Genomic DNA, 57,671 nt, shown 5'->3' with positions numbered 1-57,671 from the left:
GGTCTGGTGGTGAGCGATGACTACGCCCCCGGCGTGGTGCGCATTCAGGAAGGAGCCTGGTATGGCCCGCAAGAGGGTGGCAAGGTGGGTACGCTCTGTACCTACGGCGATCCCAACGTGCTGACCGCCGACATCGGCTCCTCCAGCCTGGCGCAGGCCACCACGGCCCATACCGCGCTGGTGGAGATCGAGAAGTTCCGAGGACAGGCACCCGCCATCACTGCCTTCGGCGCGCCGGAATCGGCCAAGGGCATCGACCCCATGTTCCCGGCACTCTGACCCCGAGGGGACGAAAGCGCCCCCTTGAGTTTCCTTTATTTTTAAAGTCGTTAGAATCGGGAGCCATCAAGGCTCCCGATTGCCATCCACGGAGGAAAAATGCAGGAATTTATGGCTACCAGCGAACGCCGGGCCGAACTCTACTGGTGGTTCTCCACCCTGTTCGCCGCCGAACTCAGTGATGAGCAGATCGCCGAATATGACACCTATGACGTGCGAAGCTTCCTGAAAAGCCTCTCCACCCTGGATCCGATGCGCGAAGCCGTGGCCGAGCTCAACGATGCCATCGCCCGCCTGCTGGTGCGCCCGGATCGCCAGCTGGAACTGGCCGCCGACTTCGCCGGCCTGTTTCTGGTGGATCCCAAACAGGGCGCCCTGCCCTACGAATCGCTCTACCGCGGCGAGGCCAAGCTGCTGATGCAGGCCCCGATGGCCGAGATGCAGGCCCGCCTCGATCGCCTTGGTATCAATGTCAGCGACAAATACAAAGAGCCTGCGGATCATCTGGCCATCGAGCTGGATCTGATGGGCAATCTCATCATCCGTGGGGCGGAAGCCAAGAGCGCGGCCGAGCGGGAACGCTGGCTCGACGAGCAGGAAGCGCTGCTGCACGGTCATCTGCTGGGCTGGTTTGACAAGTTCGAAAGCGCCTGTCGCGCCGCCGACCGGTTTGGCTTCTACGGCGCCAGTGCCCGTCTGCTGGGGGTCTTCCTCAAGATGGATGCCAACTACCTCTCTCTGGTCAAACCGGCACCGTCCGCCGACTGAGGCCGCGATGAAGACAGCCCTGCTTCTGATTGCATGCTGGCTGCTGGCCCTGATCCCGCTGGATCAGGGCATTACTCCGCTGATCGCGCTGCTGTTCAACCCGGATCGCGAGCTCTACGGCACCGCTCAGCTCACCGGCTTTGCTGGCATCCTGCTCACCCTCTACCTTGCCAATCTCGGCGTCGAGGTGGTGTTGCGCCGCCGCTTCCAGATTGCCGGCATGCTGGCGCTGCTGGCCGCCTGGATCGACTTCATCAACAGCAGCGGCAGCGAGTCGCACTTCCTGCTGCTCTACCTACTCGCCCTCCCGTTCCACCTGCTCGGCTGGCTGGTATTTGTGCGCGGTATTCAGGCATTTGGCCGAGAGAAAGGCTAAAAAATAGCCAACAATATTGCAAATCATGACAGCCAGGTCAGGCACTTCCCAGTCATTACAAGCACATCGGTACAGCTCCCCGTAATATTTGCTTACATTCAGCTCCCGTTCAGTTTTACAAAAGCCGATATAGTGCCGCTCCTTTCGCCACACTACACAGGAGCAATCATATGCCTCCACAGGATGCGCGCATCACAGGCCTCGATCTGTTGCGCGGGCTTGTCATCTTCATGGCCGTCTTCGAGCACTACACCGGTTACCTCAACTACTGGTACATCGATTTCTTCAATCGGGAACATGCCTTGTGGGACAGCTTCTATGTATCACACAAGGCAATGGCGGGACACCTGCTCCCCATGGATCAGCTGACAGCACACGCATCAGCCTGGTTAATCCCCTGGGTCAGCCAGATCTACCTGGCCTTGGCCGCATTCAACCTGAGCCGCCGCGATCAGGCCAGCTTCAAGCCGCAGCTGGGCAGCAAGCTGGCCCTGTTTGCCAGCATCATACTGATGCTCTATGTCGAAGGGTTGGTCATCGCCCCCAACTTCGGCGAGGCCATCTCGTTCTACCCGGTCATGCTCTGGATGTGCCTGCTGGCGCTCTTCTCCATGGTGTATGCCAGGTTCGGCATCCGCGGCATGCTCCTGCTGACCCTTCTAAGCCTGCTACTGGATCAACTCGGCGTACAGGATCTGCTCGGCCATATCGACAGCTGGATGAAGCTGCACGTTCACCCCGACTATGAGCTGGATGCCCGTCTCGACCTCTTCATGGCCAGTGGCTGTTTCGGCTTTCTCTATGGCTGGTGCTGGCATCAGCGCCCACAATGGCGAGATCGCCTCAACCGTCTGGTACTGACGCTGTCGCTGGTGGCGCTGGCCATCTATCTCATGTTCGGCGAGACAAGCACGGTCGAGCTCAACGACATCTACGCCAACGAACACGAACTGGCGCTGGACATGATCGGCCGAGCCGGGATCTGGGGTATGGAGTTTCTGGTGATCGGTACCGTGCTCTGGCTACACCAACACAATATCCGTCTCTGCTGGCGACCACTCAACTGGATCGGCATGTACTCGCTGACCGTCTTCATCTTCCACAAGAGCATCTTCGTGCACCTGTGGGGCCCCTTGCTACTGTGGTGGACCGCCCGTCAGGGCACCATACTGCCCAACAGTTTTGGCCTTATCATGTTGCTCTGCACCGCCAGCATACTGCTTATTTATGCTTTCCAGCGCTCCGGCATCATCTGTCATCTGATGGGAATGCATCAGGATCGGGACTGGGCGCGGCTATATGGCAAATAAGTATTGGCTGTCGCTGCTAATACTGGTGACGCTACCATTGCAAGCAAAGGAGTTGTTACTGGGCAGCAGCTGGCAACTGGATAGTAACCAGGCCAGTAGTAACGCAACCCAGCACAGCCAACTCTGGTGGGGTTATGAACGGGAGACCCAGGTTGGGCTCCTTTTCACTAACGGAAGCAGTGCCGGGCTGGCACTACCTCTCTATGAAAAGAGTTTTATCGCCTTGGGAGTTGGATCCATGCCAGTGGTTGATAGTACCCGTTTCAGTGCTATGTGGCGCCTGGGATGGCAGCTGGATGATGACCATCAATTGACGTTGTCCCAGCTCGTCGACCTCACTGGCCGTTATGGCCAGCTCTGGTACATGGAGCACAGCCTGCCGCTGCCGGCCGGGCTCTCCCTCAACCTCTGGCTGACCCGGGGCAGTCAGGCCCACATGGCTGCTTATGATGCTCATGAAGGTTGGCGAGACTGGGGGCTAACCCTGGAGCACAGCTGGGCTTGGCAAAAGTGGCAACTCGACGCAGAAGCGGGTGCCAAGCAGTGGCTCATCCAGGGTTGCGATTGGCAACCAGTCGTGAACCTGACCCTGAGCTATCGCTTCAGCTGGTAACACTCACACCACAGGCAACTTCCACGTTTACCAGCGCCCACCTATCTTGGGTCCAGCCAAATGAAAACGCACAGACAGTCAAACCCATCGCATCATTAGGCTCTACAATGCAACTGCTTCCTGCAATCAGGGGGATATCCTGTTGCTGCGCACTCCAGGTTTCCTGACCAAATGGCAACATGCCAACCATGTTGCCAAATTCCATTACAACAGAGTCAATCATCGTCAGCCCTCTTTGCCAGCAAGCCGCACAGCTCAAGCACTAACGCTCTGATCGCGCATGATAAACATCCTCTGTTAGCGACATAACGCTCTCTCGGGATGTCAAAAGGACCACGGTAGCAAGGGCTTGCAACTCAGGCTGAACATCTGTGCCCACAAGCCCTTAACAGGGGAAGAAGGGATTATCTATTGGTACGCAACGTCAGGTCGACTGCGTTCATCAAAGGATGATGATGTCATTGGTGCCGCAGGGGAAAATCCCCTGGCGATAGATATGACTATCTGCCAAACGTCAGGGTGGGAACACCACCATCATCCCGCTCATTGAGCATGCGTGTGAGCGGGGAGTCGCCCGAATAACGGGATCCAGGCTCACTGAGGGAAAATTTGGCCCCCGGTTTTTTTGCCTGCCATGCGTTGCCAAGCTCATCGGCAACCCGATCCCGCACGGTCTGTGACGGCTCCTGATGCGTAATCACAAACTCTTTGGGGGGCTTGTCTGCCAGAACAGGCACATCAAACTGCCAGAGGGATGCACAGAGCAATAGAGAGAACATAACTACCTCCATCCATCAAAGTCCTCCTTTTTACCCACTCACCACCTGAGTGTCACCCATTACCCTGTAACCAAATGTTGCTGTCTATCCAAAAGTCTAATTGCCCCCATCAGCCAAAGGTATAAGTTGTTACTTAATTATTAAAAGTATGTATTCAAAGGAGTGAGTGATGAGCGAGAGCAAGGTCTATCCGGTCAAACCCCATATCAGCAACAGCGCCCTGCTCGACAAGGGCGACTACGCCGCCATGTACCAGGCCTCCGTCGAGGATCCCGATACCTTCTGGGGTGAACAGGGCAAAATCCTCGACTGGATAAAGCCCTACACCAAGGTAAAAAACACCTCCTACGATCCGGGCCATGTCTCCATCAAGTGGTTTGAAGATGGCCAGCTCAACGTCTCCGCCAACTGCCTCGATCGCCATCTCGCCGAACGGGGTGACAAGGTCGCCATCATCTGGGAAGGGGACAACCCCGCCGAAGATCGCAAACTCACCTACCGCGAGCTGCACAGCGAAGTGTGCAAGTTTGCCAACGTCTTGAAAGCTCAGGGGGTTCATCGCGGCGACGTGGTCTGCCTCTATATGCCCATGGTGCCCGAAGCCGCCATCGCCATGCTGGCCTGTACCCGCATCGGCGCAGTGCACAGCATCGTCTTTGGCGGCTTCTCGCCGGAAGCACTGGCCGGTCGCATCATCGACTCGGGCTCGCGCATCGTGATCACCGCCGACGAGGGACTGCGCGGTGGCCGTCCGGTGCCACTCAAGAAAAACGTGGATGAAGCGCTCACCAACCCGGATACCCAGGTTAACAAGGTGATCGTGCTCAAGCGCACCGGCGGCAATGTCGCCTGGCACAACCACCGCGACATCTGGTGGCATGAAGCGACCGCCACCGTCAGCAGCGACTGCCCGCCCGAGGCGATGAACGCCGAAGATCCGCTCTTTATCCTCTATACCTCCGGCTCCACCGGCAAACCCAAGGGGGTGCTGCACACCACCGGCGGCTATCTGGTCTATGCCACCCTCACCTTCAAATATGTGTTCGACTACCACGAAGAGGACATCTACTGGTGTACCGCCGATGTGGGCTGGGTCACTGGTCACTCCTATCTGGTCTACGGGCCGCTCGCCAACGGCGCCACCACCATCATGTTCGAAGGGGTGCCCAACTACCCGGCCACCAACCGCATGAGTCAGGTGGTGGACAAGCACCAGGTCACCATCCTCTATACCGCCCCCACTGCCATCCGCGCCCTGATGGCCAAGGGCAACGAAGCGGTCACCGGCACCTCGCGCCAGAGCCTGCGCATCATGGGCTCGGTGGGTGAACCGATCAACCCGGAAGCCTGGGAGTGGTACTACCGCACCATTGGCGATGAGCGCTGCCCCATTGTCGATACCTGGTGGCAGACCGAAACCGGCGGCATCCTGATTACGCCGCTGCCCGGCGTCACCGACCTGAAACCGGGCTCAGCCACCAAACCCTTCTTCGGGGTGCAACCTGCGCTGGTCGACAACATGGGCGAACCGCTGGAGGGGGCCACCGAGGGCAATCTGGTGATCACCGACTCCTGGCCGGGTCAGATGCGCACCGTATTCGGCGATCACGAGCGGTTCGAGCAGACCTACTTCTCCACCTTCCCCGGCCGCTACTTCACTGGCGACGGTGCCCGTCGCGATGCCGATGGCTACTACTGGATCACCGGACGGGTGGATGATGTACTGAACGTCTCCGGCCACCGCATGGGTACCGCCGAAATTGAATCGGCGCTGGTGGCCCATCCCAAGATCGCCGAAGCCGCGGTGGTGGGGGTTCCTCACGAGATCAAGGGTCAGGGCATCTATGCCTATGTCACCCTGATCGCCGGGGAAGAGCCGAGCCGTGAGCTGCACAAAGAGGTGAAGGAGTGGGTGCGCAAGGAGATCGGTGCCATCGCCACGCCAGATGTCATTCACTGGGCGGAGGGGCTGCCGAAGACCCGTTCCGGCAAGATCATGCGGCGAATTCTGCGCAAGATCGCCACCGGCGAGACCGACAGCCTGGGGGATATCTCCACCTTGGCGGATCCGGGCGTAGTAGACAAACTCATCCGCGAGAAGTCGGAAGCAGCCTGATCCCGCTTCGTTTGTTGCTCGACAAAGCCGGCCCTGTGCCGGCTTTGCTGTTTCTACAGCGGTACAAACGGCCTGAGCGGCTGAAACTGGGTGCACAGGGAGGTGACGCTCAATAAATAGCCAGATGTAGAGATTAGACCAGTAAAATGCTGCTAATTTTCACGAAATCAATATAATTGCGAAATCTGTGTGCCAGGGCACACCGATTTGCGCAGAAAATGGCTAGATTTCAGGTAGTCCACAAGATAGCTGACAGATAGCAGCATGATCATCGAGGATGCACTCAATATGTCGCAACATCGCCGAATTCTCCTGCTCAACGGTCCAAACCTGAATCTGCTGGGCAAACGGGAACCGGGTATCTACGGCAGCAAGACGCTCGATGAGATCGTCGCCGATCTGAAGCTCAACGCCAGCGAACTCGGTGTCACTCTGGAACATCTGCAATCCAACGCCGAACATGAGTTGGTCAGCCGCATCCATCAGGCCATGGGTCAGGTGGATTTCATCATCATCAATCCGGCCGCCTTCACCCACACCAGCGTCGCCATCCGCGATGCGCTGCTGGGTGTCGCCATACCCTTTATCGAGGTTCACCTGTCAAACGTTCATGCCAGGGAGCCGTTTCGTCATCACTCCTATCTGTCTGATGTCGCCAAAGGGGTCATTTGTGGTCTGGGGGCCGATGGCTATCAATTCGCTTTAACCGCGGCCGTGCGCCATCTGCACGCGGCTTGATAATCACTGATCAGATAAAGAAGAAAGAGAATGCTAATGGATATCCGCAAAATCAAGAAGCTGATTGAACTGGTTGAAGAGTCCGGCATCGCCGAACTGGAGATCTCCGAAGGTGAAGAGTCCGTTCGCATCAGCCGCAACTTCGCAGGCCAGGTCACTGCCGCACCGCAGATGATCATGCAGCAAGCAGCCGCTCCGGTTGCCGCTCCAGCCGCCGCCCCGGTTTCCGCTGCGCCGGCCGCAGATGCCGCACCGAGCGGTCACCTGATGCGCTCTCCCATGGTTGGCTCCTTCTACCGCTCCTCCAGCCCGGAAGCCAAGCCGTTCGTGGAAGTGGGTCAGCAAGTCAATGTCGGCGATACCCTGTGCATCGTCGAAGCCATGAAAATGATGAACCAAATCGAGTCTGACAAGGCCGGTGTGATCAAAGCGATCCTGGTTGAAAATGGTCAGGCCGTCGAATTTGACGAGCCGCTGTTCATCATCGAATAAGGGAAATCGCCACCCATGTTGGACAAAGTAGTCATCGCCAACCGCGGTGAAATTGCCCTGCGGATCCTGCGCGCCTGCAAAGAGCTCGGGATCAAGACAGTGGCCGTTCACTCCACCGCCGACCGGGAGCTCAAACATGTGCTGCTGGCCGACGAATCCATCTGTATCGGCAAACCAGCCAGTACCGACTCCTACCTCAACGTTCCGGCTATCATCGCCGCCGCCGAGGTGACCGGTGCCGTGGCCATCCACCCGGGTTACGGCTTCCTCTCCGAGAACGCCGATTTTGCCGAAGTGGTCGAAAAATCCGGCTTCATCTTCATCGGCCCGCGCGCCGAGACCATCCGCCTGATGGGTGACAAAGTCTCCGCCATCGAAGCGATGAAGAAGGCAGGCGTACCGTGTGTACCGGGCTCTGACGGTCCGGTGGACAACGACACCAAGCGCAATGCCGCTATTGCCAAGCGCATCGGCTATCCGGTGATCATCAAGGCTGCCGGTGGCGGCGGTGGTCGTGGCATGCGCGTGGTACGCAGCGAGGCCGAGCTAGCCTCCGCCATTGCCCTAACCAAATCCGAAGCAGGCCAGTTCTTCAAGAACGACATGGTCTACATGGAGAAGTACCTGGAAAACCCGCGCCACATCGAAATTCAGGTGTTGGCAGACGGCCAGGGCAACGCCCTCTATCTGGGCGAGCGCGACTGCTCCATGCAGCGTCGCCACCAGAAGGTGGTGGAAGAGGCGCCGGCACCCGGCATCACCGCCGAAATGCGCAAGTTCATCGGCGAGCGCTGTGTGCGCGCCTGTATCGAGATCGGCTACCGCGGTGCGGGTACTTTCGAGTTCCTGTACGAGAACGGCGAGTTCTATTTCATCGAAATGAACACCCGTATCCAGGTTGAGCATCCGGTCACCGAGATGGTCACCGGTATCGATCTGATCAAGGAGCAGCTGCGCATCGCCGCCGGTCAGCCCCTGTCGATCACCCAGCAGGATATCCGCATCCGTGGTCATGCCATCGAGTGCCGGATCAACGCGGAAGATCCGGCCACCTTCATGCCCTCTCCGGGTCTGGTGCAGCGCTTCCACGCGCCGGGTGGTCTGGGCGTGCGTTGGGACTCCCACATCTATGCCGGTTACAAGGTACCGCCCCACTATGATTCGATGATCGGCAAGCTGATCTGCTACGGCGAGAATCGTGACATTGCCATCGCCCGCATGCGCCATGCGCTGGACGAGCTGGTAGTGGAAGGGATCAAGACCAACGTACCGCTGCAAAAAGAGATCATGAAAGACGAAAACTTCCAGCACGGTGGCACCAATATCCACTACCTGCACAAGAAGTTAGGTCTGTAAGGATCGCTGATAGAGACCCGATGACATTGCACGGTGGCAGTACCAACGCCCACTATCTGCACAAGAAGTTGGGTCTGTAAGGATCTCTGATAGAGACCGGACTTCCGGTGGAAGTCTGCTCCGCAAGGAGCCTCTGCTGAAAAAGGGCCATGGCGACATGGCCCTTTTTTGTTATCCTTGCGCCCCTCAAAATTGTCGGAGGCCAAGGTGAACCGTTTTGCTCTCGCCCGCCGGGAAGCAGCTTTCTGCCTGCTGCTGACCCTACTCTATTTTCTTGCCTGGTATGGCACGGCTTATCTGATCCCGGAAGAGATCGAATGCTGGGACATTCCCCTTTGGTTCCTGCTCAGTTGCGTGGCGATGCCACTGCTGTTCATCGCACTATGTGCCCTGATGGTGGATCGACTGTTTGTGGATATCCCCCTCGATACCCCAGCCCCTTCCGGCAAGGAGTCATCCCATGAATCTTGAGCTGATGCTGCCGCTCTTCATCTATCTGGTGCTGGTGCTGGGGGTGGGTTTCTGGGCCAGCCGTCATAGAGCTGAAGGCAACTTCGTGCAGGAGTACTTCATCGGCAACCGCAGCATGGGCGGGCTGGTGCTGGCGATGACGCTAGTGGCCACCTACACCTCGGCCTCCTCCTTTATCGGTGGGCCGGGCGCGGCCTACAAGATCGGTCTGGGCTGGGTGTTGCTGGCGATGATCCAGCTGCCCACCGTCTGGCTCACTCTGGGAGTACTGGGCAAGAAGTTCGCCATCATCGCCCGCCGGGTCAATGCGGTGACCATCAACGACATGCTGTGGGCCCGCTATCAGAGCAAGGCAGTGGTGATCCTCGGCTCCGTTACTATCATCCTCGCCTTTATCGCGACCATGGTGGTGCAGTTTATCGGCGGTGCCCGCCTGCTGGAGACCGCCACCGGGCTCTCCTACCAGCAGGGGTTGATGCTGTTTGCCAGCTGTGTGCTGCTCTACACCATCATCGGCGGCTTCCGCGCCGTGGTGATGACTGATGCCCTGCAGGGGATCATCATGCTGATCGGCACCGGCGCCCTGCTGGCAGGAATTCTGATTGCCGGTGACGGCCTGCCGAACCTCATCCACCAGCTCAGGGAGATCGACCCCAAGCTGGTAAGCCCGCAAGGGGCCGGCGACATGCTGACCCAGCCCTTTATGCTGAGCTTCTGGATCCTGGTCTGTGTCGGGGTGGTGGGGCTGCCCCACTCGGCATTGCGCTGTTTTGGCTATCGCGACAGCAAGGCGCTCCATCGCGGCATTCTGATCGGCACCGTTGTCAGCGCCCTGCTGATGTTCGGCATGCATCTGGCGGGCGCCCTTGGCCGCGCCATCCTGCCCGGCATGGACAGCCCGGACAAGATCATGCCCTCCCTGATGATGGAAGTGCTACCCCCCTGGCTGGCCGGAGTCTTTCTGGCGGCGCCGATGGCGGCCATCATGTCCACCATCGACTCCCAGCTGATCCAGGCTTCCGCCACTCTGGTGAAGGATCTCTACCTCAACTATCTGAGTCCAAAGCAGGAGAAGCTGGAAGTGCGCATCCCCCGCCTCTCCCTGCTCTGTACCCTGATCCTCGGCACTCTGGTGCTGCTGGCGGCGTTGCAACCGCCCGAGATGATCATCTGGCTCAACCTGCTCGCCTTTGGCGGATTGCAAGCGGTGTTCCTCTGGCCACTGGTGCTCGGCCTCTACTGGTCGCGGGCCAACGGCCCGGGCGCACTGGCCAGCATGGTCAGCGGCATCGTAAGCTATGGGGTACTCAGTCAGTGGGGGATCAAGCTGGCTGGTCTGCACGCCATCGTGCCAAGCCTCACGCTGGCGCTAGTGGTCTTTATCACGGTCAGCCTGCTGACGGCACCGCCCTCGCGGGAAGTGCGCGAGCTTTTCGGGCAGAAATAATAAAAATATAAATTAGGGGTTCCAAAACTATCCCCAAATAGGTGTTTTCCGGTTAAACTGTGCGCCAAGTCACAGAACGTAGCCGCTGTATGCCCGTTAAAGCCACTCGACAAGTCGTTACTCAAGCCCTGCAGCGGCTCGGTTATGCCCTGCTGCTGCCCGTCTCCATCCTGCCGATGGCGGCGCTGATCTACCGGCTGGGGCAACCCGACGTGCTCGATTTGGCGGTGCTCTCCCTCACCGGTCAGGCGATCTTCAGCCAGATGCCGCTCATCTATGCGGTGGCGATCGCCTTTGGCCTGAGTCGGCAGGAGCTGGGCGGACAGACACTGGCGGGTGCGGTCAACTTCCTGCTGCTCAGCACCGCCTTCAATACGCTTGCCCCCAACCTGCACGCCGACATGATCTGCGGTCTGCTGGCGGGGCTCACCACTGCCATCATCTATCCCTGGGTTCACCAGCAAACCCTGCCCCGCTGGCTGCAGATCGCCAGGGGGGAGTTTCCCAGCCTGCTGGTGTCGGCCTTGGCCTGCCTGCTGATCGCCATCCCCCTCTCGCTGCTGTGGCCGCCACTGGAGCGCGGGCTGACCCTGCTCACCTCAGAGCTGCTTACCACGCCGTTTGGCGCCTTCTGCTACGGCACCCTCAACCGCTTGCTGATCCCGCTTGGGCTCCATCAGGTGCTGGGCAGCGTCATCGGCCTTGGCGAGAGCAACCTGCAGGCGCTGGCCACCGCCCAACCCCTTCATGAAGGGTATGTGGCCGGTCTCTACCCCATCATCATGTTCGGCCTGCCGGGCGCCTGTTTTGCCATCTGGCTGCACCGCCAGCGGATGCAGCGGCTGCCGCAGGGCGGGCTGCTGCTCACCCTGGCGCTCACCTCGGCACTGGTGGGTATCACAGAGCCTATCGAATTTCTGTTCGCCTTTACCGCCCCCTGGCTGTTTCTCGCCCACGCCCTACTGACCGGACTGTCACTGGCGGTCTGTAGCGGGCTGGGGATCAAGGTGGGCAGTTACTTCTCCGCCGGTCTGCTGGATCTGGTGCTGAGCTATCAGGCTGGGGAGCACAGCTTCTGGCTCATTCCGGTCGGTATCCTGTTTTTCGTCGCCTACACCCTGCTCTTTTACCAACTGCTGGAGCGTGCCCCCCTCAGCATGCCGAGCAAGCCCATCGCGGTGGAACATCCGCGCCTTGCCAGTGTTGCCCCCTCAGACCCGCAGATGCTGGCGATCCAGTATCTCAAGGTACTGGGCGGGATGGACAATCTGGTGGCGATGAGTGTCTGTATCACCCGCCTCAGCCTGCGGGTGCGCGATATTTCACTGGTGGATGAATCTCGCCTGCTGGGCCTGGGCTGCCTCTCCTGGATCCAGCTCAACGACCACCAGCTGGTGCTGGTGCTGGGCCCCAGCGCCAGCCTGATTGAAGGGCAGATCCGCATGCTGGCGGAGCGCCAGTCGGTCCCGCTCGGCCTCAAACCCAATCAGGAGTCGGCCAGCCAGAGCAGCTGGTAACTCAGGCAAACGGCAACCGCTCGGCCACGAAATCCATCAGGGTGCGCAGGGCGGGGGCCAGATGCTCCCGACTCGGATAGATTAGGTAGAACGGGTTGGCCGGAATGGGCTGATCCGGCAACACCTTCTGCAGCCGCCCCGCCGCCAAATCCCCTTCACAGACATGGTGGGGCAACAGGGCAATTCCCCCGTCATGAAGCGCCATCTCCCGCAGCGCCAGCAAGCTATTGCTGACACAGGCCCCCTGTGGCCGCCAGCCCCCCTCCTGCAATGGCCACACCGGCATGGCCGAGTGCACCAGACAGGCATAACGACCCAGCTCGCTCAGCTGTTGCGGCATGCCGTGGGCCGCCAGATAGGCGGGCGCTGCCACCAGATGACGCGCCACCTGACCGATACGCCGACAGATGAGGCTGGAGTCTTTCAGCGGCGCCGCCCGCAGCGCCAAATCATAACCTTCCCCCACCAGATCGAGCTGATCGTCACTCAGGGTCAGTTCCAGCACCACTTCGGGATAGAGGGCGCGAAACTCGGCGAGGATCCGGCCAAGCAGCAGAGTGCCGGTTGCCTCAGGGGCGGTGATCCGCACCCGCCCCGCCGGGGCCGAGCGCAGCCGTGCCATCGCCAGATTGGCACTGCGGGCCATTGCCAGCAGCCCCTGACAGTGCTCCACATAGAGCTCCCCCTGCGGGGTCAGGCTCAACCTGCGGGTGGTGCGCTGCAACAGCCGCACCCCGAGCTGGGATTCGAGCCGCGAGATCTTCTGGCTCACCGATGACTTGGGCATACCAAGCAGCTCGGCGGCTCGGGTAAAGCTTCCCTGCTCCACCACGGTGGCGAACAGTCCCATCAACTCCAGATCGACATTGTTCATATATTCAAACAGTCTTTACCGATTACCCATCTTAATCTTGATAATCAACCAGACTAGAGTGAGTGGCAATCCCGAACACAGCGATTTGAAAGGAAAAACCATGAAAGCCATTGCCCTGACTCACTATCTGCCAAGCGACCACCCCGACTGCTTCATCGCCGCCAACCTGCCCGATCCGGTTCCGGGCCCGCGGGATCTGCTGGTGCGGGTCACCGCCACCTCCGTCAATCCGGTGGATACCAAGGTGCGCTCCCCCAAGGCCAAAATTGAAAGCTCGCCCAGGGTACTGGGCTGGGATGCGGTGGGGGAAGTGATCGCCACCGGCAGCGAAGTGACCCTGTTCAAGGCGGGCGACCGGGTCTGGTATGCCGGCGACATCAGCCGTCCGGGCAGCAACAGCGCTCTGCAACTGGTGGATGAGCGTATCTCCGCAATCGCCCCCACCAGCTTGAGCGATGTGGAGGCCGCCGCCCTGCCGCTCACCGCCATCACCGCCTGGGAGACCCTGTTCGAGCGCTTCGCTCTCACCCGCGAGAGCCGTGGCAAACTGCTGATCATCGGCGGCGCCGGTGGCGTGGGCTCCATCGCCATCCAGCTGGCCCGTCAGCTCACCGGTATGGAGGTGATTGCTACCGCCTCCCGCCCCGAGAGCCGCGAGTGGTGCCTCGAGATGGGCGCCCATCAGGTCGTAAACCACCACAAGTTGCAGGAGGAGCTGACCGCCCTTGGCATCACCCAGGTCGATGCCATCTTCTGCACCAACGCCACCGCCGAGCACTGGGCCACCATGGCCGGGCTGATCCGCCCGTTTGGCCATATCTGCACCATCGCCGAATCGAGCGAACCGTGGGATCTCTCCCTGCTCAAGAGCAAGAGCGTCACCTTCAGCCAGGAGTTCATGTTCACCCGCTCCCTGTTCCAGACGCCGGACATGATCGAACAGCACCGCCTGCTCGGCCGGGTGGCGGCACTGGTAGATGAAGGGGTATTGCAGACCACCCTGACCAGAACCATCCCGTCGCTGACCCCGATCACGCTGGCTCAGGCCCATGCCGAGGTGGAAGCGGGCCGCATGGTTGGCAAGCTGGTGATCGACATGAGCGACTTTGCCAACTAAGCCCTCAAACGCACCATGATGGGATAAGTTCACCAAGGAGATGCCCCAAACGGGCACAACCAGCAGCGCTAATGCCAGCCAGCGGCAGGCCAACATCCAACAATCAGCCAAAAAAGAGGCCATTTCGCGAGAAATGGCCTGAATACCTGAACATTGGGGTAACAATCACACACATATCCTTATGCAGGACATATTAGTCTTTGCATCTGGCGTGCCAACTGCAGCATGAATGCGCCAAAACGGCGTCAGTCCATCCTTGAGCAAGGTGCCGACCTTGCTCTTTTTTTGTCTGGCAGACTGTTTACCAGGCAAAGGAGTGCAGATAAAAAAATGCCACCCGAGGGTGGCAGTGAAAGATGACGGAACTTGAGCAAAGCGTTCAGCGAAAACCGGTCGTCTTCGCCTGCATAGAGCAATACAGGAACCGTGCCAATCCGGCAAAAGCCCCCGTATCCCTCCACGTCATGGGCAAACCACGACAGCACTGCCCCATGATGGTAGAATCTCGCGGTTTCACATTTATGAAGAGTCGACGCCATGCCCTGGATACAAATTCGAATCAACGCCACTGCCAAGACCGCAGACAAGGTGAGCAACATGCTGCTGGGGCGTGGTGCCCAGGCGGTGACCTTTATGGATGCCAAGGATGTGCCCGTCTATGAACCCATGCCGGGCGAAACCCCGCTGTGGGGCGAGACCGAAGTGATGGGGCTGTTTGACGCCGAAACCGATCCGGCCCCCACCATCGCCTTCTTCCAGCAGATCTTCGGCGAAAATGTCGGCTACAAGGTCGAGCAGCTGGAAGACAAGGATTGGGTGCGCGAGTGGATGGATCACTTCCACCCCATGCAGTTTGGCGAGCGCCTCTGGATCTGCCCGAGCTGGCGCGATGTGCCGAACCCCGATGCAGTTAACGTGATGCTGGATCCGGGCCTGGCCTTCGGTACCGGTACCCACCCCACCACCGCCCTCTGCCTGCAGTGGCTGGACGGGCTGGATCTGAGCGGTAAAACCGTGGTCGATTTTGGCTGTGGCTCCGGCATTCTCGGCATCGCCGCCCTGAAACTGGGTGCTGCCCGCGTTATCGGCATCGACATCGACCCGCAGGCCATTCAGGCCAGCCGCGACAACGCCACGCGCAACGGTGTCGCCGACCAGATTGAGCTCTATCTGCCGGCCGACCAGCCACAAGATGTCGAAGCGGATGTGGTGGTCGCCAATATCCTGGCCGGCCCGCTGCGCGAACTGGCACCGCTGATCGCCGGTCACGGCAAAGCGGGCAGCCTGATGGCCCTCTCCGGCGTGCTGGAGAGCCAGGCTCCGGAGCTGGAAACCATCTACGGTCAGTGGTTCGAAATGGACCCGACCGCCGTCAAGGAGGAGTGGTGCCGCCTCTCCGGCCGCAAGCACGGCTAAGCGCGGGCAACATAGACGCCAACCTCATGCCATCAGGGCTCCCGTTCGGGGGCTCTGATTGTTTTGGCCTACCGAGCTCATCCAGGTCCGTGAGCATGGGCTTGATCGCCCTCCCTTCTGATTGTGTTCGTTTGAAAACAACAGACACCTTTATTCCGGTAAGATAGCGGTCCGAGCCAACGCAACCGAGAAGGATTTCTTATGCGGATTGCCATTCTGGATGACTATCAGGATCAGGTGCGCCACCTCCCCTGCTTTGCCCTGCTGGCGGGTCATGACGTCACCATCCTCAACCAGAGCGAACCCGATACAACGCGCCTTGCCGCCCTGCTGGAAGGAATGGAAGCACTGGTGCTGACCCGCGAGCGTACCCGCATCGACGAACAGCTGCTGATACAGCTTCCCACCCTTAAACTCATCAGCCAGACCGGCAAAATCAGCCAGCATATCGACCCGGCACTATGCCAACAGTACGACGTTGCCGTGGCAGAAGGAGTCGGCAGCCCTATTGCTCCCGCCGAGCTCTGCTGGGCGCTCATCATGGCAGCTTCCCGCCATATACCTGCTTACAGCCAGGCGTTAAGCCAAGGCCAATGGCAGCAATCTGGTGACCTCGGTTTGGGACGCACACTGCATGGGCTGACGCTCGGCATCTGGGGCTACGGCAAGATAGGCCAGCGGATCGCCCGCTATGGCAAGGCATTTGGCATGTCGGTACTGATATGGGGCAGTGAGGCTTCGCGCAGGCAGGCCGAGCAGGATGGCTATGCCTGCGCCTCCAGCAAGGAGGCTCTCTTCAGTCAAGCCGATATCCTCACGCTGCATCTGCGCCTGAGCGAGACAACCCGCGGCGCTGTTACCCGCGCAGATCTGGCCCGCATGAAAGTTGACTCTCTGCTGGTCAATACCAGCCGTGCCGAACTTATCGAGCCGGGCGCCCTCTATGCAGAGCTAAGTACCCATCCTGGAAAACGGGCCGCGCTCGATGTATTTGACATCGAGCCGGCGACACAGGAAAGCGAGCCCCTGCTGCGCCTGCCCAATGTATTGGCAACGCCTCATCTCGGCTATGTGGAGCAAAACAGCTACGAACTCTACTTTCGCGTGGCGTTCGAGAATGTGCTGGCCTTTGCCGAAGGCAAACCTGCCAACCTGGTTCTGCCCGTATCGGGTGGGTGATCACGTTACTTCTGTCGTATTGGCGCCAATATCCAAATCCCTGGCAGATAAAGGAAAGCAACCTTCATGAGCGAATACCAGAAGATGATTAGCAGCCAACCGTACAACTGCATGACACCCGAGCTGGCCCAGTTGCGCCGGGAGGCGGCACGGCGCTATCGCCGTTTCAATCTGGCGGAAGAGGAGACAGAGCAGCGGACACTACTGGCGGAGCTGATTGGCGAACTGGCAGAGAATGCCTTCATCTGCCCGCCCCTCTACTGCACCTATGGCCGCCACATCCACCTGGGCAAGGACTCCTACATCAATATGGGAGCGACCCTGCTGGACAATGCCCCCATTCGCATCGGCGCCCATGTGATGATTGGGCCAAACGTGCAGATCTATACCGCAGCCCATGCGCTGGAGGCCGACGAACGGATTCAGGGCACAGAGACGGCGCTGCCGGTCACCATTGAAGACAAGGTCTGGATTGGGGGCGGCGCCATCTTGCTGCCCGGCGTCACCATAGGGCGGGAGGCGATCGTCGGCGCGGGTGCCGTAGTCACCAAAGATGTACCGGCCGGTGCTCGGGTAGTCGGCAACCCGGCCCGGATCCTGCCAGCCAAAAACAGGGCATAAGGCTGCCAACCGGGCCGTATGACGATGCCGCCATCAGTTCACAACAGCCCCGACACCCCATAAAAAAATAAAGCCCAATGTCACGAAGACGTTGGGCTGTTAAAAGGTGCTACGGAATTGCGACTCTCATCGCAGAAAAATTAGAAGGAGTGCCCTTCTAAACTGGCAGGGAGATATTAGCGAATGCGCAAACGTTTTACATAGTGAAATACCACAGGATTGCGAGGTACATCGCACTATTTAAATAATTACCTGCTATGGCGCGCGCAGCCTCTTTGACCCATTTATTTTCCCCAATTTCTCTGGTTACTATTCACGGTTAAACAGAAAAGCCCCGATTTCTCGAGGCTTTGCATCTCTCAACCGCAACGTGGCCGAAAAGTCAGAAACGGCGGACAAACTCATCGAGCGGCAGTTCGCGCAGTTTGCGTGCTTCCAGCATGGGGGTACCGAGATAGAGGAAACCCACCAGCTGATCCTCTGCCGCCAGTCCCAATCCCTTGTTGATCTGCTCATCGAAGATAAACCAGCCGGAGCGCCAGATACCGTTGAAACCCTGCGCCTGCGCCGCCATCTGCATCGCCATCAGGGCGCAACCTGCGGAGAGCTCCTGCTCCAGTTTTGGCACCTTGGGGTGAGCCTGATAACGGGTTGCCACGGCGACGACCAAGGGCGCCCGCAGCGGCGCTTCGCTGCACTTCTTGATGCTCTCTTCATCTTCACCGCGAGCACGGGCCGCGTCCGCCAACAGCTTGCCCAGCCGCTCGCGCCCCTCCCCTTCGAACAGAATGAACTGCCAAGGGGTCAGGGTACCGTGATCCGGCGCGCGCAGGCCCGCCTTGAGGATATTGTCGAGCACCTCACCGCTCGGGGCGGGATCGGCGAGACGGCCACAGGAGTGGCGATTGAGCAACAGGGTGAGGGCATCCATGGGCAATTCCTTCTCTGGGGCAATGATGGCGCTACCTTAGCACAGCACCGAATGAAGAAAACCCCTGAGGCTCAGGGGTTTATCGCACTAAAAAGGGACAAGAGGGCACAGTTGGCTAGATGATCGCAGCCAGCTCGGCCCCTTGCCGGATAGCACGCTTGGCATCCAGTTCGGTAGCCACGTCGGCTCCGCCGATGATATGCACCGGCTTGCCTGCCGCCTGCAACCCGGCCTGCAGTTCTTTAAGGGGCTCCTGCCCGGCGCAGACGATAACCTGATCCACCGGCAGACACTGCTTGGTCTCGCCCACCTGAATGTGCAAGCCCTCGTCATCGATCCCCAGATATTGCACCCCGGAGAGCATCTGCACCTTGCGGTTCTTGAGCACGGTACGGTGGATCCAGCCGGTTGTCTTGCCAAGTCCGTCACCCACCTTGCTCTCCTTGCGCTGGAGCAGCCAGATCTGGCGCTCGGGGGCGTCGATTTCAGGAGCCGTGAGGCCACCGCGCTCGCCAAGCTGTTTGTCGATGCCCCACTCCTTGAGCCAGTGATCACGGTGCCCATCGGCATCCGTCTCCACCTTCTTCTCTACCCTTTTCTCCACAAGGAATTCGGCCACATCGAAGCCGATGCCGCCTGCACCGATCACCGCCACCTTCTGGCCGACCGGTTTGTGATCCCGCAATACGTCGAGATAACTCATCACCTTGGGATGTTCGATGCCCGGAATATTGGGGGTGCGCGGACGAATACCGGTAGCGAGGATCACCTCGTCAAAACCGCCGCCGAGCAGGCTCTCGGCACTCTGGCGCTGGCCCAGATAGAGCTCTACGCCGCACTTCTCCAGCCGTTTGGCGAAATAGCGCAGAGTCTCGTGAAACTCCTCCTTGCCCGGGATCTGCTTGGCGAAGTTGAACTGGCCGCCGATTTCGCTGGCCTGATCGAACAGGCTCACCTGATGACCGCGCTCGGCAGCGTAGCAGGCAAACGCCAGCCCGGCCGGGCCCGCCCCCACGACCGCCAGCTTCTTGGGCTGGGGCACGCGGCCAAAGGTCAGCTCGGTCTCGAAGCAGGCGCGGGGATTCACCAGACAGGAGGCGCGCTTCTGCTTGAACACATGGTCAAGGCAAGCTTGATTGCAGGCGATGCAGGTGTTGATCTCGTCCGCCCGGTTCTCGGCAGCCTTGATGACAAATTCGGGATCCGCCAGGAAGGGGCGCGCCATGGAGACCATATCCGCCTCGCCACCCGCCAGAATGCGTTCGGCCACCTCGGGGGTGTTGATACGGTTGGTGGTAATGAGGGGCACCTTGAGGTGTTTTTTCAGCTCGGCGGTCACCCAGCTGAAGGCGCCGCGCGGCACACTGGTGGCGATGGTGGGAATGCGCGCCTCGTGCCAACCGATGCCAGTGTTGATCAGGGTCACCCCCACCGCTTCCAGCGCTTTGCCAAGGGCAATCACCTCTTCCAGGGTCGAACCCTGTTCCACCAGATCCAGCATGGAGAGGCGGAAGATAATGATGAAGTCGGTGCCGACCCGCTCGCGGATGGCGCGGACAATCTCCACCGGGAAGCGCATCCGGTTTTCACTGCTGCCGCCCCAACCATCGGTGCGCTTGTTGGTGCGCTCGCAAATGAACTGGTTGATGAGATAACCTTCCGAGCCCATCACCTCGACGCCGTCATAACCGGCCGCCTTGGCCAGCGCTGCTGTAGCCGCGAAGTCGCGAATAGTGCCGCGGATCTGCCGCTCGCTCATGGCGCGCGGTTTGAACGGAGAGATGGGGGCCTTGAGGGCGCTCGGCGCCAGACTGAACGGATGATAGGCGTAACGACCGGCATGGAGGATCTGCAGCGCTATCTTGCCCCCCTCCTGATGCACGGCGCTGGTCACCTTCTTGTGCTTGCTCACCTGCCAGGGGAAGCTCAGCTGGGAGCCGTGAGGTACCAGCCGACCGCGCAGATTGGGGGCAATGCCGCCGGTGACGATAAGACCGACGCCACCGCGGGCACGCTCGGCGTAAAAGGCGGCCAGCTTGTCAAAACCGCCCTTCTCCTCTTCGAGGCCGGTGTGCATGGAGCCCATCAACACACGGTTGCGCAGCTGGGTAAAACCGAGGTCAAGGGGCGTCAGCAGATGGGGATAGCGACTCATGATGCCTTCCTCTTTAAGGCCAGGGTGCATGGAACAACGCCCAACACCCGATTGCGCAGCTGGGTAAAACCAAGATCGAGCGGGATCAGCAGGGTCGGATAGCGGCTCACGATGCCTCCAGTTAATTTTTTGTTATCAAACTGAGGCTAGAGTAAAGAATCGAAAATTCTTTTTCAAACAAATGTTTGGACAATTTTTCAGCGAACAGCCGTGCCCTGAACGAAGATAGGCGGGATCCGCCAGTCGGAAATGGCAATTTCGCCCGCAACTGGTTAATAATGGCTCTTCTCTACCCATTAACAGGGCGATAACGCGACTATGTCTATTTTCAAAGGTCTGGGTTGGTTGTTCCGCAGCCTGTGGCGCCTGCTCAATTTCACCCGGCTGATGCTGGTCAATCTGCTGTTTCTCATCGTAGTGCTGGTCATCGTCTTCAGCGTCAGCCAGAAAGAGGCCCCCAAGGCGCCCATCGAAGGGGCGCTGACCCTCAATCTCAACGGCGTGCTGGTGGAGCAACGCTCCCAGACAGATCCCACCGTACAACTGCTGCGCCAGATGGACAGCAGCGACGAGCAGCCGAGCGAGATCGTTCTCTCCGACCTGCTGTGGGCCATCAAGAGTGCCAAGGATGACGAGCGCATCAAGGCACTGGTGATCAAGCCACAAGGGCTGCAGGGAGCCAACTTCACCAAACTGCAGGAGGTGGCGAGTGCCATCGACTCCTTCCGGGAGAGCGGCAAACCGGTGATCGCCATGGCCGACTTCTACACTCAAGGCCAGTACCTGCTAGCGGCCCACGCCGATCACGTGCTGCTCAACCAGAGCGGCGCCGTGGTGATCGAGGGGCTTGGGGTCTACCAGACCTACTTCAAGTCGGCGCTGGAGAAGCTCAACATCACCCCGCACGTGTTCAAGGTCGGCACCTACAAATCCTTCGTCGAACCCTATACCCGCGACGAGATGTCCCCCGAGAGCAAAGAGGCGAACCAGCGCTGGCTGGATCAGCTGTGGCAATCCTATGTGGCTGACGTAGCCGAGCAGCGAGAGATCGAACCCGAGGCGGTCGCGCCGGGCAAGGATCGCTTCCTCGAGCTGCTGCGCAAGGCCGGTGGCAATGCCGCCAACTACGCCCTCGACAACGGGCTGGTGGATCAGCTGGCCACCCGCGATGAGATGACCCAGGCTGTTATTAAAGAGGTGGGTGAAGCGGACGATCACGGCTGGAAAGGGGTCGGCCTGAAAGAGTATCTGGCCGCAGTGCCCGAACAGTATCCCCAGAGTGGCAAGGATGAGGTGGGTCTGGTGGTCGCCAGCGGCGCCATCATGGATGGCGTCCAGCCTGCCGGTACCATCGGCGGCGACAGCCTCTCCGACCTGCTGGCCGATGCTCGCCGCGATGACAAGATCAAAGCCGTGGTCCTGCGAGTTGACAGCCCCGGCGGCAGCGCCTTCGCCGCCGAGCAGATCCGCGCCGAGCTGCTGGCCCTGAAACAGGCAGGCAAACCGGTAGTGGTCTCCATGGGCAGCTATGCCGCATCCGGTGGCTACTGGATCTCCGCCGATGCGGACAAGATCTTCGCCTCCCCAACTACTCTCACCGGTTCCATCGGGGTATTCGGCATGTTTGCCACCATCGACAAGGCGTTGGCCCAGTTCGGCGTGCATACCGACGGGGTTGGCACCACAGATTACGTCGGCGTAGGCCCGACCCGCGCCCTGCCGGATCACGTCGGTCAGGCCATCCAGCTGAGCGTGGAAGATACCTACCAGCGCTTCATCGGTCTGGTGAGCAAGGGCCGCGGTCTGAGCCCGGAAGAGGCCGAGAAAGCGGCCGAAGGCCGAGTCTGGACCGGCGAAGATGCCAAGGCCCTGGGTCTGGTGGACGAGTTCGGCAATCTGGATGACGCCATCAAGGCCGCCGCCGAGCTGGCCAACCTCAAAGAGTGGCAGGTGACCCCCATCGAGCAGGAGGAGTCCACCAAGGACAAGTTCCTGCGCCAGCTGTTTGACAGCAGTGCCCAAGTGCTGGCCCCCCAGTTGCAAAGCTGGCTGCCGGCAGGATTTGGCAAGGCATTGGTGGAAGTGAACCGCAGTCTCGACCCGCTCACCCGCTTCAACGATCCGCAAGGCACCTACGCCTTCTGCCCGGTCTGTGTGCAGTGATTCTGCCTGGGTAAAACGCTGACTCGAGCCCAGAAAAACGGCGACCATAATGGTCGCCGTTCAGCGTGATGAGAGCCCCTGGGCCCAAGCCAAGGGGTTGACCTCATATCGACATGGTCAATGCACGGACTGCGCCTTGCGCAAAGCCTCCAGCCGCTTGACGTCGAGATGACCCCCTTGACTCTTTCAGCCCCCAAGAGCACCGCCTGCTCAACATCGATAACTACTTCTCTTTTTACTTCAGCCGCGACAAGGTTCACTCCTGCTGTTAGCCCGAGAATGGTCGAACAGCCATTGACTCATCGGCATTAACCCCATGGGCGGCCCTCTTTTTTCTCCTGTGTCCCGTCCTGAATATGGTTTACACCTTTCCCCCCCAATACATGGAGAACCCGATGGGACAAGGTGTGAAACGGACACAGCGCGATTACTCACTGACTTTTAAACTGGCACTGGTCGAGCAGATTGAAAAAGGCGAGCTCAGTTGCCAGCAAGCACAAGCCCGATATGGCATTCAGGGCAATTCGACCATTCTGGTATGGTTACGTAAACATGGTCGGCAAGATTGGAGCCAGGGGGCTTCTGTACGTGCCGGCAGGAGCATCACCATGCCTGACCCCGACAACCAGACGCCAGAACAGCGCATCAAGGAACTTGAGCAACAGCTGGCACTGATGAGTCAGAAGGCCCAGTTCTTTGAGGCCGTCGTCGATGTACTGAAGAATGACTACGGCGTCTCCATCGTAAAAAAGCGACCCGGCAAGTCCTATCGCAGCGGCAAGTCGAGAAGCTGACCATCGTCAGGGCTTGCCTGTTTCTGGGGATAAGCCGGCAGGCTTACTACAAGCGCAATCGGGTCGCCGACGAGCGCCATGCTCAAGGGCTGCAGGTGGTGCGCTTTGTGCGTCAGGTTCGACTGCGACAACCTCGGGTGGGCACTCGCAAGGTGCATTATCTGCTCCAGGGTCAGGATGATGGCGGGCTCAAGGTCGGGCGGGACAGGCTGTTTCAGATATTGGCCGAGCACCGCCTGCTAGTGCAACCTAAGCGGGCGTATCACAAGACCACCCACAGTTTTCACCGTTTCTACCGTCATCCCAACTTGCTCAAGGCGGGGCCAGGGCAGATCACACCGGTGGCCCCGGAGCAGGTCTGGGTCGCTGAAATCACCTATCTGCCAGCCAGGAGCGGGCCGCTGTACCTGAGCCTGGTGACGGATGCGTACTCACGCAAGATAGTAGGCCACCACGTACACGAAGGGATACACGCGGAGTCGGTGGCGATGGCGTTCAAGAAAGCACTGAAGCAACGGTGTGGCAGCGGGGAGCTAATCCATCACTCAGACCGCGGCGTGCAGTATTGCTCGGGACTGTATCAGTCATTACATGAACGGTACGGGGTGAAATGCTCGATGACGGATGGGGATGACTGCTACCAGAATGCGTTGGCGGAGCGGGTGAACGGGATTTTGAAAGGAGAGTTATTGCTGCAAAGCCCGCAGGATTTAACGCAAGCGCGGGAAATGGTGCGTGAAGCGGTGGATATTTACAACGCGGAGCGGCCGCATCATGCGTTGAAATACAGAACCCCCGATGCGGTACATAGGGGGTTCTGAGTAGAGAAATGCTAGTTGAAAATGTGTAAACCTATTTCAGGACTAGACACTGCTTTCTGAATTTGCCCCTCCCGAGCAGGGATCAAATAACGCTCATCCCCCACCTAATACTGTCGATACTGATAATGCGAGGCAATGAACAAGCGGGTTCCTGCCCGCGAGCAAGACAATCAGGAGGTCTGCATGAAAACAAGCGCAGTAGTGTTCACTCTCGCCACGCTGGGCATATCGATGGCACAGACGACCCAGGCAAGTAATACAGGACGCATCGAATTCAGCGGCGCCATCGTGGAGGATGCCTGCCGTGTCAACCAACTAGAGAAGCAGATGCAGGTCACCTGCCTCTCAGGCTCCGCACAAACAACCGAAACAGTTAATTTGCAAAAACTGGCAAGAGAGGCATCCCTGAATCTCTCCCACAGCCAGGTCTCCTACCAGTGGGTCGATGATCGCCACACTATGGCAATCGTCACCGTCAGTCACAAATAACGCCCACTGCCGCTGGCAGAAACAACAACGGCGACTATAGGGTCGCCGTTGTCATTACCGGGTCTCGAGTTCAAGTCATCAGGCTTGAGGATTGAGACGGGTCGGCATACCGGTACGCTGTTCCAGCACCTGCTTGACCACGTTGGAGTCAGACTCGGCGTGGGCGATGAAGCGGGTGATGGCCGGTGTCATCGGGAGCGGCACGGAGGCGGTGGAGTTGAACTCCTCCTCGGTCCGTGACAGCGGCTCGTGCACTTCCATGTAGCGACCGCCATCCGGCTCGACCGTGGTCTTGACCGGCTGGTTGACGAACTGGACGCGGGTACCGACCGGCACGTTGTCGAACAGATACTTGATGTCGTCGGCACGCAGACGTACGCAGCCGCTGCTCACCCGCAGACCGATGCCGAAGGTGGCGTTGGTTCCGTGGATGGCATAGAGGTTGCCGATGTAGAGGGCGTGCAGGCCCATGGGGTTGTCCGGGCCGGCTGGCCAGACCGCAGGCAGTGTGATTCCCTTCGCGGCGTAGCGACGACGAATGTTTTCGGTCGGGGTCCAGGTCGGGTTGGCGCGCTTGCGCTCTACCTTGGTGATCCAGTTCTCCGGGGTGTTCACCCCCAGCTGACCGATGCCGATGGGCAATACCTGTACCACGTTCTTCCCTTTCGGATAGTAGTAGAGGCGCATCTCGGCAACGTTGATGACGATCCCTTCGCGGGGCGCGTTGGGCAGGATCAACTGGTGAGGGATGATCAGGGTGCTGCCCGCTTTGGGCAGATAGGGATCAACGCCCGGGTTGGCTTCCATGATATTGGTCAAACCCAACTGAAACTCGGAGGCAATCTGCTCCAGCGGACGATTGTCCGCAGGCACCACATATTCCAGATTCTCACCGATCAGACGGCTGTTGGCCGCAGGCAGACGGTACTCGACGGCGGCAGCCTGCTGGCTGATCAGCGCAAGTGTGCATAAAAGGGCCGAAGCGGCAGTGCGAAGGGGGTTCATAAAATTCCTGTGTGGTTTCCTGTACCAAATGGGCCGGAGGCCATCTTATCTTCGGTCTGCCGGTGGCGGGTCAACCTGCACCACGGCGCCAAATAACCGAGCGCGCATTCTTTCCCGAGTCGGCCAAAATTTCAACTTCCATATGTTGCTTTTCTTGTTAAAAGTGGCCGTTTTCGGTGTGATGCTTATCAACAGAGCAAAAGCCCCCTTGGCAAGTCGCCATTGAAAGAGAGATGTACAGCATAGCCCCCTCTCTGCGGACCAACCCCGCCCCCGTAGACCACAGCGCTGTGCCACCTGGTGTCACGGTTGCAGCCCTAGCTGAAACGTTTGTCACCTCGGAGGAGATAGGCCAATGTTGACTGTGGCACTTTCATTGGAGCGAAAAGGGGGAAAATAGCGCTTCGACTACAGCAGGGACTGGCTGCCGCCATAAAAAAACCGCTCCGAAGAGCGGTTAATGGAGCCACCAGGCAACCATAAAAGGGACTTCAAGCGTTGTCATTGGAATTACTGGACGGCCGCCTCCCCCGCACCACTCTGCTCTTTGAGGAAGCTGATCCAGGGGGATGCCCGACCGCTGACGTTGCCATTCTGAGCCGCCTGGGTGAAGGCGTTGAGGGCCTCCTTCGGCTTTTGTTGCTCAAAATAGGCGACCCCGGTCAGGAACTTGAGATCCGCCCGCTGTTCACCATTGGCATTGGCTGCCGGTTTGGCGGCCAGCGCCACCAGATCCTGATAGCGTTTGCTCTGGATCATCATGCGCGCCATTTTCAGCTGCAAATCGGCGCTCGGGGCCAGCTGATAGGATTTGGCCAGGGTGTCGATGGCCGGATCCAGCTCCTTGGCCTGATGCCAATAGTTGGCCAGGGTCTTGTAGTTGCTGGCGCTCTGCTCAATCACCCCATCCTTCATCCCCTTCTCCATCACCCGTGCGGCGCGATGGGGAATGCCGGTGAAGGCGAGGTAGTTGGCGAGGCGCTGCAGCTCGGCGGCCTCGGTCAACATGCCGAGGTTGTATGCCGACTCCAGCGCCGCCAGCGCCTTGGCATCGTTACCTGCCTGCATATGCATGGCCGACAGCTGGGTCCAGTACTTCTTCTTCTCCGGGAACATGTTGACCAGAGAGGTCAGCACCTCGGTTGCCGGTTTGTACTGTTTCAGCTCGTAGTGAGCGCCCATCTTCAGCAGATACCAGGACTCCGGCGCTTTACCTGCCGACAGCTTGATCGCCTGATCCACCGCCGGGATCGCGTCACGGTACTGCTTGAGCTGCACGTGGGCGTTGGCCAGCGTGATATAGGCATGGGAGTTGGGCTTGTCATCCTTGCCCTGGTTGGCAAACCACTCCTTCATGGTCTTGATCGACCCCTGATAATTACCCTCCGCCATATAGAGCTGGGCCAGGTTGTAGCGCACCTGCTGGGCCACCGGTGGCGGCAGGCCGCCTGTCGCGATGGCATCGGCAAAGTACTTGGTCGCCTGACCGTATTTCTCCTGCTGGGCGGCCACGAAACCGAGGGTCTGCAATATGACCCCCTTGTCGTAGACTCGCTCGCCTGCGCCGGAGAGCGCATCTTGCAACTTGGCATTGGCCTCACCGTATTTCTTCTCGGTGATCAGCTCCTGCGCCTTGTTGACCGCCCGATAGGCCCGATCCGACAGGGCCGGCTGCTCGGCGGCCCAACTGGCGGTGCTGAGCAGCACCGCCATGGCGACCGGGGCGAGGATCATCTTCTGTAACTTGTTCATCGCCACCTTCCTTAGTTGACCGCAAACTCGATCTCTTGCTGCATACGGCTCGCCTGCGGCTTGCCATCCACCATGGCCGGTTTGAACGTCCACTTGGCGATGGTTTTGCGCGCCTCTTTACCGAGGTCATAGCTGCGCGGCTCTTCCTTGACGATCCGCACGTTGCTGACGGTGCCGCGCTCGGTGACGGTGAACTCCACCAGCACCTTGCCGGAAGCCAGCCCCGCCAGTGCCGCCTTGCGGGGCATCATGGGCTCGAAGGTTGCCAGCGGAATGGCGCCGTTGTTGCCACCGACGCCGCCACCACCGCCGCCGGTACTATAGGCACCCAGCGCGTTGCCACCACCGATATTGACCGGGATGTCGAGCTTGGGCATGTCCATCGGCGCGCTCTCCATCTTCGGCCGATCCGTGCTGGCCACTTCCATCTCGGGAGGAGGTGGCGGGCGCTTGGGCGGCGGCGGTTTGGGCAGCTCCCGCTGTTTCTCTTGCAGGGTCTCCTGGGGCTTGAGGCGAATGAAATCGGTCATGGTGACGTCATCCTTCTCCACCAGCTCCCGGTGATCCGGTGTGATCAGCTTGTTCATTCCCAGAAACAGAAAGAACACCACCACACAGGAGACCGCCAACGATATCAGGTATCTCATAGGTCTCTCTCCGGCATCAGCTGCTCTTGTCTGCCGCGATGGAGATGTTCTGGACACCGGCCATGCGGATCTGATCCATGACCTGCACCACCAGACCGGAACGGGATTCGTTATCGGCCTGGATCACCACGGCGCTCTCCGGGTTTTCGGCCCGCAGTCGCTCGATGTTGGCGCGCACCGCCCCCACCTCGACCACCCGCTTGTCGACCCAGACCTGACCGTTTTCGCGCACCGCGACCATGATATTGCCCTTCTTCACCGTCTCGGCCGTGCTGGCACTGGGACGGTTGATCTCGACACCGGACTCCTTGACAAAGGAGGTGGTGACGATGAAAAAGATCAGCATGATGAACACTATGTCCAGCATGGGGGTCAAATCGATAGCCGCCTCGTCAGCACCGCTGTCGCTGTAACGTTTTCTCATAGCAGAAACTCCTTGCTTGTTCTGTGCCCCCGGCAGGCCATGCCTCGCCGGGGGTATGCATCCTGCATCAACCGTGTTTCAGGTTGTCTTCCAGCTTTTGCACCGCCAGTTTGGCCTTGTGATCGAGCTGGTTGACAAAAAACAGGCCGGAAAGGGCGGCGATCATGCCCGCCATGGTCGGTACCGTTGCCTTGGAGATCCCCGATGCCATCGCCCGCGGCGAACCGGTGCCGGTGATGGCCAAAGTGTCAAACACCTGCACCATCCCCACCACGGTCCCGAGCAACCCCATCAACGGGCAAAGAGCGATCAGCACCTTGATGACCGGCATCCCCTTGTCTACCGCCATGGCGACCCGTGAGACCAGCTCGCGGCGGATCTGCTTGGCAGACCAGGAGAGATGATCGGTACGGGCCAGCCAGGTGGCCTTGGTCTGCTTCACCTGCTTGGGGTAAACCGCCATAAAGTAGAACCAGCGCTCCAGCAACAGGGCCCACATCATCAGGGTCAGGAAGAACAGGGCGACCAGTACATCGCCCCCCAATCCCAAAAACCGGCGGACCGACTCGACTTCTTCAATCAACCAGAACCACATGGGTGACTCCTTACGCTGCGGCTTTGGAGGCGTGCAGACGTTCCTGATAACGGGCAACGAAACCGGCGCTCTGCTCTTCCAGCACCTGGATCAGACGACGGCTCTGGGTCTGCACAATGGTGTAGAGGAACAGCATGGGCACCGCGACGACCAGACCCTGCATGGTGGTCACCAGCGCCTCGGAGATACCGCCCGCCATCAGCTTGGGATCGCCGGTGCCGAACAATGTGATGGCCTGGAAGGTGGCAATCATCCCCACTACGGTACCGAGCAGCCCCAGCAGCGGCGCGACGGAAGCGATCAGCTTGATGATGCTGATGCCCTTCTCGAACTTGGGCACGTTGCGCAGGATGATCTCGTCGAGCTTGGACTCCAGATCCTCGATGTTGTCACCGCGATGGCTCTGGTAGGCCCCCAGCATGTCACCAATGGGGTTGCCCTTGATGATCTGATCAGATTTCAGCTGCTTGCGCATGGACGAGCCGATCAGCGACAGGCGGATACCGCAGAAGATGGCCAGCAGGGTACCGAGCACGCCGAGCACCATGATGACGTAACCCACTTCACCACCCTGATCGATCCGCTCCTTGAGAGTCGGTGACTGCACCAGCAGAGAGAGGATCACGCCGCGAGACGGGTCGATAAAGATGGGCTTGACCCCGTCACCGCCCTGTTCAAACTCGGCGATCGGTTCCAGCACCCCCTTGTCAGGTTGACGGGAAAGCTGCTCGAACTTGCCGGTCTCCGGCACGAAGGTGAGGTACTTGCCTTCGGAGACAGTGTTGAACTCACCGATCTGGGTGACCGTCTTCTCGGCCTGGTTGCCTTCGCCGTAGACCACAGTCGCCGGGATCTGGCTCACCTTGCCACCGTCCACCATGCGGCTGAGGGTGGTGGTCCAGAACGCTTCCAGATCGTCGCTGGAGGGGAGCTCTTTACTCTCGGCCAGACGGGTCAGCAGCGCGGTCTGTTCCGGATGCTCGACCCGACGGGCGGAGGCGTTGAAGATCCCCTTGAACTCACCGGCGAACTGACGCAGTACGCCGAACATCTCACCCATGTTGCCGGAACGCTGGCGCAGGGTTTCAGTCAGCTCGGTCAGCTGCTTGTCATTGGCATCGAAGGTCGCCTTGAGCTGCTCGCCCTTGGCGGTTTCGGCAGCCAGCTCGGCCTTGGCCTTGGCCAGCAGCGCCCCCTGCTCGTTCTTGTCAGCCAGGAAGCGGGCTTCCCGCTCCTTGTTGAGTTGGGATTCGCTCAGGCTGGAGGCCTTGACCTGATTCAGCAGCGCATTGAGATCCACCGGTTTTTCGGCGGCGGTCACCGGCAGGGTGACCAGGGTTGCTCCCGCAATCAGGGAGGCAATCGCAAGTTTGATTCCTTTCATGATGCTTTCTCCGCAGTTTGAACCGGCAGCTTGATCAGAGCGGGAGGCGCCTGCTTCTTGGCGATGCGAAGGCCCTGTTCAACCGCACTGCGATACTCCTGGGGCAACTCTTCCCACTGGCGAGTCTTCTTGTTCCACATCCCGGTCTCATTGCCATCCGGGGATTGATAAAGCAGCGCGATGCGGCCAACCCGCAGGAACTCGTAGGTCTTCTCGCTACCATCCTTGTCCAGGCTCGCCTTGTAGGATTCGATGGTGCGGCTGAAGCCCTCCTCGATCTGGTAGGCCTCCAGGATCTTGCGGTACTTCTCGGAGATGGTGACATCGGCACGGTTCATCAGGTCGGTCAGGGCTGCTACGCGGTCCTCGCGCTCGACCTTCTGGAACGGCAGATCCAGCGCCACAAACTGCTCGAGGGAGTCGATCATCTTGAGCATCAGGGGGACAACTTCGGTGCTGGTCTGATCAATCTGGGCGATCTGCTTTTGCATCGACGCCAGCTCGGCACTCTGGGACTCGACCATCTTGCTCACCTGCTCGTTGTAGGTGCGCAGACTGTCGACCTGACGCAGGGCTGCCTTGTACTGGGCCAGTGCGGATTCGGCAGATTCGGCATAGCTGTCGATCTTCTGCTGGGAAACTTTGGATGCGTTGTCGGTGGCGGCTTGAGCGTCCACGGCCTGACCGGCAGTGGCGGCACTCAGATTGAAGCTGGTCAACAAGGCGGCCGAAACCAGGCTGCCAAGGAGCGCTTTCTTCATTGTAATGGTCCTTGTCTTCATAGGATTACCCTATCTCCGTAACTTCCTTGGACGTTGGGCACAGCCGGCCCGACCGGGCCGGCTGAGGTTGTATATCAACGGGGTTGATTAGAACTTCTGGGTGTAGTCGATGTAGTAGACCCGTCCGTCAATGCTGTAGAGGTATTCATCGTAGGTGTAACCATCATTTGACAGGGAAGGTCCACGGTTGAACATGTTCTTCACGCCGGTCTGGATCTTGGCATTCCAGCTGGTATCGACCGCAACGTTCAGGTTCCAGATGGTGTTGGAAGCAATATGGCCCTCTTCCTTGTCATCCACATAGTCCTGGCTCTGGGAGTCGATATAGTTGGTGCTCAGGTAGGTATCCAGATTCCACAGCTGTGGGAAGTTGGCACCGATCCCGGAGTTGAAACGGAAATCGGGTTTGCCATTCCAGCCCTTCTTGTCAACCATTGGGCCACCAGCAAACAGACCTTCCTCATATTTCAGGATGTAGCTGCTGCCAAAGTCGTAACGCAGGGTGAAGGAGTTGAAGTCGTACTTGTAGTCCGCCTTGAAGTCGATACCACTGGTCTTGAGTTGCCCCAAGTTGACCATGCCGGCATAGACCTTCTCGACATCGCCGTTGGCGTCACGAATGACGTTCGGGTTGCTGCCGGTATTGAGCTCCTGATAGAACTGGGTCTGGGTGGTAGCCAGCTGGATCACGTCATCAATCTTGATGTAGTAGTAATCGAGCGACAGGTTCAGATTGTCCAGCGGATTGTAGGCCGCCCCGATAGTGAAGGTATTGGCGGTCTCTTCCTTCAGGTTCTTGTTGGATTGGCGCGTTGTCTCGTACTGCTCTTCGGAACAGTTGGCAATACCATTGGCCTGGCAGTAGACATAGTCCTTGGCAAAGTCCGCTGACTGGGCATCCGCCGCATAGAGATCATTCAGACCCGGCGCACGGAAAGACTGGGACCAGGAGGTACGGAACATCAGCTGGTCGAGCGGCTGATAACGCAGACTCGCTTTGGGCGAGAAGGCGCTGCCAAAGTCGCTGTACTTGTCGTAACGACCCGCCAGGTTCAGCTCGATCTGCTCGGTGATGGGGAGCAGGCTCTCGATGTAGGTGGCAAACACATCGCGCACACCGCTACCGGAGTTGCCGGATGAACCCAGTACGTTACCCGCTTCGGACTGGCTGTCGTAGGTGTCGGAGTAAACCCAATCGTTATACTCGGCACCCAGATACCAGCTGACCGGGCCAGCAGGCAGTTCGCCCATCTCCCAACCCAGACCGCCATACCACTGGAAGAAATCCATCTTGGAGTTGCGGCTGGTGGTATAAGAGAGATCCTTGGTGGCATCAGCGGAGAAGCTGCCGTTGACGAAGTTTCCACTGTTTACCTGAGTCTGAACCGCCGGCTCCAATACATAGCCATTACCAATACTCTGGTTATCTGTCTTGGAGTACATGTAACCGGCGTTCCACTCCAGATCGCCAACCGCCTCGGTCGGAACCACCCCTTCAAAACCCAGGTTCAGAGTACCGGTCAAGTCGGTCACTTCGTTGTCACGGGGACCGACGTTGTTGAAGCGGTAGTAAACCGTCGCAGCCTTGGCGGTGCTGAAGTTGTTGGCAGACAGGACTGCAGCGCTTTCAGGGGTGGAGCCATCCACGGTGAAGGCACCTGCAGCAGGGGCGAAACGACCAAAACTGGTGACCCGGGAACCAATCATCTGTGGCACGAAATCCACATTGTCGTTGATATGGTAGCGGCCGTTGACATAGACGGTGTCGCGAGTACGCGAGGCGGTCTTGGCTGCGACCTGGGCAAAGTCGAAGCGGCAAGCCGTACCCTTGGTGACAAAACCGGCGCCGGTGCTTTCACAGTCGACCCCATTCAGAGTACGGGTTACGGTCTTGCCAGTTGCCGCGTCTACTCCCTTGATATTGCGACCATAGAGGCTAGGAGACTCAGCCCCCTGCTTGGCCAGATAGTCACGATCCTTGTAATAGATCTCGTCTTTCACATCATGCTCGTAGACCATCATCAGGGAACCTTTCTCACCCGAAATACCGCTGACGATGGAACCACTCTGTTCGTCACCACCTTCCTCGGTCGGTGAACCGACGCGCCCCTGGAATGACAAACCTTCAAAACCCTCTTTGAGGATCACGTTGATAACGCCACCGATGGCATCAGAACCATACAGGGCAGAGCCACCGTCCAGGTTCACTTCCACCCGCTCAACGGCCGCCATGGGGATGGTGTTGAGGTTGATGGCGGTGCCCCCCATGGAGGGAGAACCGGCGATACGCTTGCCATTGAGCAGCACCAGTGTGCGATCTTCACCAAGGCCACGCAGCCCTACGGTGGCTTGTGACTGGGCTGAGCTACCGGAGGATGGAGAGAAACCACCAAAGGAGTTGTAGGAGGCCTGTTTCAGATAATCGGCCACAGTCTGCTGACCAGACTGTTCAATTTGAGCCTTGCTGACAGAGACAACCGGAGTCGCCCCCTCAACATCAACACGGGAGATACGGGAGCCAGTGACTTTGATTTTCTGCAGTTTTTCGACGTTCTGCCCTTCTTCGGCAGATACGGATGGGGCCGCTGCAAGGCTCGCCAAGGCGAACGCAATCGCAGCAGAGATTCTGCTCTTCCTAAGCATCGCTTATATCCTTCCTGGTTGTTTATTGTTTGCTTCCTGATACCGCCCTCTTTGGAGCGATGTGTAAGGCTTATCAATCTTTGACTAGCGACGTCAATGGAGCAGGGGTGTAGCGAGGTCAGGCGTAGAATAAGCGGAGTGTATTAATTTTGACCGGCATAATTAGTGAATAATTCTGCCAAAAACAATTCACACAATGTAAAAACATTGTTAAATGGCGTAAATGGCGCTGAATTAAAATTTGATGAACTTATTAGTTAACGTGCTGTCAGTTTATATCTTATTTTGATTTATCGGCCTTAATAAGAATAAAACACTAACTTCATGAGGGTTGTACCTGACCATTCTCATAGGGATAACAGATAAAATCGTCGAGATGATATCGTTTTCCTTCAATTTCACCACCCAAACAAAATCATTATAAATCAATAGTTTAAAAACAACGAAAACTCAAACAAACAGCTGTTTATATTTTTTAAAATAATGTTGAGCAGTAGCGTTTTGTTTTGATTTTCACTTTTCAGATAAAAAACGTCATTTTTCGGTGCTTTTGGTCTCAGCGGGTCATTTGTCCCAGTTTTCCATTTCCTTGTACTTGATTTTTGTTGCAGAGCTTTTACAGTGGCCAAGCGGATTGTCTGCTGTTTGGCAACCAATCCAGCGCGTAATGCCAGGAAGGACAGGCCCGTCACCGGATTTGACTGGCCGCAAAAAAGAACAACAAGGACGAGGTTCCACCATGCTGTCGTATTTCCTACGCCGGATGCTTTTGATCATCCCGACGTTTCTCGGTATCACCCTGCTCGTCTTCACCATCACCCGTTTCGTGCCGGGCGGACCGGTCGAACGCATGCTGCTGCAAGCCCAGGTTTCCCAGAATGAATCCGGCCGCTCCAGTGGCAGCAAGGGGGCGCAGGCCCTCTCCGATGAACAGATCGAGGAGCTCAAGGCCTTCTATGGCCTCGACAAGCCCATGCTGGTCGCCTACTGGGAGTGGCTGCAGAAGCTGGCGGTGCTGGATCTGGGCGAATCGACCCGCTACTACGAACCGGTGTGGGATCTCATCAAGGAGCGGCTCCCCGTTACCGCCTTCTTCGGGCTGGCAACCTTTCTGCTGAGCTATGCGGTCTCCATTCCGCTCGGGGTGGCGAAGGCGCTCAGGCACAACAGCCGCTTCGACTCGTTGAGCTCCATGCTTATCTACATGGCCTATGCCTTGCCCGCCTACGTGGTGGGGATCTTCCTCATCACCGTCTTCGCCTTCCATCTGGAGTGGCTGCCGATGGGCGGTTTTCCGGGGGACGACTTTGAATACATGGAGAGCAGCTGGGATCAGATCCGCACTGTCTTTGCCCACGCCCTGCTGCCGCTTATCGCCTACGCCATCGGCGATTTCGCCATCCTCACCATGACCATGAAAAACAGCCTGATGGAGAACCTGTCGGCGGATTACGTGCGCACCGCCGTGGCCAAGGGGTTGCCGTTTCGCAAGGCAGTCACCGACCACGCCATGCGCAACAGCCTGATCCCCATCGCCAGCCACCTGGGGTCTGTGCTCACCGTTTTCTTTGGCGGCTCCTTCCTCATCGAGACCATCTTCAACATCGACGGCATCGGCCTGCTCGGTTACGAGGCTATCGTCGAGCGGGATTACCCCACCGTCATGGGCATTCTGGCCATCACCTCCATGCTGATGCTGATTGGCAATATCGTCTCCGATATCTGCGTTGCCCTGGTTGATCCGCGTGTGCGGTTTGGAGATTGACCATGAACCAGACCTCTATTGCCATGCCGATGCTGATATCACGCCATATCGTCTCCGATATCTGTGTTGCCCTTGTTGATCCCCGCGTGCGGTTTGGAGACTGACCATGAAGCTCAATCCGGTTACCTTGAAAAAACTCAAGCGCTTCAAATCGATCAAGCGCGGTTACTACTCCTTCATCATCTTCACCACCCTGGTGCTGCTCTCCCTGCTGGCGGAGCTGCTGGTCAACAGCCGGGCACTGATGGTGAGCTATCAGGGCCAGCTGCATTTCCCCACCTATGGCGATGTGATCCCCGGTCAGCAGTTCGGGCTCGATTACGAGTACGAAACCAACTACCGCCAGCTCAAGGCCAAGTTTGCCGCAGAGGGCCAGGGCGACTGGGTACTGCTGCCGCCGGTGCCCTGGAATCCCTACGAGCAGGATTTCAAGGAGGATGCCTACCCGCCCTACGCCCCCAGCGCGGCCGAGCGCCACTTCCTCGGCACCGATACCAGTGGCCGCGATGTGCTGGCGCGGCTGGTTTACGGCTTTCGCATCGCCATCGGCTTTGCCTTTATCGCACTGGCGGCCAGTTACGCCATCGGGGTCACCATCGGCTGTCTGATGGGCTTTCTCGGCGGTCGCTTTGATCTCATCCTGCAACGCTTTATCGAGATCTGGTCCCAGGTGCCATTTCTCTACGTCATCATGATCCTGGTGTCGCTGGCCAAGCCCAACTTCGGCCTGTTTGTCGCCATCAACGTGCTGTTCGGCTGGATGGGGATCACCTGGTATATGCGCACCCTCACCTACAAGGAGCGGGCGCGAGACTATGTGATGGCGGCGCGAGCGCAAGGGGCGACCACCGGGCGGATCATCTTCAACCACATCCTGCCCAACACCCTGATGATGATCGTTACCCTGGCGCCATTCGCCGTGGTGGGCAATATCTCCACCCTGACGGCCCTCGACTATCTGGGCTTCGGGCTGGCACCGCCGACCCCGAGCTGGGGGGAGCTGCTCTCCCAGGGCATCAACAATCTGGATGCCATCTGGATCGTCAGCTCGGTGGTGGCCGCGGTGAGTCTGGTGCTGATCATGGTCTCCTTTATCGGTGAGGCGATCCGCGAGGCGTTCGATCCGCGCAAATTTACCCGTTACCAATAAGCCAGCCGATGCCAGCGCATCGGCAGGCGTCGGGTAACGAAAAGTGATTAATGAAGGACGGGCCGCCGCCATCGGCGGTCCCGGGAGCAAGGGATAATCCCGTTATCAATCAAGACCCCCAGTGTAGGGGCCAGACCTGGAAGTCAAACATGAAAAATAAAATCAAATGGATAGGTGCTCTCTTTGTGCTGGTAAACGGATCCTGGGTCTGGGCGGCCAGCCTGCCCGCGGATCTCAAATGGGAGACCAACGACACGGATCCTGTGTTCGCCTCCCCCAAGGCGCTGTCGGGCGGCAGCCTCAATATGTTTGTGGAGAGCTTTCCGCTGACGTTCCGCACTGTGGGGCCTGACTCCAACGGATCGTTCCGCTCCTTTATTCTCGATAACCAGTTGCGACTCATCAGCTTCCACCCCAATACCGGCAACCCCATCCCCTCACTCGCGACCCACTGGGCCATCGCGCCAGACAGCCAGACCGTCTACTTCAAGCTGGATCCGCGAGCCAAATGGTCGGATGGCAAGCCGGTCAATGCTGACGACTACACCTTCGGCTACGAGATGATGCGCTCCAAACACATCAAGGGGCCCTGGTTCAACAACTACTACACCACTGAAGTGGTAGCGGTAGAGAAGATCGATGATCACACCATTATGGTCAAAGCGGGCAGCCGCAAGGCCAAGCTGGATCTGCTCAACACCACCGAGCTGTGGCCCCAGCCCAAGCACTACTACAAGCTGACCCCCAACTGGGTGAAGCAGTACAACTGGGCCGTGGTGCCCACCACAGGTCCCTACGTGATCAGCGACGTCAAGAAGGGCAAGTCGGTCACCTTCAGCAAGCAGAAGGATTGGTGGGCAAAGGATGATCGCTATAACCAGCACAGATTCAACATCGACACCATCAAGGTGCAGGTGATCCGCGACCACAACATCGCCTTCCGCCACTTCCTGAAAGGGGAGATCGATACCTTCGAGATGATCCTGCCCAACTGGTGGCATGAAAAAGCGGTCACCCCGGAGTACAAGAAGGGGTACGTGCAGAAGGTGATGGCCATGACCGACACCAAACAGGGCGGTCAGGGAGTTCACCTCAATGTGGCCAACCCCAAACTGGCAGACGTAAACGTGCGCCTCGGCATCCAGCACGCCTTCAACATCGACAAGATGATAGAGACCGTGCTGCGCGGCGACTATGACAGAGCCACCACCTTCGGCTCGGGTTTTGGCGAGTTCACCGACATGACGCTGCCGGAGCGGGCTTATGACATCGGCAAGGCGCGGGAGTACTTTGCCAAGGGCGGCTACAACAAGCCGGGGCCGGACGGCATCCTGCAAAATGAGAAGGGGGAGCGGCTGACGCTGGCACTCACCTACACCAGTCAGGAGCACTCCAAGCGCCTGACCGTGTTGAAAGAGGAGGCCAAGAAAGCGGGTCTCGATCTGGAGCTTAACCTAGTGGATGGCGCCACCGGCTTCAAGGTGATGCTGGAGAAGAAACACGAGGCGGCCTGGCTTGGCTGGGGCGGCGGCGGTCTCTATCCACAATATTGGGAGTCGTTCCACTCCGCCAACGCCAACAAACCGCAGACCAACAACCTGTTCAACGTGGCTGACAAGGAGCTGGACGCACTGATCGACGCCTACAACGTCGAATTCGACATGGCCAAACGGGCCAAGCTCTCCCAGCAGATCCAGCAGCGCATCTATGACCTCGCCATCTTCGTGCCCGGGGTGCAGCTCAACTATGTGCGGGCCAGCAGCTGGCGTTATGTGATGCTGCCGGAAGTGCCTGCCACCAAGAACACGCCGGATCTGCTCTACTGGCCGATGGACGGTTATCCTCACAGTAGCGGCGGTTTGCTCTGGCTCGATCCCAAGGTGAAGGAAGAGACCCGCAACGCCAAGGAGGCAGGGGAGGCGCTGGCGCCCATCAACCTGCTCGACAAGACCTATGCACGTCATTGATATTCAGGCCATTGCGAAGGGAGCAGCCGTTATGCCCAACACTCAGGCCCCCATTCTTGACGTACCGGATAACGGGGGGGAGTTCGCCGTTGATCACGGCCAGCACCAGGCCCCAATCCTCGAAGTTCGCGATCTTGAGGTGGAGTTCGCCGTCGATGACGGCAAGATCAAGGTGCTCGACGGGGTCAGCTTCAAGGTGGCCCCGGGCCAGACGCTGGGGATCGTCGGCGAGTCCGGCTGTGGCAAGAGCGTTACCTCGCTCGCCATCATGGGGCTATTGCCCAAGCCCCATGGTCAGGTGGTAGCCGGTTCCATCCGCTTTCAGGGGGAGGAGCTGCTGTCGCTTGCGCCGGATCAGATGTACAAGGTGCGCGGCAACCGCATCTCGATGATCTTTCAGGAGCCGATGACGGCCCTCAACCCGGTGCAGACGGTGGGGGAGCAGCTGATGGAGGTGTTTCGCCTCCATCGCCCCGAGTATGACAAGGCCCAGCGTAAAGCCGCGGCCATCGCCATGCTGCAGAAGGTGGGGATCCCGGAACCGGCCCAGCGCTTTGCGGTTTATCCCCACAACCTCTCCGGCGGTATGCGCCAACGGGTGATGATCGCCATGGCCCTCTCCTGCGAGCCAGACCTGCTTATCTGCGACGAGCCGACCACGGCGCTGGATGTCACCATTCAGGCCCAGATCCTCGAACTGATGAAAGAGCTGCAGGCCCAGACCGGGATGGCCATCATCTTTATCACCCATGATCTGGGGGTAGTGGCGGAGCTGTGCGACGAGGTGGTGGTGATGTACGCCGGGCGGGCGGTAGAGCAGGCCGACGTGTTCGAGCTGTTTGACCACCCCCGTCACCCCTATACCCACGGCTTGATGAGCTCAATCCCGCGCCTCGAGGATGAGCCCAAGAGCCTGCTCAAGACCATCAAGGGACAGGTACCGGCCCTGCACGAAATGCCCGCTGGCTGCCGCTTCTCCAACCGCTGCCCCCATGCGACCGATCTCTGCATCAGCGCCATTCCGGCGGTGGAGCAACTCAATCCGCGCCACCATGTCGCCTGTCACTACTGGAAGGAGTTGACCGTATGAGCACTCTGTTATCGGTCAGGGACCTGAAACAGCACTTCCGGCTGGGAGGCGGGTTCCTGCGCAAGCAATATACGGTTCACGCGGTGGATGGCATCAGCTTCGACCTGAAACAGGGGGAGACGCTGGGGCTGGTGGGTGAGTCGGGCTGCGGCAAGTCCACCCTCGGACGCAGCCTGCTCAAACTGTTCGAGCCGACCGCGGGCACCATCACCTTCGAGGGGCGCGACATCACCGCCCTCAGCCCGAAGGAGATGCGCTCCCTGCGTCAGGAGATGCAGATGGTATTTCAGGATCCTGCAGAATCCCTCAACAGCCGCCACACCGTGGGCCAAATTTTGGAGGAGCCCTTTATCATCCACGGTAAAGGCAACACTGAACAGCGCCGCTGCTGGGTGCAGGAGTTGCTGGCAAAAGTGGGCCTGCCGGGCAGTGCGGTGGATCGCTACCCCCACGAGTTTTCCGGCGGTCAGCGCCAGCGGATCGGCATCGCTCGCGCCATCGCCCTCAAGCCCAAGCTGCTGGTGTGCGACGAGGCGGTCTCGGCCCTCGATGTCTCGGTGCAGTCGCAGATTGTCAACCTGCTGCTCAGCCTGCAGCGGGAGATGAATCTCTCCATCATCTTCATCGCCCACGATCTGTCGGTGGTCAAACACATCTCGGATCGCATCGCGGTGATGTATCTGGGACGGATCGTCGAACTGGCGGATGCCCAGTCGCTCTATCTGGCGCCACGTCACCCCTATACCCAGGCACTGATCTCCGCCATTCCGGTACCGGACCCGCGCAGGCGCAGCCAGCGCATTTTGCTGACCGGCGATGTGCCCTCCCCCATCTCGCCGCCAAGCGGCTGCCACTTCCACCAGCGCTGCCCCCATGCGACCGAGCTGTGCAAAAGCAAGGCGCCAAGGCTTGAGGCGTGTGATGAGTCCCATCATCAGGTGGCCTGTCACACCCCGCTCGCCGTCGGTAGTCACGCCATCAGCGGCAACGCTATAAGCGGCGACAGCAGGCTGGAGCAGGCGAGCTAGGCGCAGCGAACAAACCCCAGGGTAGAAACAGACGAGGCGGCCATCAGGCCGCCTCGTGCTATCGGGTCACGCTTGTCTTATCGGGTCACGGCTGCCGCTTGTCAGGCAATCTGGTAACGGCCCGGCTTGTGGTTGAGTGTCAACACCAGATTACAGATAACCGCCGCCACGATGGAGAGCGCCAGGATCCAGGGCTGCACCACGAAAAACGAGGCAACAACAATGACGCAATCGAGCCCCATCTGCAGCTTGCCCGCCCGGATGCCAAAGCGATCCTGAATAAAGAGCGCCAGAATGTTGAAGCCCCCCAGACTCGACTTGTGACGGAACATGATGAGCAGCCCCATGCCAATCAAGGTACCGCCGATCAGCGCCGCATAGAGAGGCTCTATCTTGCCGATCTGCAACACCCCGTTGAGGTGATCTGTCATGTAGGAGACCGCCGCCACCGAGACAAAGGTGTTGAAGGTAAAACGTGGCCCCATCCGCAGCCATGCCAATGCATAGAAGGGCAGGTTGATGCCGAAAAACAGCAGGCCGAAGCTGATACCGGTCACCTTTTGCAGCAGCAGCGCCAGCCCGGCAGTACCGCCAGTGAGCAGGCCAACCTGATGAAACAGAAAGATGCCGAGGGAAACAAAGCCGGCCGCCGTCAGCAGGGCCAGCACATCCTCATAAATAGGATGGGCAGTGCGAATCGAGGTGTTGTCCATAACCTGTATCCAAGCGAAGTAAAGAGAGAGTGTCTGTCGCCTGCCGTTGCGGGCAGGCTGCGAGCCCTGTCCACAGGGCTTCGTTATGGGGTCCAGTCTATTTTTTGTGAAAAGGATCACAACAGTCAGGCTGAACGCCCCATTCTGGTGCCTGTCATCTGGCATTGACACCCGCTGCACCAAGATGCAGCATGCCGCGGTTTAAGCGCGCTATCACTCCATTCACAGCACGAGGCACTTTTCATGAAGGTCACCATTTTTGGCACAGGCTATGTCGGGCTGGTGCAGGCCGCCGTTCTGGCCGAGGTGGGCCATCAGGTCTGCTGCGTGGATGTGGATGACGAGCGGATCGCCGCCCTCAGGCAGGGGCAGATCCCCTTCTATGAGCCGGGGCTGGCCCCGCTGGTCGAGAGCCATCTGGCCAGCGGCCGCTTGAGCTTCACGGTCGATCCCGCCATTGGCGTGGCACACGCCGACCTGCTGCTGATCGCCGTGGGTACCCCGGCTGACGAGGATGGCTCGGCCGATCTGCAACATGTGCTGGCGGTGGCCGACACCATAGGCCGACTGATGAGCAGCCCCAAGCTGGTGGTGACCAAGAGCACTGTGCCGGTCGGCACGGCGCAGCAAGTAAGAGAACATATTGAGCTACAGTTGGCCGAACGTGGGCTAACCCTCACCTGCGAGGTGGCGGCCAACCCCGAGTTTCTCAAGGAGGGAGCGGCGATCAACGACTGCATGCGGCCAGATCGCATCATCATCGGCTGTGACAGCGAGCGGGCGCTTGAGCAGTTGCGCACCCTCTACGCCCCCTTCAACCGCAATCACGACCGGATCGTGGTGATGGATCTGCGCAGCGCCGAGCTCACCAAATACGCCGCCAACGCCATGCTGGCCACCAAGATCTCCTTTATGAACGAGATGGCAGCCCTCGCCGAGCAGCTGGGGGCCGATATCGAGGCGGTGCGCCAGGGGATGGGGGCCGATCCCCGCATCGGTTACCACTTTATCTACCCGGGCTGCGGCTACGGCGGCTCCTGCTTCCCCAAAGATATCAAGTCGTTGCGTCATACCGCGGCGAGTGTCGGCTGCGACGCCCCGCTGCTGACGGCGGTCGAGCAGGTCAACCTGCGCCAGCAACAGAAGATGGCGCAAACCCTGCTGACCCGCTTCGGCCCGGATCTGCGTGGCCACACCTTTGCCCTGTGGGGACTGGCGTTCAAACCCGGCACCGACGATATGCGCGATGCGCCGAGCCGCCCGCTTCTGGCCGCTATCTGGGCTGCCGGTGGCCGGGTGCAGGCCTTTGATCCCAAGGCGATGGAGCGTGCCCGCCAGATCTACGGCCAGCGGCCGGATCTGCTGCTCTGCCCGACTCAGGAAGCGGCACTGGAAGGGGCCGATGCCCTGCTGATCTGCACCGAGTGGCAGGCGTTTCGTGCCCCCGATTTCCAGCAGCTGAAAGCGCTGCTCAACCAGCCCGTCATCATCGATGGCCGCAACCTCTATGATCCGCGCCAGCTCAGCGAGCTCGGGTTTGACTATCACGCCATCGGGCGGCCACATCTTCCCGCCAAAAAGCAGCCTGCCAACACCAGTTGTAACCCGGAGACCCAACCATGACGTATCTGGTCACCGGCGTCGCCGGTTTTATCGGTTTTCATGTAGCCAGCCAGCTGTGCGCCGCAGGTCATCGGGTGGTGGGGATCGACAACCTCAACAACTACTACGAGGTGAGTCTGAAAGAGGCGCGGCTGGCCCAGCTGGCCAGTTTCCCCCATTTTCACTTCGAGCGGCTGGATCTGGCGGATCGCGAAGCGATGGCGGCTCTCTTTGCCAGCAACCGTTTCGAACGGGTGATCCATCTGGGGGCGCAGGCGGGGGTGCGTTACTCTATCGACAATCCGTTCGCCTATGCCGACAGCAACCTCACCGGCATGCTGACGGTGCTGGAGGGGTGTCGTCACCACGGGATTCAGCACCTCATCTACGCCTCCTCCAGCTCGGTCTATGGCATGGGGGATCAGATGCCCTACTCCACTGCGCAGCAGGTGGATCATCCGGTCTCCCTCTACGCTGCGACCAAAAAGAGCGGCGAGCTGATGGCCCACGCCTACTCGGCGCTCTATGGCCTGCCCACCACAGGGTTGCGCTTCTTTACCGTCTACGGCCCCTGGGGCCGTCCCGACATGGCCATCATCAAGTTCACTCGCGCCATCCTCGCGGGAGAGCCTATCGACGTCTATAACCACGGCGATCTCAGCCGCGACTTCACCTACATAGATGACATCGTCACGGGGATCCTCGCCGTGGCCGACCAGCCGCCCCGCCCCAATTCCGATTGGCACGCCAGCGAGCAGAGCGCGGCCGAGAGCGCAGCCCCCTACCGCATCCTCAATATCGGCAACGGCCAGCCGGTGCGGCTGCTCGATTTTATCGAGGCGCTGGAAGAGGCCATCGGCAAGCCCGCCATCAAGCGGATGCTGCCGATGCAGGCAGGTGACATGCACGCCACCTGGGCCGACAGCGAGCCGCTGCACACCCTCACCGGCCTGCGCCCCGCCACGCCTCTCAAGCAAGGTGTTGCCGAGTTTGTCCGCTGGTATCTCGACTACTACCGGCCCGCCCGTTGATGAGAGCGGGCTGCCCCTCGGTCATTGATGAGTTAATCAGATACCACAGATGCCCCGCGGGTTTTAGGATGGCTGAACGCACTGTCTGCGCACCATAGCGAGGATTTGAGATGCAATCACAGGAACAGGGTCTGATCGATGGACTGTTCGACCGCCTCAAGCAAGCGCAAGCCAGGGATAGCAAGCGAGACCCACAAGCGGATCAGCTGATCCGCCAGCATCTGGCCCAGCAGCCCGATGCCCCCTACTACATGGCCCAGGCGCTGCTAATTCAGCAGGCTGCCCTTACTCGCCTCAACGAGCGGGTCAAGGAGCTGGAAGCCAGCCAGAGCGCCCCAAGTGGTGGCAGTTTTCTCTCCGGCCTGTTTGGTAGCGAAAGCAGCCCTCCTCCGCGCTTTACGCCGCCACCGGCATCCGCGCCAGCCCAGTCAGCATCCCGTACCAGCTCCTTTTTGGGCGGCGCCCTGCAAACCGCCGCCGGTGTGGCCGGTGGCGTGATGCTGGCCGATATGATCGGCGGACTGTTTCACAGCAACCGGCCCGAGGAGATCATCGACATCATAGAGCCAGCGCCCATTGCCAATCCGGTCGATGCAGAACCGGTACGCTGGGACGGCTGGGATTCACCTCCCGATGATGGCAGCAGTTTTCTCGACGACGATAGCCAGAGTGGCGGCTGGACCGACAGTGACGATAACAACGGCGGTTTCTTCTGACCGTCAAACCATTACTGGCCCCGCATCTGGCGGGGCCCAACTCGATACGAACCCCATGACTATGGAAAGTGTGATGACACCACGGATCGGCAGCGGCATGACGCGATATACTCAGCGCGCTTCGTGCCACCCGGGAACAACTCCCGACCCCAGGCGCTCTGTCCGTGGCCACGCAACCCCCCCATGACGACAAGGAGCCACCCATGATCCGAACCCTGCTTTTGACCGGTGCCGCCATTGCGGCCTATGCCCTGACCCAGAGTCACTCTCTGCTTCCCCTGCTCAGCCTGCTGGCCCTGCTTTCGCTCTGGGTTGTCAGCGAAATTGGCAGCTTCTATCGCACGCTTCCTCCCGCCGTGCTGGATGAGCAGGAGTATCACCACGACTTCTAACCGGATGAAAAATGGTGTGAAACGGTCGAGATACCGTTAGTTCCATACCGTTTTGCTCTCTGAAACCAACCGGCTATAACAACAGGATCCACTGGGTTCATGGCGATAGCAGCCATGTTCCTCTATATCTTCTGTACTCAAACAGGAGATAACCCATGAGGCACATCAGCGAAAACGGACTGTTTTTGCTGCTTTTTTTGTCGTTGTTACTGGCAGGTACGCCGCGGGCGATGGCACAAGGCAGGGATTTCAGACAGGCCCCCAAGGCGCTAACGGCGATCAAGCAGGGTCAAGTGGCCCAGCAACACGGCAATCTGCAAAAAGCCATCGCCCTCTACTGTGTCGCCGCCAGCACCGGCAATCCCGAAGGTTATTTCCGGATCGGCCGCCTGCTCGCCACCGGCCCAGCCTCGGTGCGCAGCGCCAGGCTGGCCAACAGTTATCTCGCCATGGCTATGCGCCTGGGTAACCAACAGGCCGCCCGTTACTACAACGCCCGCATCGGCAATGCCCCTATGGGGGAGCGGTGTGGCATCGGGATCCGTGGCGGTCAGGGGGGCTATCTGGCGCAGCTCCCCTCCACCCCCTTCAATGTCGACTCCTGGGTTGCGCGCCAGCCCCCCGCCAAGCAAAAACTGGTCACCATGCTGCGCCACGCCGCCAAACACCATCAGGTGGATGCCCGGCTGGTGCTGGCGATTGCCATCGCCGAATCCAACCTCAACAGCCGCGCCGTTTCCCCCAAGAATGCCCAAGGGCTGATGCAGCTGATCCCCGAAACTCAGCAACGGTTCGGGGTGACCCGTCCATTCGATCCGGCCCAGAACATCAAGGGCGGCGTCACCTATCTCAAGTGGCTGGATCGCCGCTTCGATGGCGACTGGGTGCTGATCTCGGCGGCCTACAATGCCGGGGAAAAAGCGGTGGAACGCTATGGCGGGATCCCACCCTATGACGAAACACAGGAGTATGTAAAACGGGTGCTCTACTTCGCTGGCCACAAGCAGCCCTGAGGCCATTCATCAGCATGTCCGTTACTGACAAAACACGCACCAACATTGCGCAACCGTTTTCCTTTCGGTAGGATCCGGCGCTTTCTCGCCAGCCCTACAGGTATCCCATGAATATCATCAAACGCTGTTCGCGCCTGCTCACCCTCTTTGCCCTCCTCTCCTCCAGCGTGATGGCGGCCACCCCGGCCCCCATCCTGATCCAGGGGGCGATGGACGTCGAAGTCGAAACTCTCGTTGCCGCACTGAAAGACAAGACGGAGCTGACTGTGGGGGCCTGGACATACTGGCAGGGTACTATCTCGGACTATCCGGTGGTCATCTCCCGCACCGAGGTGGGTCTGGCCAATGCCGCTGCCGCCACCACGTTGGCGATTGAGCGTTTCAAGCCGCGTCTCATCATCAATCAGGGTACGGCAGGAGGCCATGATCCGGCACTGCACCGGGGCGATATCGTTATCGGCACCAAGAGCTTCAACATGGGAGCCTATCGCAGTGACCTGATGCCCGCCGAGCAAGGCGTCGATCCGAGCAAATGGCACAACTTCGAGGTCACCATGCGTCTGCGCGATAACGGCAAGCTGGTGGAGCACAGCTCGTTCGCTGGCGATCCCGAGCTGATTGGCCGCGCCCTCGGTATGGCCGATCGCTATCGCCACGGCCGAGTAGTAGGCGGCATCATTGGCACCGCCGATGAGTGGAACCGACAGGTAGCGCGCATCAACTGGCTGCATCAGACCTACCAGACCGCCGCGGAAGAGATGGAAACCTCCTCCGCCGCCCTAGTGGCTGAGGCCTACAAGGTACCCTTTGTCGGCATCCGGGTACTCTCCAATACCGATCTCCACGGTGAAGAGTTTGACCCGCAGACTGCCATCCACTGCCAGCAATTTGTCATTGATTACGCAAACGCGCTGATCAACAGTTTCCACAAGGCATAAGGCCCTATAAGAGGCCGTCATGACAGGCGGCCTATCTTCCCCCCCCCATCTTTGCCCCCCCTTGCCCATTGGTTTACAATCGGAACGTTTTTTGGAACCGGGTTGACCTGTGTCGACCTGGCCCCACCACGACATCAGTCTGTTAATGCCAAGACATTAACCTGCTGAAAAGGAAGAGAATTAGCCAATGGCTCAATTTATTTACACCATGAACCGGGTCGGCAAGGTAGTGCCGCCCAAGCGTCATATTCTCAAGAACATCTCCTTGAGCTTCTTCCCGGGCGCCAAGATCGGCGTGCTGGGTCTGAACGGCGCCGGTAAATCGACCCTGCTGCGCATCATGGCGGGCATCGACACCGAGATCGAAGGGGAAGCCCGCCCGCAACCCGGCATCAAGATTGGCTACCTGCCGCAGGAGCCGAAGCTGGATCCGGAGCAGACAGTACGCGAAGCGGTCGAAGAGGCCGTTGGCGAAGTGAAGCGCGCCATGGCCCGGCTGGACGAGGTCTATGCGGCCTATGCCGACCCGGATGCCGACTTTGACAAGCTGGCCCGCGAACAGGGCGAGCTGGAAGCCATCATCCAGGCTCAGGGCGGCCACAACATGGAAAACCAGCTGGAGCGTGCGGCCGATGCCCTGCGCCTGCCGGCATGGGATGCCAAGATCAAGCACCTCTCCGGTGGTGAGCGCCGCCGTGTGGCACTGTGCCGTCTGCTGCTGGAAAAGCCGGACATGCTGCTGCTGGACGAACCGACCAACCACCTGGATGCGGAGTCCGTGGCCTGGCTGGAGCGCTTCCTGCACGACTACGAAGGCACTGTAGTGGCCATCACCCACGACCGTTACTTCCTCGACAACGTGGCGGGCTGGATCCTGGAGCTGGACCGCGGCGAGGGTATCCCGTGGGAAGGCAACTACTCCTCCTGGCTGGAGCAGAAGGACGCCCGTCTGGCGCAGGAAGCAAGTTCCGAAGCAGCCCGTCGCAAGTCCATCGAGAAAGAGCTGGAGTGGGTTCGTCAAAACCCGAAAGGGCGTCAGGCCAAGTCCAAGGCCCGTATGGCTCGCTTCGAAGAGCTCAACACCAACGACTACCAGAAGCGCAACGAGACCAACGAGCTGTTCATTCCGCCCGGACCGCGCCTCGGCGACAAGGTGGTGGAAGTAGCCAACCTGCGCAAATCTTACGGTGATCGGGTGCTGATCGACGATCTGTCGTTTGCCATTCCAAAGGGTGCCATCGTCGGCATCATCGGTCCGAACGGTGCCGGTAAGTCGACCCTGTTCCGCATGATGTCGGGTCAGGAGCAGCCGGACTCCGGTTCCATCATCCTGGGTGAAACCGTGGTACTGGCCTCTGTCGATCAGTTCCGCGACAGCATGGATGACAAGAAGACGGTCTTCGAAGAGGTCGCTGACGGTCAGGATATCCTGCGCATCGGCAACTACGAGTTCCCGAGCCGCGCCTATATCGGCCGCTTCAACTTCAAGGGTTCCGACCAGCAGAAGCGGGTTGGCGAACTCTCCGGTGGTGAGCGCGGTCGTCTGCACCTAGCCAAGCTGCTGCAGACCGGCGGCAACGTGCTGCTGCTGGATGAACCGACCAACGATCTGGATATCGAAACCCTGCGCGCCCTCGAGAACGCCCTGCTGGAGTTCCCGGGTTGTGCCATGGTCATCTCCCACGACCGCTGGTTCCTCGACCGTATCGCCACTCACATCCTGGACTATCAGGATGAGGGCAAGATCGAGTTCTTCGAAGGTAACTTTACCGAATACGAAGAGTGGAAGAAGAAGACCTATGGTGCCGAGGCGATCCAGCCCCATCGCGCCAAGTACAAGCGCATCGCCAAATAGGGCTGACTGCGTGTTGAGGGGAGCTTCGGCTCCCCTTTCTGTTGTCTTTTGGCTTACAATCCTAGACGGATGCCTTTGCATGGATGTAGCACGATGACGACCCCCATAGAGAAAAAACTCACCATCCAGATCCGGGTTGAACCGGGTTGTCTCGGGCCGGATGGCAAGACACATATAGAGACCTTCTGTGCCGCTGCTGCCAAGATTTTTGCCGCCGTGGAGCCCGAGCTGGTGAGCTGGGTGCTGATCCCCCGCTACGACAAGCAACTGCCGGAGCAGGAGTTCTTTATCGAGGGGCGCAAGCTCAGCGAAGAGCAGGCAAGCCTCTTTCTGCGCCGCTTCGGCCGCGAGTTGGGTGAGGTACAAGACCGGCTCGACTCGGTGCTGGCCCAGCTGGTCGAGCGCTACTTCAAAACCCTGTAAGCCCCCAATTTTCGATAAAAGGTTCTCTGCTGAGAACCTTTTATCATGCTCAAAAAGCAAACGTTTGAATTTTTACTCTATTCATTGATCTGCTTCGCAGATCCGGGGTTTGTAAACGGCGCCGCCTGTGTAAAAATGTGCGCGCTGTCACGGTATCAGGACGAGTCTGGTTACTTAACCGCCAGAAACAGGGCAATTTACCCCGCATGGATGGGATAGCCCGTTCCCCTGCTGCTTATTTCACGTCACCTATTGGAATCCAACATGAATCAACAACACCAAGCTGCCAATCAGGCCGCCGGGCAAGGATTGCTTGAGCGCCTGTTTGCCCTGCAAGGCCATGGCACTACCGCCCGCACCGAAGTGATCGCCGGTATCACCACCTTCCTGACCATGGTCTACATCGTGTTCGTCAACCCGCAGATCCTCTCTGCGGCGGGCATGGACACCCAGGCCGTGTTCGTCACCACCTGCCTCATCGCCGGTATCGGCAGCATCCTGATGGGCCTGTTGGCCAACCTGCCCATCGCGCTGGCCCCCGCCATGGGCCTTAACGCCTTCTTCGCCTTCGTGGTCGTCGCCGGCATGGGTTACTCCTGGCAAGTGGGCATGGGCACCATCTTCTGGGGTGCCATGGGTCTGTTGATCCTCACCCTGCTGCGGGTGCGCTACTGGCTGATCGGCAACATTCCGCTCACCCTGCGGGTCGGCATCACCGCCGGTATCGGTCTGCTGATCGCCCTGCTCGGCCTGCACAACGCCGGGATCGTGGTGGCCAGCCCCGCGACTATGGTGACCGTGGGCAATCTCACCTCCCTGCCCTGCCTGCTGGGTCTGCTCGGTTTCTTCCTGATCTGCATCTTCTCCGCCCGCGGCGTCCACTCCGCCGTGCTGATCGCCATTGTGGTCACTACAGGTCTGGGCTGGCTGTTTGGCGATGTCACCTTCAAGGGCTTTGTCTCCATGCCCCCCAGCATCGAACCGGTGTTCGGCCAGCTGGATCTGATGGGATCGCTCGATATCAGCCTCGCCGGGATCATCTTCTCCTTTATGCTGGTCAACCTGTTCGACTCTTCCGGCACCCTGATCGGCGTCACCAACCGCGCCAAGCTGGCCGATGACAAGGGCCACTTCCCGCGCATGAAACAGGCGCTGATGGTGGATAGCGTGAGCTCCGTCGGCGGCGCCTTCATGGGCACCTCCTCGGTTACCGCCTTTATCGAGAGCAGCTCCGGCGTCGCCGTCGGCGGCCGCACCGGTCTGACCGCCATCGTGGTCGGCCTGCTGTTCCTGCTGGCGATCTTCTTCTCTCCGGTCGCCGCCATGGTGCCGGCCTACGCCGCCGCTGGCGCCCTCATTTATGTGGGCGTGCTGATGTGCTCCGAGCTGATCCGGGTGAAGTGGGAAGATCTGACCGAAGCGGTACCAGCCTTCATGACCGCGGTGATGATGCCGTTCAGCTTCTCCATCACCGAGGGGATCGCCGTGGGCTTCATCTCCTACTGCGTGATGAAGGCAGGTACCGGCCGCTGGCGCGAGATCAACCCCTGCGTGCTGGTGGTTGCCCTGCTGTTCGTGCTCAAGTTCGTCTGGGTAGACGGCCACTGATAATGACCAGCGCAATCCGATGGGCTCCCGACAGGGAGCCCATTTTTATTTGCCGGATCATGCTTCTCGCCCCTGCGCTGTGACGCGGGGGCCTGACAGTGCTAGATTGGCAGCCACCATTTTGAACCGGCAGTTTCGTTAACCCCGTGTCGTTAACCACCTGTCGTGAACCACAAGGACGGCAACCGTGGCCCAGCATTTTGCTTCTCCCTCAGCATCAATCTCCGCATCAATCTCCCCATCACTCACCGCTTTCCCGCCCTTGCTGCAAGAACAGGCCGAGCGCCAGTGGCAGCGGCTGGTCGAGCTGGCCCCCGACTATGGCTCGCTGCCCGAGCCCGTTCGCCAGCCCCTGCTGACCCTGCTCGGCCTCTCCGATTTTGTCGCCGACTCCCTCTTCAAACAGCCGGAGTTGCTGACCGAACTGCTCGCCTCCGGGGATCTGGAGCGCTCCGAGCGCTGGCCCGCCTACCAGAGCGATCTGACCGCCCTGCTCGCCGAGGTGAGTGATGAAGAGGCGCTCAAGCGCATCCTGCGCCAGTTCCGCCGCAGCCGCATGCTGGTGATCGCCTGGCGCGAGCTGCTGGGCCACGCTGAAGTAGAAGAGAGCTTTATCCACCTCACCAAGCTGGCAGATACGCTGATCTGCTCTGCCCGCGACTGGCTCTACGCCAAACAGTGCGGCGAGCTGGGCACCCCGATGGATGGCAATGGCAACCCGCAACCGCTGCTGATCCTCGGTATGGGTAAGCTGGGGGGCGGCGAGCTGAACTTCTCCTCGGACATCGACCTTATCTTCACCTTCCCCGAGAACGGCTACACGGTTGGCGGGCGACGCGAGCTCGCCAACCAGCAGTTCTTTATCAAGCTGGGCCAGCGCATCATCAACGCCCTCCACCAGCCCACCCAGGATGGTCAGGTGTTCCGGGTCGATATGCGCTTACGCCCCTTTGGCGATGCGGGGCCGCTCGCCATCTCCTTCGCCGCCATGGAGGATTACTACCAGCACCACGGCCGCAACTGGGAGCGCTACGCCATGGTCAAGGCGCGGGTACTGGGGCCCCAGTGCGAGCACGCGGTGGAGCTGGCCGAGATGCTTCGCCCCTTCGTGTTTCGCCGCTATATCGACTTTGGCGTTATCGACGGCCTGCGCCAGATGAAGGCGATGATCGCCGCCGAGGTGCGCCGCAAGGGGCTGGAGGGCAACATCAAGCTGGGGGCTGGCGGCATCCGTGAAGTGGAGTTTATCGCCCAGGCGCTGCAACTGATCCGAGGCGGGCGCGAGCCGGCGCTGCGGGTGCGTCACCTGCCCGAAGCGCTGGCCGCCATCGCCCAATGTGGCGCCCTCGAATCCGCCCATTGCGACCGCTTGCTGACGGCCTATCGCTTCCTGCGCCGGGTCGAAAACATCCTGCAGGAGATCGGCGATCAGCAGACCCAGACCCTGCCCACCGAGGAGCGGGATCGCCAACGGCTGATCGCAGCTCTGGGTTTTGCCGACTGGGACGCCTTTATGGCTCATCTGGACGAGGAGATGGCCGCCGTCCATCAGGAGTTCGCCGCCGTGGTGGGGGAAGAGAAGGAGGCCCCCGCCCATCTGGAGCAGCTCTGGCTCGATCTCTGGCGCACCGAGCTTGACGCCGCCGAGCTGGAGCAACTGCTGACCGCGCAGGGGGTGGCCGAGCCCGCCCCGCTCTGCTCCGCTCTGCTGCGTTTCAAGGAGGAGTACAAGCGCCGTCAGGTGGGGCCGCAGGGGCGCATCGCGCTGGACTGGCTGATGCCGGAGCTGCTGCGGCTGGTGGTCGCCAGCGAGCAACCCGCCCGCCTGTTCGAACGGGTGTGCGAGTTGCTGACCCGTATCTTCACCCGCAGCGCCTATCTGCAGCTGCTGGCGGAAAACCCGGGCGCCCTGCGCCAGCTGGTGCGGCTGTGTGACGCCAGCCATCTGGTGAGCGAGCAGCTGGCCCGCTACCCCATCCTGCTGGACGAGCTGCTCGATCCCCAGCACCTCTATCACCCCACCCCGCTCGATCAGTACAAGCCCCAGCTGCGCCAGTTCCTGCTGCGCATCCCCGAAGAGGACGTGGAGCAGCAGATGGAGGCGCTGCGCCAGTTCAAGCAGGTGCAACTGCTGCGTATCGTGGCGGCCGACATCGCCGGCGCCCTGCCGCTGATGAAGGTGAGCGACCACCTCACCTGGCTGGCGGAGGCGATCACCGAAGAGGTGGTCAATCAGGCTTGGTCCCAGATGAGCGAGCGCTACGGGGTGCCACCCGAGGTGGCGGTGAGCGGCCAGCGCGGCTTTGCGGTGGTGGCCTACGGCAAGCTGGGTGGCATCGAGCTCGGCTACGGCTCGGATCTCGATCTGGTGTTCCTGCACGGCGGCGATCCCAACAGCTACACAGATGGCCGCAAGCCCATCGATAGCCGCCAGTTCTACCTGCGCCTTGCCCAGCGGATCCTGCACCTGTTCAGCACCCGCACCCCCTCCGGCATTCTCTACGAGATCGATATGCGGCTGCGCCCCTCCGGCGACTCCGGCCTGCTGGTCTCGTCGCTGTCGGCCTACGAGCTGTATCAGCAAAGCGAGGCCTGGACCTGGGAACATCAGGCGCTGGTGCGGGCCCGTCCCATCTATGGCGATGAGGCGGTGATCGCCGAGTTTGCCCGCATCCGCCGCGCCGTGCTGGCCAAGGAGCGCGACCTGCCGACCCTGGCCCGCGAGGTGCGCGAGATGCGCCACAAGATGCGGGATCACCTGCTGAAAGCGGGGGCTGGCGAGTTCGACCTCAAGCAGTCCCCCGGCGGCATGGTGGATATCGAGTTTATCGCCCAGTATCTGGTGCTGGCCCACGCCTGCGGCGAGCCCGATGCCCTCACACGCTGGTCCGATAACGTACGCATCTTCGACGAGTGCGTCCTGGCAGGGGTGCTGACCCTGGAGCAGGCAGAGGGGCTGAAACAGGCCTATCTGGAGATCCGCAACCTCGGCCATCGCCTCAACCTCTCGGAGATCTCCCGCAAGGTGAGCGACGATCAGCTGCAGAGTGAGCGCAGCCATGTCCTCGGCGTCTGGCAAACCCTGCTGGGGGAGTAATTCCCGCCTGCGGCAATGAAAAAGGGCCCGCCTGAAGCAATTCAGGCGGGCCCTTCCCTATAGAGTTGCCAGGCCAATGCCTAGTCCGATACGACACTCACAGAACGGTCTCCACAATAAGAAAGAGCCCGCACGGGGCGGGCTCTGCATGGGGATAAAACGAAAGGCTGGGGCTATTTGAACAATCCCTTGAGCAGCTGGTCAGCCACACCTTTGACGGCTTCATTGTCGGCCTTGTCCCCCAGCAGCTTCTTGAGGCCGCGTTCGGCCTCCTTGCGCGCCTTATCCTCCAGCAGCTTGTTGTTGCTAAGCAGCGCCTTCACATCGAGCTGGTAGCTGGGGGCTTGCCAGTGACCGCCGATCCGCACCGGAATGGTGATCTCCTTCAGCTCATCCACATCCTTGCCCCCCTGCCCCTTGCTGCTCTCGACAATGGAGGTGAGGAACAGGAAGTCGAGGCTCTCCGGCACCAGCGCCGTCTGCCCCTCGCCCTTGACCCGCAAGGCGGGGGCAAAGAGCTGGATGTCGTTGCTACGGGCGATGCCGTCGGCAATCTGGAAGCTGGCGGTGAGGGCGCTGAAGTCGGTCTTGCGCGCCTCCTTCACCTGCTCGGCCCCCTTGCCGGTGAGGGTGGCCCGCGCCTCGCGGATCATTTCCGCTAGGTTGATGCCGTGCAGGGCTCCGTCGCTCAGTTTCAATGTGACCTTGCCCCGCATCCCGTTGCGCAGTGCCAATGCAGAGAGACCACGCCCCTGCACCTGCACATCGAGATCGCCCTTGCCCTCCAGCAGATCACTCTGGGCCAGAGTCTGCAGCAAGGGACGAATGTTCACTCCGACCACCTGCTTGTGCACCTTGTAGGTCGTGGGTTGCTGGCGCGCGTCGAGTACCCCGTTCGCGTTTACCTGACCGCCAGCAACGGTCGCGCTGAACTGTTTGAGCGTCAGCAGTCCCTTGGCCAGAGCCACCTGCAGATCGACTGCGCCGAGAGCCAGCCCTTTCAGGCGCAGGCTGCCGAGTTGCAGCCGACCATCCAGATCCACCCCCTTGAGCGCGCCCAGATCCGGTTCAACCGCGGAGAGGGCTTCGCGCTTGCCGGTTGCCGCTTTATTGTCACTTGCAGCGGTATTTGAAGCACCGGCCGCCGATTTGCCCTCTTTCGCTTGTGTTGGAGTGGCCGGTGTCGAATTGGCGAGCCATTTGTCGAGATCCAGCTTCTCCCCCTTGAGATCGAAGCCGATTGCGGTAACAGCGCCAAGCTGCACGGTTCCATCACCACTCAGCAGCGCCTCATCAGCACTCATCACCAGCTTGCTCAGGGTAATCAACTCCTTGTCGAGCTCGGCACGGGCAAACCCGGCCAGTTTCAGCTTCATCTGCGGGCGCGGCAGCGCATCACCTTCCAGCGCAGCCGTCAGCAGCACATCGGAGAGCTCGGCAAGCTTCATCTCTTTATCGAGCCGTCCCTTGAGCGTTCCTTCCAGCGAACCAGCCAGTGAAGCTTGCTGCCCCTCACCCTTGGCTCCTTTCAGCGCCAACGTGAGGTTGCTCCACTCACCAAGGGCCAGTCGGTCTCCCTTGATGGAGAAACTGTCGAGTCGCAGAGACGGGTCACTCAGGCTGCCGCTGAGGCTCAGATCTTTCAGTTCACTGGCCATCACCTCCTGCGCCAGCTTGATCTGGGTCTGCCCTTTAACGTCGAAAGCGAGCTTGTCGGCACTTCCCTTGGCGGCCAGCGTCACGGGTACCCACTGACCGGTGGCCAGCTGCCCCATATCGAGATCGAGGCGATCCAGTCGCAGCGACGTGCCGCTGCGATCATCCTGTACCAGCGCACTGGCCTGGGAGAGCGCGACCCCCTGCAAGCTGATCTGCCAGGGCTTGCTATCAGCGGTTGGCGCAGGGGTTGCGGGGACGACCGGTTCGCTTGCATCAGCAGCGGCATCTTTGATCAGTCCGCTCAGATTGGAGCTGCCATCCGCCTTGGTCTGGATAAAGAGATGGGCGCCACTCAGGGTCACCTTGCCGATCTCCAGACGATGGGAGAGCAGCGGCAACAGGGCCACCGAGGCCTCGCCCTGCTCGAAACGAACCAGATCCGGCTCGGCAAAACCGGCCGGATTGCGCAGAGCGACCTTCTCCAGCGAGAGGCCGAGACTCGGCCAGAAACGCCAGTCAATCTCCCCCGCCATCACCAGCTCCCGGCCTGTGCTCTTGCGCACCTGTTCAGCCAGTTGGGGCTTGAATTGATTGGGGTCGATAAGGCTTATCAGCGTCACTATGGCCAGCAAGGCCGCTACGGCGATGCCGAGCAAGATGAGAACTATCTTCTTCACGATATGCTCCTTGAATCCGGATCCACTGCTGACTATACCACTCACCGTCTGACGAATGGCGTCTGCGGGACAAAAGCGGACAAGGATGAGACAGGGATGGTCGCTGCCAATCCCCATCGTCATCAGCAGGGATCAGGCTTGCGATCAGGCTTACAAAGAGGATTGCTGCAGCCGCGCCATCGCGGTGCGCGTCGACTCGAAAGCAAAGCGGGGCAAGAGGATATCGCTAATCTTCAGCCACTGACAGGCGGCCACATCGTCAGCCGGCTGGATGACCGGTTTTTCACTCAGCTTGATGGCGAAAAAGGTGTCACAGGTGTGATAGGTGATGCCATCGTAGGGATAGATATTGGGGAATGAGCCAAGATAGGTAAAAGGTTGGGCGCTGACATTGAGCCCCAGCTCCTCCTGCAATTCCCGCACCAGCGCCCCCTCCAGCGACTCGCCGGGATCGACAAATCCGCCCGGCAGATCCAGCAACCCCTTGCCAGGATTACGGGCACGCACCGCAACCAGCACCTCGTCCTGCCAGCAAAGCGCCACCATCACCGCAGTCGCCACATTTTGGAAAAAATGAAAACCGCAGCCACAGCGAAACTCTTTAGGGCTGACGCTCTGCAGGGTTTGACCGCCGCATTTTGGACAAAACATGGGCTATCTCCGACGAAATAAAGCACCATTTTACGCTGTTGTGACCGTTTTTTATGAGTAAAACCGACGGGGAAGACTAGGCATTCAAAGGGAGAGGAATAAAACGGGACAATTATCAGGCGATTTGCTAATTTTCAGGCAATAAAAAACCCCGCTCGATGAGCGGGGTTTCTTGTATTGGGTGCCTGGCAGTGTCCTACTCTCGCATGGCGAATGCCACACTACCATCGGCGCTACCGCGT

General features: G+C 59.6%; 50 protein-coding genes (1 of these 50 running past the window's edge). 34 read left to right on the top strand and 16 right to left on the bottom strand.

Features of this window, described 5'->3' with window-relative positions:
• The 5 genes from torA to G5332_RS14060 form a co-directional block, all read left to right on the top strand.
• Positions 1–279: the end of a trimethylamine-N-oxide reductase TorA gene (torA, locus tag G5332_RS14080; protein WP_421249843.1), read on the top strand. 2,214 nt of this gene lie to the left of the window's left edge; only the last 279 of its 2,493 coding nucleotides appear in the window; the start codon falls outside the window, past its left edge; it ends in the stop codon at positions 277–279.
• A 99-nt stretch (positions 280–378) separates the two neighbouring features.
• The gene (torD, locus tag G5332_RS14075) at positions 379–1,047 is read left to right on the top strand and encodes a molecular chaperone TorD (RefSeq protein ID WP_201905699.1); all 669 of its coding nucleotides are present in this window, start codon (positions 379–381) and stop codon (positions 1,045–1,047) included.
• Positions 1,048–1,054: 7 nt separating this feature from the next.
• Positions 1,055–1,423 carry a hypothetical protein gene (locus G5332_RS14070; RefSeq protein ID WP_227341296.1) on the top strand — a complete coding sequence of 123 codons (369 nt, stop codon included), beginning with the start codon at positions 1,055–1,057 and terminating at the stop codon, positions 1,421–1,423.
• Positions 1,424–1,593: 170 nt separating this feature from the next.
• Entirely contained in the window at positions 1,594–2,733 is a 1,140-nt protein-coding gene (locus tag G5332_RS14065; RefSeq protein WP_421172940.1) for a hypothetical protein, read from the top strand.
• Entirely contained in the window at positions 2,723–3,346 is a 624-nt protein-coding gene (locus G5332_RS14060; RefSeq protein ID WP_421172939.1) for a hypothetical protein, read from the top strand. The genes G5332_RS14065 and G5332_RS14060 overlap by 11 nt, the downstream gene beginning before the upstream one ends.
• Here the strand turns inward: G5332_RS14060 and G5332_RS14055 are convergent.
• Complete coding sequence (locus G5332_RS14055; protein ID WP_216951968.1) at positions 3,336–3,569, bottom strand: hypothetical protein; 234 nt, start codon at positions 3,567–3,569, stop codon at positions 3,336–3,338. The two genes, G5332_RS14060 and G5332_RS14055, sit on opposite strands and share 11 nt — an antisense overlap.
• Positions 3,570–3,846: 277 nt before the next feature.
• The gene (locus G5332_RS14050) at positions 3,847–4,125 is read right to left on the bottom strand and encodes a hypothetical protein (RefSeq protein ID WP_266134183.1); all 279 of its coding nucleotides are present in this window, start codon (positions 4,123–4,125) and stop codon (positions 3,847–3,849) included.
• Positions 4,126–4,294: 169 nt separating this feature from the next.
• Between G5332_RS14050 and acs the strand changes: the two genes are divergently transcribed.
• The 7 genes from acs to G5332_RS14015 all read left to right on the top strand — a co-directional run bounded on the left by acs (position 4,295) and on the right by G5332_RS14015 (position 12,262).
• Entirely contained in the window at positions 4,295–6,241 is a 1,947-nt protein-coding gene (acs, locus tag G5332_RS14045; RefSeq protein ID WP_266134184.1) for an acetate--CoA ligase, read from the top strand.
• A gap of 288 nt (positions 6,242–6,529) precedes the next feature.
• Complete coding sequence (aroQ, locus tag G5332_RS14040) at positions 6,530–6,979, top strand: type II 3-dehydroquinate dehydratase (RefSeq protein ID WP_139743401.1); 450 nt, start codon at positions 6,530–6,532, stop codon at positions 6,977–6,979.
• A gap of 36 nt (positions 6,980–7,015) precedes the next feature.
• A complete protein-coding gene (accB, locus tag G5332_RS14035) occupies positions 7,016–7,471 on the top strand; it encodes an acetyl-CoA carboxylase biotin carboxyl carrier protein (protein ID WP_216979391.1) in 456 nt (151 codons plus the stop codon).
• A 15-nt stretch (positions 7,472–7,486) separates the two neighbouring features.
• Positions 7,487–8,827 (top strand): acetyl-CoA carboxylase biotin carboxylase subunit, encoded by a 1,341-nt coding sequence (gene accC, locus G5332_RS14030; protein WP_216951972.1) that lies wholly within the window; start codon positions 7,487–7,489, stop codon positions 8,825–8,827.
• 207 nt (positions 8,828–9,034) lie between these two features.
• Complete coding sequence (locus G5332_RS14025; RefSeq protein ID WP_254204220.1) at positions 9,035–9,298, top strand: DUF997 family protein; 264 nt, start codon at positions 9,035–9,037, stop codon at positions 9,296–9,298.
• Positions 9,288–10,745, top strand: a complete 1,458-nt coding sequence (gene panF, locus G5332_RS14020) for a sodium/pantothenate symporter (protein WP_421172937.1) — start codon at positions 9,288–9,290, stop codon at positions 10,743–10,745. The genes G5332_RS14025 and panF overlap by 11 nt, the downstream gene beginning before the upstream one ends.
• A gap of 89 nt (positions 10,746–10,834) precedes the next feature.
• A complete protein-coding gene (locus G5332_RS14015; protein WP_042080616.1) occupies positions 10,835–12,262 on the top strand; it encodes a PTS transporter subunit EIIC in 1,428 nt (475 codons plus the stop codon).
• Between the two features lies 1 nt (position 12,263).
• On the opposite strand, the gene G5332_RS14010 is transcribed toward G5332_RS14015, so the two are convergent.
• Entirely contained in the window at positions 12,264–13,136 is an 873-nt protein-coding gene (locus G5332_RS14010) for a LysR family transcriptional regulator (protein ID WP_421172936.1), read from the bottom strand.
• Positions 13,137–13,236: 100 nt separating this feature from the next.
• Between G5332_RS14010 and G5332_RS14005 the strand changes: the two genes are divergently transcribed.
• The 4 genes from G5332_RS14005 (at position 13,237) to G5332_RS13990 (ending at position 17,469) form a co-directional block, all read left to right on the top strand.
• Complete coding sequence (locus G5332_RS14005; protein ID WP_421172935.1) at positions 13,237–14,253, top strand: zinc-binding alcohol dehydrogenase family protein; 1,017 nt, start codon at positions 13,237–13,239, stop codon at positions 14,251–14,253.
• A 537-nt stretch (positions 14,254–14,790) separates the two neighbouring features.
• The gene (gene prmA / locus G5332_RS14000; RefSeq protein WP_042080614.1) at positions 14,791–15,669 is read left to right on the top strand and encodes a 50S ribosomal protein L11 methyltransferase; all 879 of its coding nucleotides are present in this window, start codon (positions 14,791–14,793) and stop codon (positions 15,667–15,669) included.
• Positions 15,670–15,870: 201 nt separating this feature from the next.
• The gene (locus G5332_RS13995; protein WP_421172934.1) at positions 15,871–16,848 is read left to right on the top strand and encodes a D-2-hydroxyacid dehydrogenase family protein; all 978 of its coding nucleotides are present in this window, start codon (positions 15,871–15,873) and stop codon (positions 16,846–16,848) included.
• A 66-nt stretch (positions 16,849–16,914) separates the two neighbouring features.
• Complete coding sequence (locus G5332_RS13990) at positions 16,915–17,469, top strand: sugar O-acetyltransferase (protein WP_421172933.1); 555 nt, start codon at positions 16,915–16,917, stop codon at positions 17,467–17,469.
• Between the two features lie 382 nt (positions 17,470–17,851).
• Here G5332_RS13990 and G5332_RS13985 read toward each other — a convergent pair whose 3' ends face one another.
• A complete protein-coding gene (locus G5332_RS13985) occupies positions 17,852–18,400 on the bottom strand; it encodes an NAD(P)H nitroreductase (protein WP_421172932.1) in 549 nt (182 codons plus the stop codon).
• Between the two features lie 115 nt (positions 18,401–18,515).
• Positions 18,516–20,555: an FAD-dependent oxidoreductase gene (locus tag G5332_RS13980; protein WP_421172931.1), complete on the bottom strand. Its 2,040-nt coding sequence runs from the start codon at positions 20,553–20,555 to the stop codon at positions 18,516–18,518.
• A gap of 318 nt (positions 20,556–20,873) precedes the next feature.
• Here G5332_RS13980 and sppA point away from each other — a divergent pair, with 318 nt between their 5' ends.
• The 3 genes from sppA to G5332_RS13965 all read left to right on the top strand — a co-directional run bounded on the left by sppA (position 20,874) and on the right by G5332_RS13965 (position 24,822).
• Entirely contained in the window at positions 20,874–22,718 is a 1,845-nt protein-coding gene (gene sppA, locus G5332_RS13975; RefSeq protein WP_421172930.1) for a signal peptide peptidase SppA, read from the top strand.
• Between the two features lie 395 nt (positions 22,719–23,113).
• Positions 23,114–24,333, top strand: a protein-coding gene (locus G5332_RS13970) for an IS3 family transposase (RefSeq protein WP_421311301.1) whose coding sequence is annotated in 2 segments (ribosomal slippage) — positions 23,114–23,462 and positions 23,462–24,333 — 1,221 coding nt in all. Because the reading frame shifts where the segments join, the coding sequence is not laid out codon by codon here.
• Positions 24,334–24,516: 183 nt separating this feature from the next.
• On the top strand, positions 24,517–24,822 hold the full coding sequence (locus tag G5332_RS13965; protein WP_421231782.1) for a type 1 fimbrial protein: 306 nt from the start codon (positions 24,517–24,519) through the stop codon (positions 24,820–24,822).
• 78 nt (positions 24,823–24,900) lie between these two features.
• Here G5332_RS13965 and G5332_RS13960 read toward each other — a convergent pair whose 3' ends face one another.
• The 8 genes from G5332_RS13960 to G5332_RS13925 all read right to left on the bottom strand — a co-directional run bounded on the left by G5332_RS13960 (position 24,901) and on the right by G5332_RS13925 (position 34,054).
• Positions 24,901–25,827 (bottom strand): L,D-transpeptidase family protein, encoded by a 927-nt coding sequence (locus G5332_RS13960; protein WP_216951980.1) that lies wholly within the window; start codon positions 25,825–25,827, stop codon positions 24,901–24,903.
• A gap of 510 nt (positions 25,828–26,337) precedes the next feature.
• Complete coding sequence (locus tag G5332_RS13955; protein ID WP_421250016.1) at positions 26,338–27,579, bottom strand: tetratricopeptide repeat protein; 1,242 nt, start codon at positions 27,577–27,579, stop codon at positions 26,338–26,340.
• Positions 27,580–27,590: 11 nt separating this feature from the next.
• Positions 27,591–28,226, bottom strand: coding sequence for an energy transducer TonB (locus G5332_RS13950; RefSeq protein WP_005343441.1), 636 nt, complete (start codon positions 28,224–28,226; stop codon positions 27,591–27,593).
• 16 nt (positions 28,227–28,242) lie between these two features.
• On the bottom strand, positions 28,243–28,650 hold the full coding sequence (locus G5332_RS13945; RefSeq protein ID WP_005338933.1) for an ExbD/TolR family protein: 408 nt from the start codon (positions 28,648–28,650) through the stop codon (positions 28,243–28,245).
• A 67-nt stretch (positions 28,651–28,717) separates the two neighbouring features.
• Positions 28,718–29,245 carry a MotA/TolQ/ExbB proton channel family protein gene (locus G5332_RS13940; protein WP_005338936.1) on the bottom strand — a complete coding sequence of 176 codons (528 nt, stop codon included), beginning with the start codon at positions 29,243–29,245 and terminating at the stop codon, positions 28,718–28,720.
• A 10-nt stretch (positions 29,246–29,255) separates the two neighbouring features.
• Complete coding sequence (locus G5332_RS13935; protein WP_107682561.1) at positions 29,256–30,629, bottom strand: MotA/TolQ/ExbB proton channel family protein; 1,374 nt, start codon at positions 30,627–30,629, stop codon at positions 29,256–29,258.
• Positions 30,626–31,390, bottom strand: a complete 765-nt coding sequence (locus tag G5332_RS13930; RefSeq protein ID WP_005343435.1) for a DUF3450 domain-containing protein — start codon at positions 31,388–31,390, stop codon at positions 30,626–30,628. The genes G5332_RS13935 and G5332_RS13930 overlap by 4 nt, the downstream gene beginning before the upstream one ends.
• A 108-nt stretch (positions 31,391–31,498) precedes the next feature.
• A complete protein-coding gene (locus G5332_RS13925) occupies positions 31,499–34,054 on the bottom strand; it encodes a TonB-dependent receptor (RefSeq protein WP_421173210.1) in 2,556 nt (851 codons plus the stop codon).
• A 739-nt stretch (positions 34,055–34,793) separates the two neighbouring features.
• Here G5332_RS13925 and G5332_RS13920 point away from each other — a divergent pair.
• The 5 genes from G5332_RS13920 to G5332_RS13900 all read left to right on the top strand — a co-directional run bounded on the left by G5332_RS13920 (position 34,794) and on the right by G5332_RS13900 (position 41,054).
• Positions 34,794–35,819, top strand: a complete 1,026-nt coding sequence (locus G5332_RS13920; RefSeq protein WP_031227629.1) for an ABC transporter permease subunit — start codon at positions 34,794–34,796, stop codon at positions 35,817–35,819.
• A 106-nt stretch (positions 35,820–35,925) separates the two neighbouring features.
• On the top strand, positions 35,926–36,969 hold the full coding sequence (locus tag G5332_RS13915) for an ABC transporter permease (RefSeq protein WP_013724081.1): 1,044 nt from the start codon (positions 35,926–35,928) through the stop codon (positions 36,967–36,969).
• Positions 36,970–37,118: 149 nt separating this feature from the next.
• The gene (locus tag G5332_RS13910; RefSeq protein ID WP_421173209.1) at positions 37,119–38,936 is read left to right on the top strand and encodes an extracellular solute-binding protein; all 1,818 of its coding nucleotides are present in this window, start codon (positions 37,119–37,121) and stop codon (positions 38,934–38,936) included.
• 31 nt (positions 38,937–38,967) lie between these two features.
• Positions 38,968–40,026 carry an ABC transporter ATP-binding protein gene (locus G5332_RS13905; RefSeq protein WP_258720811.1) on the top strand — a complete coding sequence of 353 codons (1,059 nt, stop codon included), beginning with the start codon at positions 38,968–38,970 and terminating at the stop codon, positions 40,024–40,026.
• Positions 40,023–41,054 (top strand): ABC transporter ATP-binding protein, encoded by a 1,032-nt coding sequence (locus tag G5332_RS13900; protein WP_421250017.1) that lies wholly within the window; start codon positions 40,023–40,025, stop codon positions 41,052–41,054. The genes G5332_RS13905 and G5332_RS13900 overlap by 4 nt, the downstream gene beginning before the upstream one ends.
• Positions 41,055–41,155: 101 nt before the next feature.
• Here G5332_RS13900 and G5332_RS13895 read toward each other — a convergent pair whose 3' ends face one another.
• Positions 41,156–41,767, bottom strand: a complete 612-nt coding sequence (locus tag G5332_RS13895; RefSeq protein WP_005358385.1) for a YitT family protein — start codon at positions 41,765–41,767, stop codon at positions 41,156–41,158.
• Between the two features lie 243 nt (positions 41,768–42,010).
• Here G5332_RS13895 and G5332_RS13890 point away from each other — a divergent pair, with 243 nt between their 5' ends.
• The 10 genes from G5332_RS13890 (at position 42,011) to glnE (ending at position 54,442) form a co-directional block, all read left to right on the top strand.
• A complete protein-coding gene (locus tag G5332_RS13890) occupies positions 42,011–43,390 on the top strand; it encodes a UDP-glucose dehydrogenase family protein (protein ID WP_236296048.1) in 1,380 nt (459 codons plus the stop codon).
• Positions 43,387–44,400 (top strand): NAD-dependent epimerase, encoded by a 1,014-nt coding sequence (locus G5332_RS13885; RefSeq protein WP_421311300.1) that lies wholly within the window; start codon positions 43,387–43,389, stop codon positions 44,398–44,400. Before G5332_RS13890 ends, G5332_RS13885 begins: the two co-directional genes overlap by 4 nt.
• A 110-nt stretch (positions 44,401–44,510) precedes the next feature.
• Positions 44,511–45,116, top strand: a complete 606-nt coding sequence (locus G5332_RS13880) for a DUF2076 domain-containing protein (protein WP_236296052.1) — start codon at positions 44,511–44,513, stop codon at positions 45,114–45,116.
• Between the two features lie 203 nt (positions 45,117–45,319).
• Positions 45,320–45,508 (top strand): hypothetical protein, encoded by a 189-nt coding sequence (locus G5332_RS13875; protein WP_042054915.1) that lies wholly within the window; start codon positions 45,320–45,322, stop codon positions 45,506–45,508.
• Between the two features lie 155 nt (positions 45,509–45,663).
• Positions 45,664–46,521 carry a lytic transglycosylase domain-containing protein gene (locus G5332_RS13870; RefSeq protein ID WP_421250020.1) on the top strand — a complete coding sequence of 286 codons (858 nt, stop codon included), beginning with the start codon at positions 45,664–45,666 and terminating at the stop codon, positions 46,519–46,521.
• A gap of 107 nt (positions 46,522–46,628) precedes the next feature.
• Complete coding sequence (locus tag G5332_RS13865) at positions 46,629–47,459, top strand: 5'-methylthioadenosine nucleosidase (RefSeq protein WP_216951989.1); 831 nt, start codon at positions 46,629–46,631, stop codon at positions 47,457–47,459.
• 187 nt (positions 47,460–47,646) lie between these two features.
• Complete coding sequence (gene ettA / locus G5332_RS13860; RefSeq protein ID WP_421250021.1) at positions 47,647–49,314, top strand: energy-dependent translational throttle protein EttA; 1,668 nt, start codon at positions 47,647–47,649, stop codon at positions 49,312–49,314.
• A gap of 93 nt (positions 49,315–49,407) precedes the next feature.
• A complete protein-coding gene (locus G5332_RS13855; RefSeq protein ID WP_421173203.1) occupies positions 49,408–49,737 on the top strand; it encodes a hypothetical protein in 330 nt (109 codons plus the stop codon).
• A gap of 264 nt (positions 49,738–50,001) precedes the next feature.
• Complete coding sequence (locus G5332_RS13850) at positions 50,002–51,345, top strand: NCS2 family permease (protein WP_421173202.1); 1,344 nt, start codon at positions 50,002–50,004, stop codon at positions 51,343–51,345.
• Between the two features lie 187 nt (positions 51,346–51,532).
• Positions 51,533–54,442 (top strand): bifunctional [glutamate--ammonia ligase]-adenylyl-L-tyrosine phosphorylase/[glutamate--ammonia-ligase] adenylyltransferase, encoded by a 2,910-nt coding sequence (glnE, locus tag G5332_RS13845; RefSeq protein ID WP_421173201.1) that lies wholly within the window; start codon positions 51,533–51,535, stop codon positions 54,440–54,442.
• 173 nt (positions 54,443–54,615) lie between these two features.
• On the opposite strand, the gene G5332_RS13840 is transcribed toward glnE, so the two are convergent.
• Positions 54,616–56,778: an AsmA family protein gene (locus tag G5332_RS13840; RefSeq protein ID WP_421311299.1), complete on the bottom strand. Its 2,163-nt coding sequence runs from the start codon at positions 56,776–56,778 to the stop codon at positions 54,616–54,618.
• Between the two features lie 150 nt (positions 56,779–56,928).
• The gene (locus tag G5332_RS13835; protein WP_421311298.1) at positions 56,929–57,429 is read right to left on the bottom strand and encodes an NUDIX domain-containing protein; all 501 of its coding nucleotides are present in this window, start codon (positions 57,427–57,429) and stop codon (positions 56,929–56,931) included.
• Positions 57,430–57,671: the final 242 nt, after the last annotated feature.

Source organism: Aeromonas sp. 603757 (assembly GCF_049171255.1).
Taxonomy (GTDB): Bacteria; Pseudomonadota; Gammaproteobacteria; order Enterobacterales; family Aeromonadaceae; genus Aeromonas; species Aeromonas veronii_A.
Note: the sequence above shows the minus strand (reverse complement) of the source record. Positions and strands in the feature narration are given on the sequence as shown.

Coding starts and splice junctions, on each gene's coding strand:
- G5332_RS13995 (WP_421172934.1), top strand. CDS start 15,871: ATGCGGATTGCCATTCTGGATGACTATCAGGATCAGGTGCGCCACCTC.
- G5332_RS13895 (WP_005358385.1), bottom strand. CDS start 41,767: ATGGACAACACCTCGATTCGCACTGCCCATCCTATTTATGAGGATGTG.
- G5332_RS13880 (WP_236296052.1), top strand. CDS start 44,511: ATGCAATCACAGGAACAGGGTCTGATCGATGGACTGTTCGACCGCCTC.
- G5332_RS13865 (WP_216951989.1), top strand. CDS start 46,629: ATGAATATCATCAAACGCTGTTCGCGCCTGCTCACCCTCTTTGCCCTC.
- G5332_RS13950 (WP_005343441.1), bottom strand. CDS start 28,226: ATGAGATACCTGATATCGTTGGCGGTCTCCTGTGTGGTGGTGTTCTTT.
- prmA (WP_042080614.1), top strand. CDS start 14,791: ATGCCCTGGATACAAATTCGAATCAACGCCACTGCCAAGACCGCAGAC.
- G5332_RS13925 (WP_421173210.1), bottom strand. CDS start 34,054: ATGCTTAGGAAGAGCAGAATCTCTGCTGCGATTGCGTTCGCCTTGGCG.
- accB (WP_216979391.1), top strand. CDS start 7,016: ATGGATATCCGCAAAATCAAGAAGCTGATTGAACTGGTTGAAGAGTCC.
- acs (WP_266134184.1), top strand. CDS start 4,295: ATGAGCGAGAGCAAGGTCTATCCGGTCAAACCCCATATCAGCAACAGC.
- G5332_RS13940 (WP_005338936.1), bottom strand. CDS start 29,245: ATGTGGTTCTGGTTGATTGAAGAAGTCGAGTCGGTCCGCCGGTTTTTG.
- torD (WP_201905699.1), top strand. CDS start 379: ATGCAGGAATTTATGGCTACCAGCGAACGCCGGGCCGAACTCTACTGG.
- panF (WP_421172937.1), top strand. CDS start 9,288: ATGAATCTTGAGCTGATGCTGCCGCTCTTCATCTATCTGGTGCTGGTG.
- G5332_RS13915 (WP_013724081.1), top strand. CDS start 35,926: ATGAAGCTCAATCCGGTTACCTTGAAAAAACTCAAGCGCTTCAAATCG.
- G5332_RS14050 (WP_266134183.1), bottom strand. CDS start 4,125: ATGTTCTCTCTATTGCTCTGTGCATCCCTCTGGCAGTTTGATGTGCCT.
- accC (WP_216951972.1), top strand. CDS start 7,487: ATGTTGGACAAAGTAGTCATCGCCAACCGCGGTGAAATTGCCCTGCGG.
- G5332_RS13855 (WP_421173203.1), top strand. CDS start 49,408: ATGACGACCCCCATAGAGAAAAAACTCACCATCCAGATCCGGGTTGAA.
- G5332_RS14065 (WP_421172940.1), top strand. CDS start 1,594: ATGCCTCCACAGGATGCGCGCATCACAGGCCTCGATCTGTTGCGCGGG.
- G5332_RS14005 (WP_421172935.1), top strand. CDS start 13,237: ATGAAAGCCATTGCCCTGACTCACTATCTGCCAAGCGACCACCCCGAC.
- G5332_RS13890 (WP_236296048.1), top strand. CDS start 42,011: ATGAAGGTCACCATTTTTGGCACAGGCTATGTCGGGCTGGTGCAGGCC.
- G5332_RS13955 (WP_421250016.1), bottom strand. CDS start 27,579: ATGAACAAGTTACAGAAGATGATCCTCGCCCCGGTCGCCATGGCGGTG.
- sppA (WP_421172930.1), top strand. CDS start 20,874: ATGTCTATTTTCAAAGGTCTGGGTTGGTTGTTCCGCAGCCTGTGGCGC.
- G5332_RS13935 (WP_107682561.1), bottom strand. CDS start 30,629: ATGAAAGGAATCAAACTTGCGATTGCCTCCCTGATTGCGGGAGCAACC.
- G5332_RS13920 (WP_031227629.1), top strand. CDS start 34,794: ATGCTGTCGTATTTCCTACGCCGGATGCTTTTGATCATCCCGACGTTT.
- G5332_RS14060 (WP_421172939.1), top strand. CDS start 2,723: ATGGCAAATAAGTATTGGCTGTCGCTGCTAATACTGGTGACGCTACCA.
- G5332_RS13945 (WP_005338933.1), bottom strand. CDS start 28,650: ATGAGAAAACGTTACAGCGACAGCGGTGCTGACGAGGCGGCTATCGAT.
- G5332_RS13850 (WP_421173202.1), top strand. CDS start 50,002: ATGAATCAACAACACCAAGCTGCCAATCAGGCCGCCGGGCAAGGATTG.
- G5332_RS13930 (WP_005343435.1), bottom strand. CDS start 31,390: ATGAAGAAAGCGCTCCTTGGCAGCCTGGTTTCGGCCGCCTTGTTGACC.
- G5332_RS13985 (WP_421172932.1), bottom strand. CDS start 18,400: ATGGATGCCCTCACCCTGTTGCTCAATCGCCACTCCTGTGGCCGTCTC.
- G5332_RS13875 (WP_042054915.1), top strand. CDS start 45,320: ATGATCCGAACCCTGCTTTTGACCGGTGCCGCCATTGCGGCCTATGCC.
- aroQ (WP_139743401.1), top strand. CDS start 6,530: ATGTCGCAACATCGCCGAATTCTCCTGCTCAACGGTCCAAACCTGAAT.
- G5332_RS14015 (WP_042080616.1), top strand. CDS start 10,835: ATGCCCGTTAAAGCCACTCGACAAGTCGTTACTCAAGCCCTGCAGCGG.
- G5332_RS13965 (WP_421231782.1), top strand. CDS start 24,517: ATGAAAACAAGCGCAGTAGTGTTCACTCTCGCCACGCTGGGCATATCG.
- G5332_RS13900 (WP_421250017.1), top strand. CDS start 40,023: ATGAGCACTCTGTTATCGGTCAGGGACCTGAAACAGCACTTCCGGCTG.
- G5332_RS14010 (WP_421172936.1), bottom strand. CDS start 13,136: ATGAACAATGTCGATCTGGAGTTGATGGGACTGTTCGCCACCGTGGTG.
- G5332_RS13960 (WP_216951980.1), bottom strand. CDS start 25,827: ATGAACCCCCTTCGCACTGCCGCTTCGGCCCTTTTATGCACACTTGCG.
- G5332_RS13835 (WP_421311298.1), bottom strand. CDS start 57,429: ATGTTTTGTCCAAAATGCGGCGGTCAAACCCTGCAGAGCGTCAGCCCT.
- G5332_RS14070 (WP_227341296.1), top strand. CDS start 1,055: ATGAAGACAGCCCTGCTTCTGATTGCATGCTGGCTGCTGGCCCTGATC.
- G5332_RS13910 (WP_421173209.1), top strand. CDS start 37,119: ATGAAAAATAAAATCAAATGGATAGGTGCTCTCTTTGTGCTGGTAAAC.
- G5332_RS13980 (WP_421172931.1), bottom strand. CDS start 20,555: ATGAGTCGCTATCCCCATCTGCTGACGCCCCTTGACCTCGGTTTTACC.
- G5332_RS14055 (WP_216951968.1), bottom strand. CDS start 3,569: ATGATTGACTCTGTTGTAATGGAATTTGGCAACATGGTTGGCATGTTG.
- G5332_RS13905 (WP_258720811.1), top strand. CDS start 38,968: ATGCCCAACACTCAGGCCCCCATTCTTGACGTACCGGATAACGGGGGG.
- G5332_RS13990 (WP_421172933.1), top strand. CDS start 16,915: ATGAGCGAATACCAGAAGATGATTAGCAGCCAACCGTACAACTGCATG.
- G5332_RS13870 (WP_421250020.1), top strand. CDS start 45,664: ATGAGGCACATCAGCGAAAACGGACTGTTTTTGCTGCTTTTTTTGTCG.
- ettA (WP_421250021.1), top strand. CDS start 47,647: ATGGCTCAATTTATTTACACCATGAACCGGGTCGGCAAGGTAGTGCCG.
- G5332_RS13885 (WP_421311300.1), top strand. CDS start 43,387: ATGACGTATCTGGTCACCGGCGTCGCCGGTTTTATCGGTTTTCATGTA.